Origin of the sequence: Aeromonas sp. 603079 (assembly GCF_049172135.1) — a bacterium.
Taxonomy (GTDB): domain Bacteria; phylum Pseudomonadota; class Gammaproteobacteria; order Enterobacterales; family Aeromonadaceae; genus Aeromonas; species Aeromonas veronii.
On the sequence record NZ_JAAKPX010000010.1, the window covers coordinates 57,088 to 111,919 of the forward strand.

Sequence of the window (54,832 nt, forward strand, 5' to 3'; positions counted from 1 at the left end):
GGCCCGCTTCATGGCAGGGGAATCGTTGATGCCATCACCGATCATCGCGACTTTCTGCGAGCTGGCGAGTTTGGCAATCTCATCGACCTTTCCCTCCGGCAACAGGCCGGCGCGCCAGCCCATGCCCAGCTCGGCGGCGATCGCCTCGGCGGCGTTGGGGTTGTCACCGGTCAACATAATGCTGTTGAGCCCGAGCTGATGGAGTTCTTGTAGTGCGGCCGCCGCTTCGGGCCGGATCTGATCCCGCAGCGCCAGCAGGGCAACCGGCAACGCCTGAGCATCGCTGCTCTGGCAGAGCACCACAACGGTCTTGCCCTGCTGCTCCAGCGAAGCAATCCGGGTTTGCTGTTCCATATTCAGGGCTGCCACCCGGCTCGGTGCCAGCAGTTGCCACAGTTCACCGTTGATGCGTCCCTCAACCCCCATGCCCGGCAGAGCGCGCAGGTCGCGGGCCTCCGCCAGCGAGAGTCCCTGTTTGGTCGCGTTGGCGACCACGGCGCGGGCCAGCGGGTGGTGGGAGCCCTGCTCGATGGCAGCCGCCAGCGCCAGCAGTTCGGTTTCCGGCTGGCCATTGAGGCTGACCAGCTCGGTCAGCTGCGGCTTGCCCAGCGTCAGGGTGCCAGTCTTGTCAAAGGCGACGGTGTCGATATGGGCCAGTCGCTCCAGCGCAGCACCCCCCTTGATCAGGGCCCCCTGACGGGTGGCGGCGGCCAGCGCCGAGGTAACCGCTGCCGGGGTGGAGATGACCAGCGCGCAGGGGCAGCCGATCAGCAGCAGCGCCAGCCCGCGATAGATCCACTCGTCCCAGCTCTGGCCGAAGGCAAGGGGTGGCACCAGCACCACCAGCAGGGCGACCAGCATCATGGCCGGGGTATACCAGCGGCTGAAGCGGTCGATAAAGCGCTCGATGGGCGCGCGCTGGCTCTCCGCTTCCTCGATAAGGTGCAGGATGCGGTCGATGGCGTTGTTGCCGGGCTCGGAGACGACTTCAAGGCGCAGCACTCGATCGGCAGCCAGACTGCCGGCCGGCACCTTGTCACCCTGACGGCGTTCCACCGGAATGGATTCACCGGTCAGGGCACTCTCGTCAAACGCGCCGAGGGCGTCGAGCAGACGAGCATCGGCAGGCAAGCGGGCACCCGGAGCGATTTCGATAATGTCGCCGGGACGCAGCTCATCGGCAGCGACCTCTTCCCGCACCTCGCCCTCGGCAGTGGTACGGATGCGCAGCGCCTTGTCAGGCACCAGCGCCATCAGCGCGGTCACTCCGGCCCGGGCGCGCCCGGCGGCGTAGGCCTCCAGATGTTCACCCAGCATAAAGAGCAGCAGCACCATGGCCGCTTCGGCGGTTTCGCCGAGGAACAGGGCCCCCACGGCGGCGACCGTCATCAGGGTCTCGATGGCGAAGGGGGAGCCGCTTTTGGTCAGCGCCCACGCCTTGCGGGAGATGGGCCACAGACCCCAGAGGGTCGCCAGGGTAAAGAGTGGCTGACCGAGCTCTTTCGGCAGCAGGGCGGCAACCAGCATCAGACCCGCCAGTGACAGGGGTTGCCAATATTTGCCCAACAAGTTACCGAATAGATTTCCTTGCAGGGGCTGTTGTGAAGCTTGCTTACGGCCAGCTGCCTGCTTGTCAGCACTTTCCCCCTTGAGCTGGAAACCTGCGGCCAGCACGGCGGCGGTGACGGGATCGGGGGAGAGGCCGGGGGCCAGATCCACCACCAGCTTCTCGGTGGCAAACAGCACGCGCGCCTGCTGCACGCCGCTCACCCGGCTGACGGCTGTCTCGATCTTGCGGGCGCAGCTGGGGCAATCCATCCCCAACACCTGCCAGCTGTGGCGACTGTTACCTTGCGCAGGCGCAATCAGAGGGTCGGCAGGGGGCATATCGTGCCCATGCCCATGCTCATGCTTATGATCGTGAGCTGGCGATAAGGGGGCGCTGCAGCACGCTTGATTGTGGCAGCTTCCTCGGGGAGGCTCTTCATCCCCGGGGGATTCATTGCCGTCACGGGATGCGTGCTCATGAGGCGTCGAGCAACTGACGGGCGTGGTGTTGTCGCAGCAGTGGCTATCGTGGTGATGCTCACTCTGGCCGGGGGCCGCCTTGCTGACGGCCTTGATGGGGGCGGCTTGCTGATGATTGCAGCAGGATTTGCTCATGATGAGTCCCTCTTGATGGATCCCGCCCCTGCGAGATCCCTGATTACCGAGAAGGAGTCTAAACCTTGGTGTTAAGTCCAAGGTCAACCCCTTTATATCCCTTGTCTTCGCGGGTGTTTGTCTGGTCCCGCCGCCCCTATACTGATCACCCGGATTTTTACTACACCAATAAAGGACATAACACATGAGCAACTCAGTCACTCTGCAAGGCAACCCGGTTTCCGTCGCTGGTCACTTCCCGGTCTCCGGTGAGCAAGCCAAGCCCTTCTCCCTGGTGGCCAAGGATCTCTCCGACGTGACCCTGGCAAGCTTTGCCGGTCAGCGCAAAATCCTGAACATCTTCCCGAGCGTCGATACCCCGACCTGCGCGACCTCTGTGCGCAAGTTCAACGAGCAGGCCAGCGCGCTGGATAACACAGTTGTGCTGTGCATCTCCGCCGATCTGCCGTTCGCCCAGTCCCGCTTCTGTGGCGCCGAAGGTCTGGACAAGGTAGTGACCCTTTCCACCCTGCGCGGTGCGGCCTTCATGGAAGATTACGGTGTTGCTTTCTCTTCCGGCCCGCTGGTAGGGCTGACCGCTCGCGCCATCGTGGTACTGGATGGTGATAACAAGGTACTGCACAGCGAGCTGGTCGCCGAAGTGGCCGACGAGCCGAACTACGCCGCGGCTCTGGCCGTGCTGTAAGGCTGCAAGCCATAAAAAAATCCCGCTTAGGCGGGATTTTTTTATGCGGGAATTGTCCGTTCAGGGCGTAGCGGGCGGGGTGGTCGCCGGTTCAGCCTTGGCGGGTGGGGAGGGTTGCCACTCCACATAGGGGCGGTGGATCTTCTCGTAGATCTCGGCCAGTTTGCCGGTGGCGGCCAGCTGATCAATGGCTTGGCGGAGAAATTCGTCCATCTCATCACCAGCGGTCCCTTTCTGGATGATGAAGACATCCTCGAAATCCCCGAAAAATTCTCGCCTGATATTGGTCAGCCCCAGCTGCTTGAGCATCAGGTCAGCCTCCTCTTGCGCCCAGACAAAGGCGTCGATACGGCCGCGTGAGAGCTTGCGCAGTGACTGCTCGATACTCATCGAGCGCTGCACCGGGAAGGGCATATAGTCGGGAACCGCCTCGATTAGCAGATCCCGTTTGGTGGGCACTATGCCATAGGCCATATCCGTGGTGACCGGATAGGCGGTATTGCTGTAAATCACATGGGCAACTTTGCCAAAACTGCGGGTGCTGAAGCGATAAGCCAGCATATCGATATCCTTGAGGTTGCGGATGGCGGGCAGCCCCAGGTCAGCCTTGCCGGAGATCACCCCAGCCATGGCACGGGCGATGGGGTAGATAGTGATCTTGATGGTCACATCGGGGTAGAGATCATCGATGGCGTGCACCAGGTCGACAAAGGGGCCTGTCTTGTCGGCATTGATCAGCCCAGGCAGCTCGCCAAGGTGGGCATTGAGGATGCGCACCGGCTTCGGCGGCTCGGGGGTGGCGTCGTTCTCCGGAGTCTGCGACAGGCCGAGGGTGGCGCTGCCGAGCAGGGTGACCACGAGCAGCAGAAGGGGGATGTGTCTGGTCATGGCGGGTCTCTCTTGGTGATGGGTCAGCTAAAGTGTAGTCATCCGGTCGCCAGCCCCCTCGGCCAGGCCAACATGGATAGGGTTTTACTTCTCGGCCCCCGCTCACTAGACTTCGCCTCCCACTTCTTTGTTGACGTAGCGCCATGACCTTTAGCGAACTTGCCCTCCATCCCGCTCTGCTTGCCTCTTTGCCCGCCACCTTGCAGACGCCGACCCGCATCCAGCAGCTGGCCATTCCGGCGGCGCTGGCGGGGCAGGATCTGCTGGCGCTGGCCCAGACCGGCAGCGGCAAGACGCTGGCGTTTGGCTTGCCGCTGCTGCAACGGCTGGATCCTGCCTCCAGGCAGGTGCAGGGTCTGGTGCTGGTGCCAACCCGCGAGCTGGCGACTCAGGTCACTGCCGCGCTTGAAGAGGGCGCCGAGGCGCTGGGGCTGCGTATCGTGACGTTGTGTGGGGGCGTTGCGCAGGAGCGGCAACAGGCCGAACTGGCGCAGGGGCCACAGCTGCTGGTGGCGACGCCGGGGCGGCTGCGGGATCTGCTGACCCAACAGGTGCTGGGGCTGGATGGTTTGCAACTCTTGGTGCTGGATGAGGCGGATCGCCTGCTGGAGATGGGCTTTGCTCCCGACATCAAGGCGCTGCTCGGCTTTATTCCGGCGGATCGCCAGACCCTGCTCTTCTCCGCCACCTTGCCTGCCGAGCTGGAGGCGCTGGCCAACGGCCTGCTGCGCGAGCCTACCCGTATCGAGGCCAACCCCCTCAACAGCGTGGTGAACGAGATCGAAGAGCGACTCTATCTGGTCAACAAGAGCAGCAAGGTCCCGGCGCTCATCAGCCTGCTCAAGGAGCAGGCGTGGCCGCAGGTGCTGGTCTTTATCAGTGCGCGGGATGATGCCGACGGGGTTGCCAGAAAGCTGGCCAAGGCGGGCATTGCGGTGGCCGCCCTTCATGGCGAGAAGGAGCAGGCGGTGCGCGAGCAGGCGCTCGGCGATTTCAAAGAGGGCAAAATTCGGGTGCTGGTGGCCACCGACCTGATGGCGCGCGGCATCCATGTGGAGGCGCTGCCGGTGGTGATCAATCTGGACTTGCCCGCCAGCGCCCCTGTTTACGTACACCGCATCGGTCGTACCGCCCGGGCTGGCCGCGAGGGGTTGGCCATTTCGCTGGTCTGCCATGGCGAGAGTGACATGCTGCAAGCCATTCGCACCCTGACCGGCCGCGAGCTGCCGTTGGGCGATCTGGCTGGATTCCCGGTTACCGACCAGCCTGCCAGCGGGGAGGGCAAGCGCCCCCCTCGTGACAAGCAGGCCAATCGCCGTACTCAGGCCAAACGCAGCGTCAAGCAGTTCAAGGGCAAGCGCTGACCTCAGGGTTTGCCTTGCTCCCGCGCGAAGAAGTCACGACGCCACTGGCTCAACACCTCCTCCTTGTGTTGTTGCCACAGCGCAGGATCCATCTGTTGTTGGCTGGCCGCCAGTTGCTGCTCGAGCTCGGCCAGCTCTCGCTGGTAGCGGCTGCGTTGATCGAGCTGCTGCTGGCGCGCCTCGGCAAACGCCAGCGTGGCTTCGACTTTCTCTGCGGGCAGGAAGTGATGGGCCAGGGTGGCCAGCTCCTCATCTCCCCACAGCTGACGGGCTTGCTGCAGGCGGGTCTCCGGGTTGAACAGCTCGCCTGCCAGATCCGGATGATCCGCCGCCCACCGGTCCTGCAAGCGGCTGAGGGCGTCCAGCCGCTCGGCCAGCGGTAACTGCTCGCTCTCTTGCGCCAACTGATCCAGCGCCAGGGCATAGCGCCCCTGTAGCCGGATCAGGCTCTCACCCTCGCTCAGCCACCCGGCCTCTGTTGCTTCCAGATTGCTCACACGCTGCGCCAGTGGCAACTCGCTGTCGCTGATCTCGCTGGCAAGCTGGTTGATCAGTTCATCCGGCATCGCCTGCCAGCTGCTGGGCACTTCTTTGCTTTTGCCATCCATCCCCTCAGCGTTTGGCATGTGGGGAGGCGGGCTCCCCGGTTCTGCTGGCAACTGTGGATTGGCCAGAGAGGGCGTCGCCGACCGTCCTGGCGATATCGGAGACGGCTCTTCCTGCCAGCCCAGATTCACCAGCAAAAGGGTCAGGATAGCCAGCGCCAGTATCCCGTAACTGCGAGTCATCGGCTGATCTCTCCTTTGACCGGGAAGTGGTCTGAGAGGTTGCTGGCGGGCCAGAGGCTGCCATCGCTGCTGCGCGGGATCCAGACCGTGTTGAGGTTGTGGCTGGCGCTGCCGTATTCCCGGCTTACTACCAGATAGTCCAGATACTCGACGTTGGCGCCACCGGAGAGCGGGCCACCGGCATAGGGGTTGATCCTGGGATCGAAGGTGGCTTCGGTATAGCCGCCATAGGCGGGTTCATGGGCGTTCAGATTGGCCAGCATGTTGGCGTAGTCATCGGCAAACTTGCGTTTGTTGACGTTGAAGTCGCCGCCGTAGATGACGGTGTCTGTGGCAGGGATCTTGAGGCTGGCTGCCAGAGAGCGGATCTGGCCGAACTGGATCTGGCGCAGCTTGCGCGCCTCGTCGGTGTCGAAGCTGGCGTGTGGGTGGCGAACAGGTGCCACGCCTTGCCCCCCTTGATCACCTCGGCGTACATCACCCCCTTGTCGGCGAAGCAGTCGGTACCGGTGCATTGGGGATAGACCAGCTGGGCCTCCCGCACGATGGGATAGCGGCTGACGATCACCACGCCGCCGTCATGAATGTTGACCCCGGGCTTGTCGAGTACTTTGGTCTGGTAGGGGTACTCTTTCGCCAGCGCCTGCAAAAAGCCCTCGCGGCGGCCATCGAATACCTCTTGCAGCAGTAGGGCGTCATAGCCCTTGAGATAATCAGGCAGCAAGGTCAATCGTTCGCCGATGCTGGAGGCGATCACAGGCAGCGCCCAGACGTTGTAGCTGGCCACCTTGAGCCTGTTTTCTGCCGGTTCCGGTTGCTCCCGTTTTTGGGGGGGCGTGATCATATAGTGCAGATCGTCGTAGCGGCCGGTGAATTTGGCGGCAAAGGCCAGCTCCTGTGGCCCGGCAACGCGGTGGATCGCCCGAGCGTTTTGCCAGCCGGATGCGCCGGTTGGCGTTTCGCCACCGTGCTGCAAGGTGGTGTTCCACCAGGTTCCCTCCATCAGCTGGTTGAGCCGATAGACGTCGCCACCCGCTGTGGTCACGCGGGTTTCGAACAGATAACTCTTGCCCGCCTTGACCCCCTCATAGCGATTGAAGCTGAGTACCATGGCGCTCTCCCACGGGCCCAGCTCGGTACGGTGCTGGCTCCACTGACTGCCGGGTTGCAGCTGGCCGCTGCCGCTTTGGCGGATGTCGATCTGGAGCGGTTCAGGACTGTTGTTGGTGAGATAGACATCGGTATCGGCCAGTGCCAGTCGCGGGAACTGGCTGACCAGCAGCAGGGCGGCATAACTGAGGGTTTTCTGCATCACAGGATCCTTTTGGTTGCAGGGCAAGGGAAAGTGACTGTTATGGCGAATGCAGAGGTCAGTTTGTTTACATTTTGGTTACAAGCAAATGAATTGGTTTTGTTTGGAGCTTTGTTGAGGTGTAAAGCGAGAGAGGCAGCACGCTTAAAGAGAGAGGGAAGAGCGAGGGAAGGCGCCCGTGTCAGGCGCCTTCAGGAGTTAGCGGTGGGCCAGCGGGTAGGTGAAGAGCGCCAGATGGGCGAAGTTGAAGGCGAAGTGGATCAGGATGGCTACGGAGAGTCGCCCGCTGAGCTGGAATGCCAAGCCGTAGCAGCAGCCTGCCAGGGTCGCAAACAGCGCCAGCAGTGGGCCACCGGGCAGGTGGATGGCTCCGAACAGTAGCGCGGCCACGACGATGCCAATCCAGGGGCGGTAACGCTCGGTCAGCTCCTGCTGGATTGCGCCGCGAAACAGCGCCTCTTCCGCCACGCAGGTGAACAGTAGATTGTTGAGTGCAAACAGCCACCACCAGTGGGGCAGACCCACTTCCGGTTTCAGTGCCCCCAACTGCCAGGCGATGACCAACAGAGCTCCCAGCGGCAGCAGTAACAGGGCCAGCGGGCGCCAGCGGATGGCGCCCCCCTTGCCCAGCAGTATTGGGCAGGCCAGCAGCAAGCCAAAGAGCAGCAGCGGTTTGTCGAGGTTCAGATACATGTTGAACGGCACGCTGGCGGGGCCTGCCAGCGCCTGATCCAGCACCTTGAGATTGTTGAAACCGGGGATCAGGTGCAGGGTCAGCGCAATCGCCCAGAGGATCAGCACCACTCTGGCCGCCATCGCCCAGCGGGCGGGGAGGGTTGGCGTACGCCACGCAAGCAGTAATCCTGCGACCGAGACCAGCAGGGCGGGTAGCGTCATTCTGTCAAGCCACAGTGCCAGCAGCAGGGAGAGTCCCAGCAGGGCAAAGGCGGGAAGACGTTGGCGGAAGAGGGCAAGCAGCACGGCCAGCGCCAGCGCGCCCCAGATAAATGAGTCGGGGAGGGGTAACATTGGATCTCCTTGATCGAGGCAGGCGGCAACCTTAACAAGTGGACGTCAGCAGGACAACCGCGCAGGAGGTGGTCGGATCCCTTCTCTATACTCATCAACAGGGTAAAGGGAGAGCAGCTGATGAAGCACTGTCTGTGGTTGTTGTGTTGTTGGTGTGTCTGGCTGCAGGCCGCACCCTTGCTGCTGGTGACCGGTGAGTTCACCCCCTATACCGGCAAGGCCCTGCCTGAAGGCGGCGAGAGCACCCGGCTGGTGACGACCCTGCTGCAAGAGGCCGGGTATCGAGAGCTCCAGGTCGACTACCTGCCCTGGCCCCGCGGCTATCAGTTGACCCGCAATGGGTTGGTCGCGGCCACCTTCCCCTACGCCTGGACTGCCGAGCGGGCCAAGCTCTTCCACTACAGTGCTCCCATTCACATAGATCGCCTCTCCTGGTTTACCTATCGGGGGAGCGAGGCTATTCAGGCTGGCCGCTGGCAAGGGTTGCGTGTCTGTATTCCGCTGGGGTGGAGTACCAGCCATGCCGACGGGGTGATCAAGCGTTTCGGGCTGGATCTGCAGCGCCCCAAGACCCTGGCACAGTGTCTGCAATTGCTGGATCGCAAACGGATCGATCTGCTGCCGATGAACGAGACGGTGACCCGGGATGCCAGCCGTCAGCTGTTTGGCGACCCCTGCCATCTGCAGGCATTGCCCCACTTTCGTCAGAGCGACACCTTTTACCTGATCATTTCACGGCAGTACCCGGAGGCCGCGAACCTGCTTGAGCGCTTCAATCATGCGCTGGCTGCCGCCCGTGCCGATGGTCGCTATGACCAACTGGTCTCCCGAGCCGGAAAGGGGATCGATTGCCGTTGAGAGTACCTAGGCGGAAAACAAAAAGCCGGAGCAGTGGCTCCGGCTTTCTTTATGCCTTCAGGGGCGATTAGCGGCCTGATTCTGCGATCACGCGGGCGATGATATCGGCGCGCTTGCCGGCTTCCAGTTCGCCCAGGGCGATCAGGCCAGCCTTGAAGATGACGTTCTTCGGCAGGCTGACGTCGTCCAGCGTGGCGATCGCTTCAACGTGCATGCCGTTCAGACGGCTGGCATCGCGCGGGCTCAGGTTGACCTGAGTGTTCATCACCTGCTTGCCTTTCTTCTTGGCAGGTGCAGCCGCTTTCTTGGTGGATTCCTGTTCTTCGTCTTCCGGCAGTTCGTCATCAAAATCGTAAATAGACATAGTCAATCCTGTTGAGTTAGGCAAAAGGGCACGTTTGCCCGACATAGTAATCCGACATTGGGTCAATCAGCCCATATCCTCGTTACGGATAAAGGCGCGCCAGGAGCCGAGCACCTGGGCAAAATCTTCCAGCCCGCACATGGCCAGCTGTTCATCATCGTAGTAGGCGAGATCGTCAAGATCCTCACCCAGCTCGATATTGAGGGCGTTGGCTTTCACCTCCGCCTCTTCATGGGTCAGCAGCAGGGAGTAGTCACCGCCGTTGAGCCGGTATTCGACTCGGGTGCGGTTGGAGAGCTGATCAATGATGGAGAAGAGCTCGTCGAGCTTCTCCTCATCCTTGCCAACCTCGTCGATCAGCCACTGACCGATGGCTTCATGGCCCATGGAGAACCGGGCGCGATAGCCACCAAACGGGTCGCGGCGAAATTCATAATCCATAGCACAGTCCAGATCGGAGGGATGGGCCAGCACGGGCAGGCGGGTGCAAGCACGCAATTCCTGCTCCATGGCGGGGCACACATCGGGTAAAGTGGCCTATTCTAGCGATCCCCCTCTCGCTTGTCTTGATGATGTGGCATCTTTGCGCCCATGTGCCCTGAATCGCCTCGTGGTGACGTAGCCAGATCAGCCCCTTGTCCGGAGATGTTATGCAGCTAAACGATAACCTTGCCCGCCAGATCGTCGCGCGGGCGATGAAGATCCTCTCCTTTTCGGTCAACGTGATGGACGAACACGGCCTCATCATTGCGTCCGGCAATCCGGAGCGGATCCATCAGCGTCACGAAGGGGCCGTGCTGGCATTGACAGAAAACCGGGTGGTGGAGATCAGCGAAGCGACAGCCTTGCAGCTCAAAGGGGTGCGACCCGGCATCAATTTGCCCATCTCCTATCAGGGGGAGCTGATCGGGGTGATCGGCATCTCCGGCGATCCGGAGGAAGTGCGCGCTTACGCCGAACTGGTGCGGATGACCGCCGAGCTGATCCTGGAGCAGGCGGCGCTTACCGAGCAGTTGCAGTGGGACAAGCGCCACAAGGAGGAGTTGGTGTTGCAGCTCATTCGTGGTGAGGGGCGAGTCGATCAATTGCAGCAGGCGGCCCGTTTTCTCGGGCTGGACTTGGCCCAGCCCAGGGTGGTGGCCGTGCTTGCGCTGGAGGAGGCCGATCCGGCGCGTCTGCGAGAGCTGGTTCATCAGCTGGAAAATCCGGAGCGGGACAATCTGGTCGCCATCAACGGGCTCGACGAGATAGTGGTGCTCAAACCGGCACAATTGAGTGATGGCGTCTGGCAATCGGCGCAGGAGCGCAGCCGGATCAAGCAGTTGCTGGCGCGTATTCCTCACTTCAAGGTGCATATCGCGGTGGGCGATTACTTCGCCGGGATCGACGGGCTGGCGCGCTCTTACCAGACGGCGCGAGATACCCTGCGCCGTGGCATGCGGCAGGCGCCGCGCAAACAGGTCTACTTCTTTGAGGACTACCGTTTGCCAGTGCTGCTGGGCAGTCTGGCGGACTCCTGGCAGGCGGATCAGCTGCGCACACCGCTGCAGAAACTAGCCCGGGAAGATGGCAAGGGGGCGCTGCAGAAGACCCTGCGCCACTATTTCTTGCAGGATTGTGATCTGCATCGCTGTGCCGAAGCACTGTTCATTCACCCCAATACCTTGCGCTACCGGCTGGGGCGAATAGAGCAGATAACCGGGTTGAATTTCAACAAGTTAGACGACAAATTTTTGCTCTATCTCGGCCTTAATCTCGACTTGTGATTGTAATTTTAGACAGAAAACCACTTTTACATGACGTGATTTTTGGCTATTCAGCCAAAGCATTCTGATTGCAGATCTCCATAATGGCGGCCATTCACTCCCATTGAAGGTGTCCGTCATGATCCCGGTTACAGCCCTTGGCGCCATCGCGGCGCTCTCCATCGCCATCATCCTCATTTTGAAGAAGGTGCCGCCCGCTTACGGCATGATCGTGGGTGCCCTGGCCGGTGGCCTGATTGGCGGTGCCGATCTGACCCAGACCGTCGCCCTGATGATCGGCGGTGCCCAGGGGATCACCACTGCTGTGATGCGGATCCTGGCTGCCGGTGTGCTGGCAGGCGTACTGATCGAATCGGGTGCCGCCACCACTATCGCCGAGACCATCGTCAAGAAACTCGGTGAAACCCGCGCCCTGCTGGCGCTGGCGCTGGCAACCCTGATCCTGACTGCGGTCGGCGTGTTCGTTGACGTGGCCGTTATCACGGTCGCCCCCATCGCGCTGGCCATTGCCCGCCGTGCCGACCTCTCCAAGGCGGCCATCCTGCTGGCGATGATCGGCGGCGGCAAGGCGGGTAACGTCATGTCCCCCAACCCCAACGCCATTGCCGCGGCTGATGCCTTCCATTTACCCCTGACCTCTGTGATGGCGGCGGGCATCATTCCGGGCCTGTTCGGTCTGGTGATGGCCTACTGGCTGGCCAAGCGGCTGAACAACAAGGGCAGCAAGGTTGCTGCTGATGAAGTGGTGAGCTTTGCCGGTGCCAAGTTGCCGGGCTTTGCCGCCGCCATCAGCGCACCGCTGGTCGCCATCCTGCTGCTGGCTCTGCGGCCGGTCGCCGGTATTGTGGTGGATCCGCTGATTGCACTGCCCCTCGGTGGTCTGGTCGGTGCCCTGATGATGGGTAAATTCAGCAAGGTGAACCAGTTTGCTGTCTCCGGCCTCGCCCGCATGGCGCCGGTCGCCATCATGCTGCTGGGTACCGGTACCCTGGCAGGCATCATCGCCAACTCCGGCCTGAAAGATGTGCTGATCAGCGGCCTGACCGCCTCCGGTCTGCCCTCCTACCTGCTGGCGCCCATCTCCGGTGCCCTGATGTCGCTGGCAACCGCCTCGACCACCGCCGGTACCGTGGTGGCCTCCAACGTATTCAGCTCCACCCTGATTGAACTGGGGATCAGCAGTCTGGCCGGGGCGGCGATGATCCATGCCGGTGCCACCGTGTTTGACCACATGCCCCACGGCTCTTTTTTCCATGCCACCGGTGGCAGCGTCCACATGGGGGTAGGTGAGCGCCTGAAACTTATCCCTTACGAAACTGCAGTCGGTCTGACCATTGCCACTGTCTCCACCCTGATGTTTGGCGTGTTTGGCCTCGCCTAAGGAATTGATATGAAAATTGTTATTGCCCCCGATTCATTCAAGGAGAGTCTGAGCGCCATGGCGGTGGCTGATGCCATCGAGGCTGGTTTCAAACAGGTGTTGCCAAACGCTACCTACGTCAAATTGCCGATGGCCGATGGCGGTGAAGGTACGGTGCAATCGCTGGTTGATGCCACCGGTGGCCGCATCCTGCCGGTCGAAGTGACCGCGCCTCTTGGCAACAAGGTGCAGGGCTTCGTCGGCCTGCTGGGTGATGGCGAGCGCGCCGTCATCGAGATGGCCGCCGCTTCCGGCATCCATCTGGTCGCTCCCGAGCAGCGCAATCCGCTGCTCACCTCCAGCTTCGGCACCGGCGAGCTGATCCTGGCCGCGCTGGAGATGGGGGGGAAGCACCTTATCCTCGGTATCGGCGGCAGCGCCACCAATGACGGCGGTGCCGGCATGATCCAGGCGCTCGGCGGCAAGCTGCTCAAAGCGGATGGCTCTGCCATCGAGCTGGGTGGCGCAGGTCTTGCCGAACTCGCGACCATCGATCTGAGCGGTCTGGATCCGCGTCTGAGCGAGCTGGTTATCGAGGTGGCGTGCGATGTGAACAACCCGCTCTGCGGCCCGAAAGGCGCCTCTGCGGTGTTTGGCCCGCAGAAGGGGGCGACTCCAGAGATGGTGGCGCAACTCGATGCCAACCTCTCCCGTTATGCCGACTGCATTGAGCAGGCCCTTGGCAAGCAGGTGAAGGATATTCCGGGGGCGGGCGCTGCCGGTGGCATGGGGGCCGCGCTGGTCGGTCTTCTTGGTGCCGAACTCAAGCCTGGCATTAAGATCGTGATTGAAGCCCTGAAGCTGGCCGAGGAAGTGGCCGATGCGGATCTGGTTATCACCGGCGAAGGGCGCATCGACAGCCAGACCATCCATGGCAAGACGCCAATCGGTGTCGCACGTTGCGCCAAGCAGTTCGGCAAGCCGGTGATCGGTATCTCCGGTTGCCTGACCGACGATTGCGGTGTGGTACATGATCACGGGCTGGACGCGGTATTCGCCGTGGTCAACCGCGCCATGTCTCTGCCGGAGGCGCTGGAGAGCGCCAGCACCAATATTCAACTCACTGCGCGCAACGTAGCGGCGCTCTATCAGCTCAAGGGCTGATCCGGTTCGGCCGATGCGCCCCATCGGCCACTCAATATCCCCGTTTGGGGCATCTCCCATCCCGAGAGATGTCTGACTGCCCTGGCACTTATTTGCCGATCCATCGTGATCGGCTCTTTTCTTTCTGCTCCTTTGTCTTGCCACACTTTTGACTCCATGGGTAAGCGCGGTTTTGATAGGCGCAAATCTCCCTTTACGGCATAGTGGTCGTACCAAGTACAAGGAGAGACTCATGTTCCTGCTGACCCTGGGGGTTGCGCTGTTTACCCTGATCCATCTCTATCCCTGTTTTGCGGTGGCCCATCGGGCACGACTGAGAGAACGGCTGGGTGAGAATCGCTACAAGGGGCTCTTCTCCCTGCTGGTGTTTGTCGCCATAGCCTGCATCATCGCTGGTTGGCGGTCGGCCAGCTCGCTGCCGCTCTACTTCCTGCCGGAGTGGGGGCCGATGACCATGACGGTGATGATGCCCTTTGCGCTGATCCTGTTCTTCTCCGGCCAGGGGCCCAACCATCTGCGCCGCTGGCTGGTGCATCCCCAACTGCTCGGTACCCTGCTCTGGGCGGTGGCCCATCTGCTGGTCAACAGCGAGGCGCGCTCTCTGGTGTTGTTTGGCGGCATCGGGCTGTGGGCGCTGGTGAGCATGGTCTGGATTTCGGTGCGGGACTGGCAGCGATATCCCCGTCCGGCGGCTAACTGGACGGGCACCGGCATCAGCGTCGGGGCGGGCCTGGCTGCCACCGCGCTGCTGGTGTTCTGGGGCCACGGCTGGCTGACCGGCATTCCATTGCATTGAGAGTGAACTGCGGCTCTGGTAACCGCGTATGATGGACAAAACAAAAGGAGTCTTGGCGATGAAATGGTTCACTCTGTTGCTGTTATTGGGGGCCGGTGCGGCCTCTGCGGCGTGCCCAGATTATTTCAATGTGGAGATGCGGGAGCTCAACAATGCCCAGCGCCACAACCTCTGTCAGCTGACCGAGGACAAGGTAGTGCTGGTGGTCAATACCGCCTCCTATTGCGGCTACAGCGGCCAGTTCCGAGATCTGGAGAAGCTCTACCAGAGCTACAAGGATAAAGGGCTGATTATTCTGGGCTTCCCCTCCAACGACTTCTGGCAGGAGGCGGGCAACGAGACCAAGACCGCCGAGGTATGCCGCCGCGACTATGGCGTCACCTTCCCGATGTTCAATCGGGTAGCGGTGCGGGGCTCCGATGCTGTGCCACTGTTCAAGGGGTTGGCGGCGGCCGCTGATGGGGATGAGCCGAACTGGAACTTCCACAAGTATCTGGTGGGACGCGATGGCAAGCTGATCGCCAGCTACGGCGCCAACCAGAATCCGGCTGACGACCCCCTCAAACTGCAGATCACCCGGGCGCTGGGGCTCTGACCCTACCCCTTGGCGGGCGGCTCTGGAATAATGGGCTACCGCCACTCAATCCGGTTATCCTGTGCTGCAACGTCTTCCTCAAATGGTGATCTTCGATGCGCTGGTGCGCGAGCAGGGGATCTCTGCCGCCGCCCGTCGTCTCGGGGTCTCCAAATCCCATATCAGCAAGCAGCTGGCGCTGCTGGAGACCACCCTTGGCGCCCAGCTGGTGCAGCGCACCACCCGCCGCTTCGTCCTGACCGAGCTGGGTCAGGAGTATGCCCGTCACTGCCATGCGCTGGTGGCGGTGGCGCAGGAGGCTGACTCCATGATCGCCGAGCGGCGTGGCAAGGTGAGTGGCGTGCTCCATCTCGGGGTGGGCCAATCTTTTGGTCGTCTGCACGTCATTCCTCATCTCAAGGCGTTTCAGGATCGCTATCCCGAGCTGGAGCTGGAGGTCTCGCTGTTCGACCACAGAACCAATCTGGTGGATGAGGGGCTGGATCTCTGGCTCACCACCTATGAGGACAAGCCGGAAGGGCTGGTGGGACAGCGGCTGGCCGACATTGGCTTCGTGGTGGCGGCTTCGCCGGATTACCTGCTGAGCCACGGTACGCCGCTCCATCCCAAGGATCTGGCCCAGCACAACTGCATCACTTACCAGAGTCGGGAGCGGCGCTATCACCAGTGGTCGTTTCGCCAGGGCAAGGAGCGCCAGACGGTGCAGGTGGCGGGCAACTATCGGGTGGATATGGCGGAGGCGGTGCGGGATGCGGCACTGGCCGGGCTCGGCATCGCCTATATCGCCAACTACTTGCTGGACAAGGAGTTACAGAGCGGCAAGCTAATCCCGGTGTTGCCAGGATGGCGACCGAACCAGCAGATGGCGGTACACGCCGTTTATGCCAGGCGCGAACATCTGGATCCCAAGATCCGTCTCTTCATCGATTTCCTCAAGGCCAGATTTGGCCCCGAACCCTATTGGGAGCAGCGACTGGTCCCCTGGCTCGGGGGTAAATTGTCCGGCAGTGAGGAATGATTGTTTCCATATAAAAACTCTCGATTTCTCCTGATACTAAAACCGAACCAAATCAGCCAGTTGGCGCAACCGATATCGTGCAAACGTTTTTTCTAACAGGCTTGTAACCAAGCGGACTTGCAGTGACGGGGTGAGAGGCGCAGAATCCGCGCCCATCTTTTGCCCCACCTGATGGAGTCCCTATGATTGCCCTGCTCGGCATCCTGAGTATCCTGGCGCTTGCCGTCATCTGCTCTGATAATCGTCGTCGTATCCCATTGCGAACAGTTGGTCTTGCCCTCTGTCTGCAAGTCATGTTTGCCGGTCTGGTGCTCTGGCTGCCTGCCGGTCAGCACGTGCTGAACGGGGTCAGCGAGAGCGTAAGCAGCGTGATCGGTTATGGTCAGGAGGGGATCGCCTTCCTGTTCGGCGATCTGGCCAAGTTCAAGCTGGGCTTCATCTTTGCCTTCAACGTGTTGCCGGTCATCATCTTCTTCTCCGCGGTGATCGCCATCCTCTACCACATCGGCATCATGCCGCGGGTGATCGCCCTGCTGGGTGGTGGCTTGCAGAAATTGCTGGGCACCGGCCGTGCCGAGAGCCTCTCCGCGACCGCCAACATCTTCGTCGGCATGGTGGAAGCGCCGCTGGTGGTCAAACCCTACCTCTCCAAGATGTCCGATTCCCAGTTCTTCGCGGTGATGAGCTGTGGTCTCGCTTCCGTCGCCGGTGGCACCCTGGTGGGCTATGCCAGCCTCGGGGTTGAGTTGAAATACCTGATCGCTGCCGCCTTCATGTCGGCCCCTGCCGGTCTGGCGATGGCCAAAATCCTGGTGCCGCCGGGAGCTGAAGAGGTCGATCACCATCAGGATGTTGAGATCCCCAGTGCCACCAACGTGATTGAAGCGGCGGCCGATGGCGCCATGTCCGGCCTCAATATTGCGGTGGCGGTCGGTGCGACCCTGCTGGCCTTCGTTGGTGTGATCGCCATGCTCAATGGCCTGCTCGGCTGGGCTGGCGGTCTGGCAGGGCTGGATCTGAGCTTCCAGATCATTCTGGGCTGGCTGTTTGCCCCCGTCTCCTGGCTGATCGGTGTGCCCTGGGATCAGGCACAAGCCGCTGGCGCCCTGATCGGTACCAAGATCGTGGTCAACGAGTTCGTCGCCTTTATCGGCCTGGTGCAGGATCAGACCCTGAGCGAGTCGAGCAAGGCCATCGTGACCTTCGCCCTGTGCGGCTTTGCCAACATCTCCTCCATGGCGATCCTGATCGGCGGTCTGGGCTCCATGGTGCCGGAGCGCAAATCCTTCATCGCCCGTTACGGCATGCGCGCCATTCTCTCCGGCGTGCTGGCGAACCTGATGAGCGCCTGTCTGGCCGGTCTGTTCCTCGCCCTGTAACAGTCGCGGTACGGAATAGATGTAACAAGGGCGCCCTGATGGCGCCCTTGTCATATGGATAAAATGAAGCCCCGGCCTTGGTCGGGGCTTCTTGTTGCTGCTCAGTCGACGTAGAAGGTCTGCTGGAAGCTGAGGTTCTGTTGCTGCCCACCGCCCATGATCTTCAGGGTGAACTGATAGGTATCTTCGTTGCGGTAGGGGAGGGTCGCCAGATAGTAGATGGCATCGCCCTCTTTTACCTCCTGAAAGTTCAGGGTGCGGATGGTGCCGGTCAGGTTCTTGGCCTCACCGGTGATCCCCACGGCTTGCGCCACTTTCTGCTTGTCCTGTACCGCGATATTGATGATGGCGTTGTAGCGACTGCGCTCCAGTCCATACGCTTTGGCGACCTCCGGTGTGAGGAAGCTGGAGTTGAAGGCGTTGTAGTGTACCAGCCAGGGCCCCAGCTCCTTCATCTGTTCTGCCTTGAGCGGCAGGGTCATCAGCAGTGCCAGCAGGCCACTCATCCAGGCTGTTTTCATCTGTCATCCCTCTCATATCTACGGTTGGCGCAGGCCGATTCATTCAACCTTGCGTGTCATTCAGCAGTGCACTCACTTCTTGCGGCAACTGTTTGGGACTGTCGATGGCGACGGTTTTGTGCCGTCCAAGCTCGCCCCGCACTATGGTGATCTGTCCCTTGGCCACCTTGAACTGCTTGGCCAGAAACTTGATCAGATGGCTGTTGGCTTGGCCATCGACGGGCGGCGCCGTGATGGCCACTTTCAGCTCTTCGCCATGCAATCCGATGATCTGATCCCGACTCGCCTTGGGCTGGATCACCAGATGCAGTACCAGTTCATCCCCTTGTTGCAGGACGGCTGGCATCAAATCATCCACCACAGCTGGCCAAACAGGTCACCCAGCAGGTAGTTGATGGCTTGCAGGCCGATAAAGGCGACCAGCACCGAGAGATCCAGCCCGCCCAGTGCCGGCAGTACGCGGCGGATAGGGGCGAGGAATGGCTCGGTCAGCTGATGCATCACGTATTCGATGGGGTTGCGGCCCTGGCTGACCCAGCTCAGGATGGCGCGGATCAGCAGTACCCAGAAGATCATCGAGCCGGCTTTCTTCAGCACGGTCAGCGCGGCAAACAGGCTGATGCTGAGCCAGTCCGCCAGCAGTACGTTCATGCTCTTGAGCAGGGCCAGCTTGGCGAAGGCGATGGCCAGCGCCAGCACCACGGAAGCGAGATCGATGCCGCCCAAGCCCGGGATAACGCGGCGCAGCGGGATCACCAGCGGATTGGTCAGCTTGACCACCATCTGGCTCATCGGGTTGTAGAAGTCAGCGCGGGCCCACTGCAGCCAGACGCGCAGCAGGATCACCATCAGGTAGAGATCGAAAACGGTGTTAATCAGAAAGTAAGCAGTGTTCATCTGGGCTCCTGTTAGAAGAGGGTTTCCATTTCGGTGGCACGAGCAACGGCCGCCTGCATGGCTTGCGCAGTCAGCGGCATCAGCCCCTGCTGCTGGAATGTCTTGATGGCTTCGGCTGTGGTGCCGCCCTTGCTGGTGACCTGCTCACGCAGGGTTTGCAGCGACAGCTCAGGGTTCTGCTCCACCATGGCGGCTGCGCCCAGCGCGGTCTGCTGCACCAGCAGGCGTGCCTGATCGGGCGAGAAACCCATCGCTTCGGCCTCTTCGGCGATGGCCTGCATAAAGAGGAAGAAGTAGGCCGGAGCACTGCCCGCCGCGGCGATGACGCCGTTGATGCCAGACTCCTGCTCCACCCAGAGGGTCTTGCCGACCGCCTGCATCATCTGCTCGGCAAACGCGCGATCACTGGCTCCAATATGCTCGGGGGCGTAGAGGCCGGTCATGCCCAGACCCAGCAGGGCAGGGGTATTGGGCATGGTGCGGATGATGCGGTCGTGGCCACCGGCCATCTCGCCAAGGCGCGCCACCTTGATACCGGCCGCGATGGAGATGAGCAGCTTGCCTTCAAGGGAGCCCAGCTCTTCAACCAGTGCTGCCAGCATGCCGGCCATCAGCTGCGGCTTGACTGCCAGCACGATCACTTCGGCGTCGCGGGCCGCCTCGGCATTACTCTGGGTGATGCGAATGCCATGTTCGCTCGCCAGCGTCTCCAGCTTGGGCAGACTGGGGTTGGCGGCCGTGATCTGCCCGGCGGGATAACCCGCCTTGACCAGTCCGGCGATGATGCTGCGGCTCATGTTGCCCGCGCCTATAAAGGCCAGCGTTCTATGCTGCATCAGATGCTCCTGTAGCACATGGGGTCGCGGCGGGGTTGGCGCTGCCTGCACCACCTGACGCCAGAATTCGGTGTTCCATCAAACGCTCCTGTTGATGAAGTCGGGCAAGAGGCGGACGTATGGGTTATCCGCTGGCCTTGCCTATGAGTAGTCACGGGCGCCGAAGATGGCGGTGCCGACCCGCACCATGGTGCTGCCGTGGGCGATCGCCAGTTCAAGATCCTCGGTCATGCCCATCGAGAGGGTATCCACCGTGGGGTATTGTCGCGCAAGCTCGGTGAACAGAGTCTGCATGCGGGTCATTTGGGCGGCCAGTACGCGCTCGTCACTGGTGTGCTCTGGAATGGCCATCAGTCCCCGCAGCACCAGTCGCTCACTTTGAGAGACCTGCTCGGCAAGGCGGAAAATCTCTTGTTCCGACGTTCCGGATTTGCTGCTCTCTCCGCTAATATTGATTTGCAGACAAACATTTAGCGGTGCCATTGTAGTTGGGCGCTGGTTGTTGAGGCGGTCGATCAGCTTGTCCCGATCCACGCTCTGCACCCAGTCGAACCGTTCGGCGACCAGTTTGGATTTGTTCGATTGCAAAGGGCCGATAAAGTGCCACTCTATGTCGCTATATTCCGGCTGCTGGCGCAAGGTATCGATCTTGGCCGCTGCTTCCTGAGCGTAGGATTCGCCAAAGCAGCGCTGACCTGCGGCATGGGCGGCCATGATGGCCTCGACCGGCTTGGTCTTGCTCACGGCCAGCAGGCGGATCTGCTGCAGGTTGCGGCTAGCCCGTTCGGCGGCCTGGGCAATACGTTCCTTTACCTGAAACAGGTGCTGGGCAATCTGGTTCATATTTCGTTAGTGATCTTGTGATGGGAGAATGACAAGTCTATGGATATCACAGAGTTATTGGCTTTCAGTGTAAAGCATAAAGCCTCGGATCTACACCTCTCGGCCGGGGTTCCCCCGATGATCAGGGTTGATGGTGAGGTTCGCAAGATCAATTTGCCCGCCCTGGAACACCGGGAAGTGCATGCCCTCATTTACGACATCATGAACGACCATCAGCGCAAGGAGCTGGAGGAGAACTTCGAGGTCGATTTCTCGTTCGAGGTGCCCAATCTGGCCCGTTTCCGGGTCAACGCCTTCCAGCAGGCGCGCGGTTCGGGCGCGGTATTTCGTACCATCCCCAGCACTGTGCTGAGCCTCGAAGATCTCGATGCGCCGGAGATCTTCCGCAAGATTGCCGAGTTCCCGCGGGGTCTGGTGTTGGTGACCGGCCCGACCGGTTCCGGTAAGTCGACCACCCTGGCGGCCATGGTCAACTACATCAACGAGAACTTCCATCACCACATCCTCACCATCGAGGACCCCATCGAATTCGTCCACGAGAACAAGCGCTGCCTGGTGAACCAGCGGGAAGTACACCGTGATACCAAGAGCTTCAGCAACGCCCTGCGCTCGGCACTGCGGGAAGACCCGGACATCATTCTGGTGGGCGAGATGCGCGACCTTGAGACCATTCGTCTGGCCATGACTGCCGCCGAAACCGGCCACTTGGTGTTTGGCACTCTGCACACCTCGTCGGCGGCCAAGACCATCGACCGTATCATCGACGTCTTCCCTGGTGCGGAGAAGGACATGGTACGCTCCATGCTCTCCGAATCCCTGCGGGCGGTCATCTCCCAGACCCTGCTCAAGCGCATTGGTGGCGGTCGGGTGGCAGCGCACGAGATCATGATGGGCATTCCGGCGGTGCGTAACCTCATTCGGGAGGACAAGATTGCCCAGCTTTACTCGGTGATCCAGACCGGGATGACCCACGGCATGCAGACCATGGATCAGAGCCTCAAGCAGCTGGTGAGTCGTGGCGTGGTGGCATCCCTCGATGCCAAGGCCAAGGCCGTTGATCCCAACAGCATTTAAGCGACTTGTACCCAGGGAGGGATAAATGATGAATCTGGATGATCTGCTGAGCGAGCTGGTCGAGCGAAAGGGATCGGATCTGTTTGTGACGGTGGGCTCGCCGCCCACCCTCAAGGTAAATGGCCATCTGGTGTCGCTGGGGGGAGACGCGCTCGACAAGAAAGGGGCGCTGACGCTGGTCAGGGATACCCTCAGCAGCGATCACTTCGAGCGCTATGTCCGCACCAAGGAGGCCAACTACGCGATTTACCGCGAGGCGCTGGGTCGCTTTCGGGTCAGCGCCTTCTGGCAGCAGGAGCTGCCCGGTATGGTGATTCGTCGTATCGAGACCCGCATTCCCACCTTTGAAGATCTGCAGCTCCCCAGGATCCTGCAGGAGGTGGCGATGGCCAAGCGCGGGCTGGTGCTGTTTGTCGGTGCCACCGGGGCGGGTAAATCGACCACTCAGGCGGCGATGATCGGCTATCGCAACCAGCATGCCGATGGTCATATCCTGACGGTGGAAGACCCGGTGGAGTTCGTCCATCAGCATGGCCGTAGCCTGGTGACCCAGCGGGAGGTGGGGATCGACACCGAGTCGTTCGATGTAGCACTGAAAAGCTCGCTGCGTCAGGCACCGGACGTGATCCTGATCGGCGAGATCCGAAGTCAGGAGACCATGGAGTTTGCCCTTCAGTTCGCCGAGACTGGCCATCTCTGTCTCGCCACTTTGCATGCCAACAACGCCAACCAGGCGCTGGATCGCATCCTCCATCTGGTGCCGCAGGAGAAACATCGCCAGTTTCTGTTCGATCTCTCCTTCAACCTCAGAGCCATTGTCGCCCAGCAACTGGTGCCGAGTGTCGATGGTTTGCGGCGCAGTGCGGCATTCGAGATCCTGCTCAATACCCCGCTCATCACCGACATCATCCGCAAGGGAGAGATGCACCGTCTCAAGGAGGTGATGACCAAATCTGCCGAACTGGGCATGCAGACCTTCGATCAGGCGCTTTTCAGCCTGTTCTGCGCCGGCCAGATTGGCTACAGTGAGGCCCTCGCCCATGCCGACTCGGCCAACGACCTGCGGCTGCTGATCAAGCTCTCCGGTCGCGAGCAGCTGGGGTCCGGCACACTGGAAAATGTGACGCTGGATGAATGAAACATGGGGCCGATCCGCTGTTCGGCCCCTCGCCAGAAAGGAACGTTATGCTGATTGTGGTTTCCCCGGCCAAGACGCTGGATTACGAGTCACCGCTGGTGACCCCCCGTTTCACCCAACCCGAGCTGCTGGATCACTCCGCCGAACTGATTCGCCGGGCCCGCCAACTGAGCCCTGACCAGATCGCCACTCTGATGAAGATCAGCGACAAGCTGGCCGGTCTCAATGCCGCCCGTTTTGCCGAGTGGCAGCCAGATTTCACCCCCGCCAATGCCCGTCAGGCGCTGCTGGCTTTCAAGGGGGATGTCTACACCGGTTTGGCGGTGGAGGATTTTAGCGAGGCCGATTTTGACTTCGCTCAGGCACACCTGCGGATGCTCTCCGGCCTCTACGGCGTGCTTCGCCCCCTCGACCTGATGATGCCCTATCGACTGGAGATGGGGACCAGGCTCAACAATAGTCGCGGCAAGGATCTCTACCAGTTCTGGGGGGAGGTGATCACTCACCATCTCAATGACGCGCTGGCTGCGCAGGGGGATGAAGTGCTGATCAATCTGGCCTCCGACGAGTATTTCAAGTCGGTACGACCCAAGAGCCTGAAAGGGCGGATTGTCACACCGGTGTTCAAGGATGAGAAGAACGGCCAGTTCAAGATCATCAGCTTCTACGCCAAGAAGGCGCGCGGCATGATGGCTCGCCACATCATCAAGCACCGTCTGACCGAGGTGGAGCAGCTGACCGGTTTCAACGCCGAGGGCTACTACTTTGTGCCGGAAGAGTCGGACGCCAATACCCTGATGTTTAAACGCGCCGAAAATTAATTACAAAAAGAGGGAACCAATCTTTCGACCCGCGGGTCTGAATATTTGAATCCTCTGTTGTAAGCACTTTTTATTCGCCGACGTTTGATACGTCGGCTTTTTTATTGCCGTTTTTATTGTCCATCGATTGCCTTCGCCGGGACTATGTGGTTCAGATAGACTCAAGACAGGGAGCGAGTTGTCGTGAGGTGAATATGGAACAGAAAAATGCCATTCGGCAGGTTGCCGTCCCTTGGGCTCCGTCCCGCCAGCTCCCGCCCGGTCTGGTTGTGGCCGAGTTGCATCAGGATCTCTGGAGCGACTCCCTGACCATCATGCTGGGGCGGGCGCGCAGCATCGATCTACCCCCGCAAATCCTCTGCAGGGTCTATTTTCGCCATATTTATGCCCTGCGGGTCATCGAGGATTGCGATCTGGCTGAGGGGAAGGATAGCCACGCCATCGAAGAGCAGATCCAGCTCATCACTCCATCCCGTTTTGCCAGCTGGTTCCATCAGGAGTCGGACGGCCTGCATCTGGATGAAGATCTGCAGCACTATCGCATCTCCACTTGGGATTACTGCGCCGATGTGCTGACCTCTTCTGCGCCAGAGCTGCAGTTCCTGCCCCAGAGCGAGTAGCCAGCGATAACGCCAGAGGCCAAGGGGGATCCTTCGCCTCTTGTCTTTGTGGAGGTGCAGAGCGTGCGATGCTCAGGTCACTCAGTCAGAGGGTGGCCTGTTGTGTTGCCACAAAAAAAGCGCCTCAGAGGAGGCGCGGGGAAAAAGACAGATTGGAAGCGTCACATGGGTGCTACTTGAATCAGCGAATGAGCCGTGCCATTCAAGTATGGAGCCATCATGCCAAGCTCAATCTGAAGTAGTTCTGAGGCGATTCTTCATCTTCTGTTCATCTTGTCAGCAAGGCGTGGCCACTGATTGAAAGCCTTTTCATTCTGGTCGCGATATTGTCCCGTTCCTCTCCGGGGACGCTCATTGTCTCATGGGGCCAGCTCGAATGTTGTGCCTGCCTGTTCCAGTGCCAGCAACCAGCGCTTGATGGGAATGCCGCCAGCATAGCCGGTTAGATCGCCGCTGCGTCCGATCACCCGATGGCAGGGTACTATGATGCTCAGCGGATTGCGGCCATTGGCAGCGCCTACTGCTCGCACTGCCTTGGGATTGCCGATAGCCTGGGCAATCTCGAGATAGCTCACGGTCTCGCCATAGGGGATATCACACAAAGCGTTCCACACCGTTTGCTGGAACGGGGTGCCCTTCGGTGCCATGGGCAGATCGAACTGCTGCAATTTTCCGGCAAAATAGGCGGTGAACTGCTCGACGAAAGGAGCAAGAGCCAGGTCATCACGCTGCCACTCATTGGTCGGAGTTACCGGCTGCTCCCCCCGCACGAACTCCACATAGCGCAGACCATCCTGATCGATGGCGACCAGCAGGGGGCCGCGGGCGCTGTCGCAAAAACTGTATCTCATCGGCTGACATCCTTTGGGGGCTGGCTCAGTCCAGAACCGGTTTGCCGCGGGCGGATTTGATATCCCCCTTGCGCTTTTTGGCATCGACCCGTTTGCGCTGGGAGCTGCGGGTCGGCTTGGTGGCATGGCGAGCCTTGGGGCGCCAGGCTGCTTTCTTCAGCAACTCCACCAGACGGTTCATCGCCTCCTTGCGGTTCATGTCCTGGCTGCGATGGCTCTCGACCCGGATCAGGATAAAGCCATCGTGTACCCGGCTGTCGCTCAGCTTGTCGAGACCCTCCTTGTAGAGGGGCGTCAGGCTGGGAGAGTTGCGGTAATCGAAGCGCAGCCAGACGGCGGAGTCGGTCTTGTTGACGTGCTGTCCACCGTTGCCCTGTGCCCGCATGGTCTGAAATTGCAGCTCATGCCAGGGAATCGTGACGCTGTTGGAGATAACTAACATGCTGTTTTGCTCTTGTTTGGTGCATACCCGCTGACCGCTGCAGCATGGTGCCTCATTATGGGGCGTGCTGGCCGGTTATGGGGATGTGCCTGACGAATGGCGCAGGCATTAAACTCTATCTATATGAAATAAAACAATAAAAATACTTGGCATAAGAATTGAAACCCGATTCATGACACACCATGGATTGGGAGCAACCAGATGAAGCTGATTAGTGCGATTATCAAACCGTTCAAGTTGGACGATGTCCGCGAGGCTATTGCCAACCTGGGGGTGGAAGGGCTGACCGTGTCCGAGGTCAAGGGATTTGGCCGCCAGAAGGGACACACCGAATTATACCGGGGAGCCGAGTATCAGGTCGACTTCCTGCCCAAGGTGAAGCTGGAGATTGCTACCGCCGATGATAACGTGGAAGGGGTGATCGAGGCGATCTGCAAGGCGGCCTATACCGGCAAGATCGGCGACGGCAAGATCTTTGTCTATGACTTGCTGCAGGCGGTGCGCATCCGCACCGGCGAAAGTGACGACGAGGCGCTGTGATGAACCGCATCCGTGACGTACAGATCTGTTGACCTCCCGATCTCGGGGAATCCCGATGGAGTGAGCGCTTATTGAAGCCTGATCAACATAACGTTTTGCTCAGAAGAGGCCGAATGGGATTCCATCCGGCCCTTTTCAATTATGGGCGATTAAATATGTGATGTGGCGACGGCGAGCTTTCTTGATCCGCTTATAAGATGTATGCAGAATGCAAACGGAAATCGTTATCACTATGTATAGCTAATCAAGGAATGGATGATGAAAATGAAGATGTTGGCACTGGCTTTCTCTGCGTTGGCAGCTCAGTCGGCATTGGCGGCCGGGGAAGTGAATGTCTACTCCAACCGGCAGGATGAGCTGATCAAGCCCATCATCCAGCAGTTCGAGAAGGAATCTGGCATCAAGGTGAACGTGGTGTTCGCCAAAGAGGGATTGAACGAGCGTCTGGAGCGGGAAGGCAAGCTCTCTCCGGCCGACCTGATGCTGACCGTCGATATCAGCCGTCTGACCGATCTGGTGGACAAGGGGCTGGTGCAGCCGGTAGACAGCAAGATCCTGCAGGAGAACATCCCCGCCATCTATCGTGATCCGGAGAATCGCTGGTTCGCCCTGACCACCCGGGTTCGCGCCATCTACTCCAGCAAGGATCGCCTCGGCAAGCTCGAGACCATCAGCTACGAAGACTTGGCCAAGCCTGAATTCAAAGGAAAAATCTGCACCCGCAGCGGCAAGCATGAGTACAATGTGGCGCTGGTCTCCTCCATGATTGCCCATCACGGTATGGCCGAGACCAAAACCTGGCTGGAAGGGGTCAAGGCCAACCTGGCGCGCAAGCCGCAGGGCAACGACCGGGATCAGGTCAAGGCGATCAAGGATGGTATCTGTGACGTGTCACTCGGCAACAGCTACTATCTGGGCGCCATGTTGAAAGATCCGGCGCAGAAGTCCTGGGCGGATGCGGTCTATATCAACTTCCCGAACCAGGCTGACCGCGGTGCCCACGTCAACGTGAGCGGCGTGGCCATGACCAAGTATGCCAAGAACAAGGCCGAGGCCCAGAAGCTGATGGAGTTTCTGGCTGGCGACACCGCCCAGCACATGTATGCGGACGTGAACGCCGAATATCCGGTCAAGGCCGGAGTCGAGCCTTCCGCCATGGTCAAGTCCTGGGGCAGTTTCAAGTCTGACGCACTACCGGTCAGCGATTACGCCAAGCACCGCAAGGACGCCTTGCAGTTGCTGGATGAAGTGAAGTTCGATTTGTAATCAGATGGGGCCAACGGCCCCATCAACATCTGTGGTCTCATGAAAAATTTTGGATGGATGACCGGCAGCTGGGCCATCGCCCTGCTGCTGGGTTTACCGGTTATAGCCCTGCTTTTCTCTGCCTTCTCGGCTGAGGGGGAGCTGTTTCGCCACCTCGCCGATACCGTGCTGCTCGATTATCTCGGTAATACCCTGGGGCTGGTGGTCGGCGTAGTATTGCTAAGCCTGCTGTTTGGCGTACCCACCGCCTGGCTGGTGGCCATGTGTCAGGTGCCGGGGCGCCGTGCCCTGCAGTGGGCCTTGATGCTGCCAATGGCCATGCCCTCCTATATCGTCGCCTACGTCTATACCGACTTGCTCGACTACTCGGGCCCGCTACAGGCCGGGTTGCGAGCACTCTTTGGCTGGAACAGCCCTGCCGATTACTGGTTTCCTGCCATTCGCTCCCTTGGTGGCGCCGCCTGGGTGCTGGCGCTGGTGCTGTTCCCCTATGTCTATCTGCTGACCCGCGCCTCTTTTCTCGAGCAGTCAGTCAGCCTGATCCACTCCAGCCGCCTGCTCGGCTGCACCCCGTGGCAGAGCTTTCGTCGCCTCAGTCTGCCGCTGGCGCGCCCCGCCATCATGGTGGCGGTATCGCTGCTGGCCATGGAGACGCTGGCAGATTTTGCCACCGTCCACTTCTTTGCCATCAACACCCTGACCACGGCGGTCTACGACACCTGGCTCGGCTACGGTAGTCTGGCCACCGCGGCCAAACTCTCCTGCCTGATGCTGCTGGCTGTGGTGCTGCTGATCGCGCTGGAGCGCCGCTCGCGCAGTCGGCAGCAGGTGTTCCAGAAGTCCATGGGCCATGAGCAGCCGCTGCGCTATCCGCTCAAGGGGATTGGCCGTTGGTTGGCCGGTCTCTGGTGCTGGGGGCTGGTGCTTGCCGGTTTCGGCCTGCCGTTCGTCATCCTGCTCGATTACGGGGTGCGCTACTTCGAGTTGTCGTGGACACCGGAGTTTGTCCGCTTCGCCGGCAACAGCTTGGCTATCTCGGCGCTAACCGCCCTGCTGGCGATGGGCATCGCCCTGCTGCTCGGCTTCTTCCGCCGCCTCGATGGCGGTATAAAGAGTCTGTTGCCCCTGCGCATCGCCGCCATGGGTTACGCCATGCCGGGCACCGTGCTCGCCATCGGGGTGCTGGTGCCGCTCACCGCCCTCGACTTTGCCATCAACGATCTGGCCGAGTGGCTCGGGCGTCAGGGGCCGGGCTTGCTGCTGACCGGCACCATTACCGCCATCGTGTTCGGCTATTTGGTGCGCTTCGTGGCCATCGCCATCGGCTCGGTGGAGAGCAGCATGGGCAAGATCTCCCCCAGTCTCGACATGGCAGCCCGCTCCTTGGGGCAGGGGGATGGCGGCATGCTGCGGCGGGTCCATCTGCCGCTGGTGCGCCGAGGTCTGTTTGCCGGTGCCATGCTGGTATTCATCGAATCCATGAAGGAGCTGCCCGCCGCCCTGCTGCTGCGGCCGTTCAACTTCGATACTCTGGCGACCCACGTCTACCAATTCGTCTCGGACGAGATGCTGGAGCGCGGCGCGCTGGGGGCCATCGTCATCGTGCTGGTGGGGCTGTTGCCGCTGATCTGGGTCAACCGCAGTCTGGACAGTCCGGGCCACTGAGTCGCCACGTCGGCCAATGAAATTGCATGCGGTGCGCTGAACCAAAAGGCTGCGCGCCGCCAGAAACGAGAGGAAGTCAGCCTTGTCCTGTTTGCAGGTTGAAAATGTTAGCTGCCGTTACAACGGCCGCAATGTGCTGGAACAGCTCTCCCTGACGGTGGCAGACAACGAGATCGTCTGCCTGCTGGGAGCCAGTGGCTGCGGCAAAACCACGCTGCTCAAGGCCATCGCCGGGCTGCTGCCGCTGGCCGATGGCTCGATTCGCCTCGGCGATACCCTGCTCGACGGGCCGGGTGCCAGCGTGCCGCCCGAGGCGCGCAACATCGGCATGATCTTTCAGGATTACGCCCTCTTCCCCCACCTGACGGTGGCCGACAACGTCGGTTTCGGTCTGACCAAATTCGATCGCCGCGCCCGCCAGCAGCAGGTTGACGAGGCGTTGGCGCTGGTCAATCTGCAGGGGCTGGGGGATCGTTATCCGCACCAGCTCTCCGGCGGCCAGCAGCAGCGGGTGGCCATCGCCCGGGCGCTGGTGTGCAAGCCACGGCTGATGCTGCTGGATGAGCCCTTCTCCAACATCGATACCCAGGTGCGGATGAAGTTGATCCTCGAGATCCGCGCCCTGCTCAAGCAGCAGGGGATCGGCGCTATCTTCGTCAGCCACAGCAAGGAAGAGGCGTTCGCCTTCGCCGATCGGCTGGCGCTGTTTCGCGCTGGTCACATCGAACAGGTGGGCCAGCCGGAGCAGCTCTATCGCCGTCCGCAAAACCGCTTCGTGGCGGAGTTTCTCGGTGGGGTCAACTATCTGGCTGCCGAGGTGGTGGACAGCCACTGCGTGCAGACGGCGCTCGGGGTCATTTGTGGCAGTGAGCCTCATGGCCGGGCGGTGGGTGAGCAGTTGCAGCTGATGCTCCGCCCCCAGCAACTGCTGCTGGAGAGCGCCGCAGATGGCGAGCTTAAGGTGGTGGAGCAGCAGTTCCTCGGTCACCACTGCCGGGTGCTGTTCGAGTGTGGCGATCTGCAACTGGAGGCGAGCATTGGCGAGCCCCTTGATGGGATGCGGGCACGGATCAAGGTTGCCCCCCATGGGTTGGTGTTATTTGCCCCTTTGCCCTGAACGCGTGATATCGTCGTGAAATCAAAGAACTGGATCCACTCTGGTTTATAATCGCGCAACGCAAATAGCCCGTAACGCTAACGCCTATTCAGGGGAGAGATATATGAAAGCCCAAGCCGGGATCTGCGCAGAGCCGAATCTGCACGCCCTCTATCTGATGTTCAATCGTACCGGCGATGCCGCCGAACTGGTCGGCCGTCTGGCCAAACTGCCCGTCCTGTGGCAGGCGGTCGCCGCCGATTTCCCTGATGCCGGTTTCAGCGGTCTGGTTGCTGTTGGCGCCGACGCTTGGGATGGTCTCTACCCTGCCGCCCGTCCACCCCAGTTCCGCAGCTTTATGGCGCAATCCGCCAATGGTCAGGAAGCGCCCAACACCCCGTTTGATCTCTTTATCCAGCTGCGCGCCGATCGGGTGGATGTGCTGCACCACGCAGGTCACCGTGTGATGGCACTGCTGGCCGGACTGGTCGAGCTGGCCGAAGAGGTGCGCGGTTTCCGCAACCTGGATTGCCGTGACCTGACCGGTTTCGTCGATGGCACCGAGAACCCGCAGGATGAGCACCGTGCCGAAGTGGCGCTGGTGGCGGAAGGCGAGTTTGCCGGTGGCTCCTACATTCATGTCCAGCGCTGGGTCCATGCCATGAGCGACTGGGAGAAGCTGGCGCAAAAAGAGCAGGAAGACATTATCGGTCGCACCAAGCCCGATAACATCGAGTATGAGTCTGCCGCCAAACCGCTGACCGCCCACATCAAGCGGGTCAATCTCAAGACTCCGAAGGGAGAGTCCATGGAGATCCTGCGCCAGAGCATGCCCTGGGGCACCATGACCGAGCAGGGGCTCTACTTCATCTCCTGCTGCCGCACTCCTCAGCACTTCAACGCCATGCTGGCCAGCATGTACAAGGGGGAGGGCAGCCACTTCGACCACCTGCTGCGCTTTACCAAGGCGGTGACCGGCGCGGCTTTCTTCGCCCCATCGGAAGGTTTTTTGATGGCGCAGGGCAAATAAGCCCGCCTGACGAAGACTCAGAAAACAAAAATCCCGGCCTTGGCCGGGATTTTTCGTTCTGGCGTGACCGCTATGACGCGGTAGCGGCCATTACGGAGTCTGTTCGAACAGCTCGAGGGCGGAGAGGTAGAGCTCTTCGATATCGGTGTCGCTGGTCGGGGTGATGAAGATGGTGTCATCACCGGCGATGGTGCCGAGGATCCCCTCTGCCTTGCCGAGGGAGTCGAGCAGGCGGGCGATCAGCTGGGCTGCACCCGGGCTGGTGTGGATCACCACCAGTGCGCCGTTGTGATCGACGTCCAGTACCAGATTCTTGAGCGGGCTGGAGGTGGTGGGCACGCCCAGTTCCACCGGCAGGCAGTAGACCATCTCCATCTTGGCGTTGCGAGTGCGAACGGCGCCGAAGCGGCTCAGCATGCGCGATACCTTGGACTGGTTGATGTTCTCGAAGCCCAGCTCTTGCAGGGCGGTGACGATTTCTGCCTGGGAGCCAAAGCGCTCTTCTTTCAGCAAGGCTTTAAAGGCCTTGGCCAGTTTTTCTTGCTTGTCGTTGTGTTTCATCTTGGTCTCACGAATGAGGAGGTGTGGCGGCCTGCGCGATACAGGCGGCAGATACGAACAGCGGGGCCATTTTGCATTCATATGCCGTTTTTTGCAAGGAAGCGGCGCTTGTTCTGCATATTGATTCAAAAATGGCTTGCATCAACCTTTATTAGGGATAGAATCGGGATGAAATTTTGAAAACTTATTCAATTGGGCTGTATGGGTATTGAATTAATAGGTATCGAGAAGTCTTGGCACAAGGTGCCGGTTCTGCAACAGGTCAGCTTTCGGACATCCCCCGGTGAAACCTTGGTGTTGCTGGGCCCGAGCGGTGCTGGCAAGAGTTCCCTGCTACGGATGATGAATCTGCTGGATACCCCGGATGCGGGTGTTCTGCGGATTGGCGAAAGTGAATTTTCTTTCCCGAACTCCCTCTCTGCTGCCGAATTCAACCGCCAGTCCCAACTGCTGCGCCGCAAGGTGGGCATGGTGTTCCAGCAGTACAATCTCTGGCCACATCTCACTGTGATGGAGAATCTGATTGAAGCGCCGGTCAAGGTGCTCGGCATGAGCAAGGAGGCCGCCATCGAGAAGGGGGCCTACCTGCTGGCCCAGCTGCAACTGGCCGACAAGCGCGATGCCTGGCCTGCCCGTCTCTCTGGCGGTCAGCAGCAGCGGGTGGCCATTGCCCGTACCCTGATGATGGACCCGGAAGTGCTGCTGTTTGACGAGCCGACTGCAGCCCTCGATCCCGAGATCACCAAGGAGGTGGCCGAGATCATCCGCAACCTGAGCCAGACCGGCATTACCCAGGTGGTGGTGACCCACGAGGTCGACTTTGCCCGCAAGGTGGCCAGTCAGGTGATCTATCTGGAGAAGGGGCGGATCATCGAATCCGGCACCGCCGCCATTTTCCAATCCCCGCAAACCAGCCGGTTTGCCGAATTCTTGATGCATTGATATTGAATCGATAAGGAAGCTGTCATGAAAAAGAGTCTGTTGTTGGTTGCTGCCATGGGCCTGTTGAGTACCTCCGTCATGGCCAAAGAGATCAAGTTCGCCACCGAGGCCACCTACGCACCGTTCGAATACCTGGATGACAAGAACGAGTTTCAGGGTTTTGACATCGATCTGGCGCGCGCCATCTGCGAGCAGGCCAAGCTGGAGTGCAGCTTCCATAACCAGGCCTTTGACAGCCTGATCCCCAGCCTCAAATTCCGTCGCTATGATGCCGCCATTGCCGCCATGGACGTGACCCCGGAGCGCTCCGCTCAGGTCGATTTCTCCGACATCTATTACGAGAACTCGGCAGTATTCGTCGCCAAGAAAGGGGCCTTCAAGGGGCCGGAAGAGATGGTCGACAAGACAGTCGGTGTGCAGAACGGTACCTCTCACCAGTCCTATCTGGTGGATAACTGGGTGAGCAAGGGTCTGCTGACCGTGCCGTACGCCAGCTACCAGAGCGCCTTCCTCGACATGATGAATGGCCGTACCGACGGTGTGTTTGCTGATACCGCTGTCGCAGCCGACTGGCTGAAGCAGCACAAGGAGTATGCGGTGGTGGGTGCACCGGTGACCGATGCCAAGTACTTCGGTACCGGCTTTGGCATCGCGGTCGCCAAGGGCAATCAGGCGCTGCTGACCCAGCTGAACAAGGGGCTGGCCGAGATCAAGGCCAACGGCACCTATCAGAAAATCTTCGACAAATACTTCGCGCAGTAAGCCATGTTGAGCCTGTTGTTGGATGCAGCCTGGATGACCCTCGGGCTGGCCTTGGCATCACTGGTCGGGGGCATGGTATTGGCACTGGCGTTCAGTGCCGCCGAGCTCAGCAAGCAGCGTGCATTGGTGTGGCCAGTGGCCACCCTGACCACGCTGATCCGTGGCCTGCCCGAGTTGCTGGTGGTGCTGTTCATCTACTTCGGCTCGACCCAGGTGTTGTTCCTCATCACTGGCGAGTATGTGGAGTTCAGCCCGTTCGCCTGTGGCGTGCTGGCGCTCTCCCTGCTGTTCGCCAGCTATGCGACCCAGACCCTGCGGGCGGCGCTCAATGCGGTGCCTTCAGGTCAACGGTTGGCGGCGCTGGCGTTGGGGTTGAGCAAGAGCCACATCTTCTTTCGCATCGTGTTGCCGCAGGCGTGGCGTCATGCCCTGCCGGGCCTCGGCAACCAGTGGCTGGTGTTGCTGAAAGATACCGCGCTGGTGTCGCTTATCGGGGTCAACGAGATGATGCGTCAGGCCCAGATGGCCTCGGCCAGTACCTATGAGCCGTTCACCTGGTATGCCGCCGCCGCCCTCATCTATCTGGCCATCAGTCTGGTGAGTGAATATGGCCTCGGGCTGGCTGCCCGCTACACCCGCCGCTACGGAGGCTGACTGATGCAAGAGTATCTCGTTACGTTGCTGGGCGGTCTGGTCACCACGCTGGAGCTGACCCTGTTCAGCCTGCTGCTGGGGATTGTGTTGGCAGCCCTGATGACCTGGGTGTTGGAGCTGCGCCTGCCGGTGGCGACCCAGCTGGTGCAGCTGTGGGTGCTGCTCTTTACCGGCACGCCGCTGCTCATTCAGATCTTCCTGATTTACTACGGGCCGGGTCAGTTTGAGTGGCTGAAAGCCAGCCCGCTCTGGCCGCTGCTCAAGCAGCCCTGGTTCTGCGCCGTGCTGGCGCTGGGCCTCAACACGGCGGCCTACTCCACCCGGTTGTTCAAGGGGGCGCTCGATGCCATCCCGGCTGGTGAGGTGGAGGCGTGTCGTGCGCTTGGCTTTAACGGCCGCCAGACCTTGTGGATGAAGGTGCGCCATGCCGCCCGTCATCTGGTGCCTGCCTACTCCAACGAGGTGATCCTGGTGCTCAAGGGGAGCTCCCTCGCCAGTACCATCACCATCATGGACATCATGGGGCTGGCGCAGGGGTTGAACGCCCAGACCTACGATACCCTGGCGGTGTTCGGGGTGGCTGGCGGGCTTTATCTGGCGATGAACGGATTGTTAACAATTGGTTTTCGCTGGTGTGAAAAACGGGCGCTGGCATTCCAATCCTGAGACCCTCAGATCTACCTCTTTATGGTAAGGAGAAGTGCAGAAAAACTGTGCTTCTCCTCCAACTTTTTGTATTTCCCTCCAATTTTTGCTCCCGCATGTTTCGTGGCTCACAGAACCCGTGACTGCAACTGTTATCAGATTGTTTTTTATGGGGGGATCCATTAAGGTTGGGCGCACAACAACAAACAACCTTAAACCTACGCTTAAACATGGAGTTGATCATGAAAGTTGCCGTTCTGGGTGCCGCTGGTGGCATCGGTCAAGCCCTCGCTCTGCTGTTGAAAAACCGTCTGCCGGCTGGCTCCGAGCTGAGCCTGTATGACATCGCCCCGGTTACTCCGGGTGTGGCCGTTGACCTCAGTCATATTCCTACCGACGTCGCCATCAAGGGCTTCTGCGGTGAAGATCCGACTCCTGCGCTGGTTGGGGCCGATGTGGTGCTGATCTCCGCCGGTGTGGCACGCAAGCCGGGGATGGATCGCTCCGACCTGTTCAATATCAACGCCGGTATCGTCAAGAATCTGGTCGAGAAGTGCGCGGCCACTTGCCCGAAAGCACTGATCGGCATCATCACCAACCCGGTCAACACCACCGTTGCCATCGCCGCCGAAGTGCTGAAGAAAGCCGGTGTCTATGACAAGCGTCGCCTGTTCGGTGTCACCACCCTGGACGTGATCCGCGCCGAGACCTTCGTGGCCGCTGCCAAAGGGTTGAACATCGACAAGGTACGCGTCAACGTGATCGGTGGTCACAGTGGCGTCACCATCCTGCCGCTGCTCTCCCAGATTGAAGGCGCTTCCTTCACCGCTGAAGAAGTGGCAGCCATGACCAAGCGCATCCAGAATGCCGGTACCGAAGTGGTGGAAGCCAAAGCCGGTGGCGGTTCTGCGACCCTCTCCATGGGTCAGGCGGCTTGCCGTTTCGGTCTCTCCCTCATCAAGGGTCTGCAGGGCGAAGCCAACGTTGTTGAGTGCGCCTACGTTGAAGGCAACGGCGAGCACGCCACCTTCTTCGCACAGCCGGTACTGCTGGGCAAGAATGGCGTCGAAACCGTACTGGATTACGGCAAGCTGAGCGCGTTCGAGCAGGAAGCGATGGAAGGCATGCTGGCTACCCTGAAAGCCGATATCCAGCTGGGTGTCGATTTCGTCAAGTAAGCGGGTCAACCGTGCCAACAAGGGAGCTTCGGCTCCCTTTTGTATTGATGAGATCCGCCCGGCAGGCTAAGGGGATGGGGCTTGGTGCCGATAACAGAGTGCAGCAGGAGATCCTTATGATGAAACCCCTTACCCTTCTCATTCTTGTCGGTACATTCACCGCGCCCCTCTATGGTGCCGAGGCGGTATCGGCTGCCGTATCGAGCGATGTGCCTGCAGCAAGTGCATCGGCACCGACAGCAAGCAGTGCTGCGGTGTCAACGGCCCCTGTCTCTGCTGCTACGCCAGCGCCCTCTGAGGCAGTCCCCGTCTTGCTCCCGGCCGAGCCGGTCACCCCCGTTGCCAGCAGTGGCGAGGGGGCCGCGCCGCTGCCAAAACCGGTGGAACCTGCTGCTGTGGTGGCGCCTCCCGCACCTCTGGCCGCTGGCGAGTTACAGGCGGTGCCACTCTATCGTCAGGACGAGTTGCTCAACTGGATTGAGCAGGGGCGTCACCTCACTCAGGTGAAGCAGGATCGCTGTCAGCTGACTCAGGATATCGAAGCGCGCGCCTCGGTGATGAAGATCCCGGCCTATCAATTCCTCTGGGGGGATATGCTGGCGTGGGGTGTCTGTACCAAATCCAATGCCGAACTCGGGGTGCAATATATGTGGGAGGCGGCCAATCAGGGGTTGGCGCCAGCGCTGGAGCAGCTGGGGCGCTACTACTGGAAAGGAACTTTGGTGCAGAAGGATTTGGTGCGAGCCGAAACTCTGATGCGCGAGGCGGCCAGCCTCGGTTTTCTGCGGGCTCGCATCGAGTGGGTCGAGATGCTGTTGCAGGGGATGGGCAGTCCGCTTGATTATGAGGACGCCTATCGCTGGCTCCATGGCTCCGTCATAGGTGACAAGGCGCTGCACCAGAAGGCGGCGAGTCTGCTCAGCCGTCTTGGCAACCGGATGCCGGCCAACGTGGTGGCCCGCGCCAAGGCGATGCACTGATCCAAAAAAATGACCCACAGATCTGCACCTGTGGGTCCGGTTCCAGCCGCCGTGCCATGACAAGCCGGAACCTCCCTCTGTTATATGGCTGCCTGCGCCTTAGAGATCTTGGTGGGGGCCAAAAACTTCGTAATGGAGCTGCCCGGCTGACACCCCAGCCGCCAGCAGCTGCCGCTTGATCTCTTGCATGAAGCCGACAGGGCCACAGAAGTAGTAGTGGGCCTGCGGCGTGATGCGCTCTTTCACGGCAGTCAGATCCATGGTGCCGGCCAGGTCATAATCTTCACCCTGTACATCGCTGGCCTCCGGCTCCCGATACCAGACCCGGCTCAGCAAGTTGGGATGCTGGCGGGATTTTTGCTGAATATCCTCCCGGAAGGCGTGTACAGCGCCCTGTTCGCAGGCGTGCAGCCAGGTGATCTCGGCCTGATGAGCACTTTCCAGCAGCTGGTTGAGCATGCTCATCATCGGCGTCACGCCGACACCGGCTGAGAGCAGTACCACCGGGGTCTGGCTGTCGGCTTTCAGGTAGAAATCGCCGGTAGGAGGCATCACCTCGATCTTGTCACCCGCCTGCAGGTGATCGTGCAGCAGGTTGGAGACCTGACCCTGCGGCTCACGCTTGACGCTGATGCGGTAATCCTGCCCGTTGGGGGCATCGGAGAGGGAGTACTGGCGGATCTCCTGATATTCCAGCTCGGGGTGAACCAGCTTGATGCTGAGGTATTGGCCCGGTTTGAAGGTCAGTACCGGCTTGCCATCTTCCGGTGCCAGCAGGAAGGAGGTGATGAGGTCGCTCTCGGCTCGCTTCTCCTTGATGATGAAGGTGCGGGTACCTTGCCAGCCGCCATCCTGACTTGCCTTCTCCTGATAGATCTCCCGCTCGCGGCCGATGAAGATGTCTGCCAGCACGCCATACGCCTTGCCCCATGCCTCCAGCACCTCGTCGGTGACCGCACTTCCGCCCAATTCTTTGAGCGTGGCCAAGAGATGACTACCTACAATGTGATATTGTTCTGGCTGGATCAGGAATCCGGTATGTTTGTGCGCAATCCGCTCGACCGCACCGGCGAGCGCTCCCAGATTGTCGATATTCTTTGCATACGCGGCGACTGCATTGAACAGGGCCAGCGGCTGGCCGCCACTGCGTTGGTGGGCCAGGTTGAAGATATCTTTCAGCTCCGGGTTATGGCTGAACATCCGTTGGTAGAAGTGCTGGGTGAGGGCAGGACCTGCCGATTCGAGCAGCGGAATGGTGCTTTTGATGACGGCAACGGTGGTTTGATCTAGCATAGGGGCCTCGTTCTAATTGAACATATAAAATGTCATTTAATAAGTGGCATCCTAGATGTTTATTTGATTTGAATCAATACTCCACTTTTCGCATCGCGCTAATCAGGTTTTATGAGACTAACCAGTTATACAGATTTCGGATTGAGAGCCCTGCTCTATCTTGCCACCCTGCCGGAAGGGGAGTTGTCGAGCGTTGCCAAGGTATCAGCCCTGTATGGTGTTTCCCGCAACCACATGGTGAAGGTGGTCAATCAGCTGGTGAAGCTGGGCTATCTGCAATCCCAGCGGGGCAAGAATGGCGGTATTCGCATGGCTTGCGATCCCGCTACCATCAATATCGGGCAGGTGATAAGGGCGCTGGAAGGCAATCTGGACGGCATTGACTGCGGCTCGCCCGCTTGCCACATCGTCTCTGTCTGTCTGCTCAAGAGTGCGCTGAAAGAGGCGATGGATGCGTTTCTGGCGGTGATGGACAGCTATACGCTGCAAGACCTGCTGGCCAACCGTGACGAGCTGCAACGGGTCTTCGGCGAGTTGATCCCGACGCTGGTGCTGGAGCCGGATGATGAAGATGAGCAATGACTATGAGCAATAGAAAAGGGCTGCCACTGGCAGCCCTTTTTCAATCTTGCGAATCCGATTCCGCCCGGTACGATGCCGGCATAATCCGCGCCATCTTGACCATGTTGTTCTCCACATCGAGGATCTCGATAGGATAACCGGCCAGCCGGATCCCGATGTTGGGCTGGGGGATCTCCTCCAGATATTCGAGGATCAGGCCGTTGAGGGTACGCGGGCCATCGATGGGCAGATGCCAGTTCATCTCCTTGTTCAGCTCACGAATATTGGCTGAGCCTTCGACCAGATAAGAACCATCTGACTGGGGATGGATCTCGTCGCTCGGCGCTGGCGTCATGGAGGTGGTAAAGTCGCCCACGATCTCTTCCAGAATGTCGTCCAGAGTGATTAGCCCCTGAATATCGCCGTATTCGTCGACGATCAGGCCAATTCGCTCCTTGTTGCGTTGGAATTTGGCCAGTTGCACGTTGAGCGGCGTTCCTTCCGGAATGAAGTAGATCTCGTCCACTTCCCGCAACAGGCTCGATTTGTTGAACTGATCCCTGGCTACCAGTCGCAGGGCATCGCGCGCGTGCAAAAAGCCGACAACGTCGTCGATATTGTCGCGATAGAGCAGGATCTTGGTGTGAGCGCAGTGGGCCAGCTGGCGCTGGATGCTCTTCCAGTCATCGTTGATGTCGATGGCGTAGATATCGCTGCGTGGCACCATGATGTCCTCGACCAGCATCTTGTCGAGATCCAGAATGCTCAACAGCATCTCCTGATGACGCTGGGGGATCAGGTTACCCGCCTCATTGACTATGGTGCGCAGCTCCTCGGTGTTGAGGGAGTCATCCTTGTTGGGATTGATCTTCAGCATCTTGAGCAGGCCGCTGGTGATGCCGTTGATCAGCCAGACCAGCGGTGAGAGCGGCACCATCAGCCCCTTGAGGATCCAGGAGGCGGGATAGGCGATCTTCTCCGGAAACATGGCGGCCAGGGTCTTGGGGGTCACTTCACCGAATACCAGTACCACCAAGGTCAGCCCGAAGGTGGCGATGGCGACCCCGAGATCACCAAACAGCCGGATACAGACGATGGTGGCGATGGCGGAGGCGAGGATATTGACCAGATTATTGCCGATCAGGATCAGTCCCAGCAGGCGATCGGGGCGGGCGAGCAGTTGCTCGACGCGACGTGCGGCTTTGTGTTTGGTCTGTGCCAGATGCCGAAGTTTGTAGCGGTTGATGGACATCAGGCCGGTTTCGGCACTGGAGAAAAAGGCGGAAAGAAGGATCAAGATAACGAGAACAATCAGTAATGTACTCGTTGAGATGCTGTCCAAAAAGGGCTCCTGTTGGATGGTATGGCTAAAAGAGTATAGGTGTCAGCTCAACAGCACTTCTTTGACGAAGCGACTGCCAAAATAGGCAAGAGTCAGGATGAAGCTGCCGATCAGACTGAGAGTGATGACTTTACGGCCGCGCCAACCATAGGTGTGATGGCCCCACAACAGCAGCACATAGACACACCAGGCCAGAATGGAGAGTACCGCCTTGTGTGATTTGCCCTGGGCGAACATGTCTTCGAGGAAGAACAGGCCGGAGGCAATGGAGAGTGTCAGCAGGAACAGACCCGCCGAGATGAGCTGGAACAGCCGCTTCTCCACCGTCATCAGTGGCGGCATGGCTGGCAGGTTGCTGATTTTTCGAGATTTAAGCTGCTTGTCCAGACAGGCAAGCTGCAACGCAAACAGGCAGGCGATCATCAATACCGCATAGGCCATCAGGGCTAGGCCGATGTGCAGCAACAGCTGGGGATGGGCCTCCAGATGGGTGATGTAGCGACCCGGGATCAAGGCGCTGGCAGCCAGCAACAGGGCCGAGAAGCTATAGACTACCGGCAGCAGGATCCAGCCGTTGAAGCGACGGGTGACGCAGGTCATGAAGCAACTGATGATCAGGCTCACCAGCGAGGCGACGTTGAGCATGCTCAGGTTTTGACCGGAATGGGTCACCATTACTTCGCTGGCAACAGATGCACCATGGGCTACCAGTGCCAGTCCCACGCAAGCGAACAGGGGGGTGTACCCGACTTGTTTGGCATTGAGCAGCAGGTGCAGTGAGGCGATGATGGCCAGCAGATAAAACGCCAGGGCCAGAACAGAGATCACGATCATAACCAGGTCGTTGTTACACAAGCATTTAGGGATATAAGAGGAGCAGTATACCTTGCACAAGATGTGCTCGCCAGTTGTGCAATGGCCGATCCGCCCATATATAGGGACGAAGCATAGATGAGCGACGGTGCGGTGAATAATCGTCCTCGCGGCTGCTCTGGGTTATAATGCCCCCTATTTATTACGCCAAGAACCGGAATGCGTCATGTTTGAGAATTTGACTGAAAGACTCTCGCGCACCTTGCGCAATGTCAGTGGCCGTGGTCGGCTGACCGAAGAGAACATCAAAGAGACCCTGCGCGAAGTCCGCATGGCGCTGCTTGAGGCGGACGTCGCCCTGCCGGTCGTGCGTGATTTCGTGGCGCGCGTCAAGGAGCGTGCCGTCGGGCAGGAAGTGGCCAAATCCCTGAGCCCGGGTCAGGCATTCATCAAGATAGTGCACGGCGAGCTGGTCACCGTGATGGGGGAGGCCAATGAACAGCTCAATCTGGCTGCCCAGCCGCCCGCCATTATCCTGATGGCCGGTTTGCAGGGGGCCGGTAAGACCACCACGGTCGGCAAACTGGCCAAACTGCTCAAAGAGCGCAACAAGAAGAAGGTGTTGGTGGTCAGTGCCGACGTCTATCGCCCTGCGGCGATCAAACAGCTGGAGACCCTGGCGGGTGACATCGGCGTCGACTTCTTCCCGAGCGATGCAAGCCAGAAGCCGGTTGCCATCGCGACTGCCGCTATCGATCAGGCGCGCAAGAAATTCTATGACGTGGTGATCGTCGATACCGCCGGCCGTCTGCATGTTGATAGCGAAATGATGGCCGAGATCCAGGATCTGCATGCCACCATCAAGCCGGTCGAGACCCTGTTCGTGGTGGATGCCATGACCGGTCAGGATGCCGCCAACACCGCCAAGGCGTTCAACGAAGCGCTGCCGCTCACCGGTGTCATCCTTACCAAGGCGGACGGCGATGCCCGCGGTGGTGCCGCCCTGTCGGTGCGCCACATCACCGGTAAACCGGTCAAGTTCATCGGTATGGGCGAGAAGACCGATGCGCTGGAGCCGTTCCACCCTGATCGCCTCGCCTCTCGCATTCTCGGCATGGGCGATGTGCTCTCTCTGATCGAAGAGGTGGAGCGTAACGTCGATAAAGAGAAAGCGGCCAAGCTGGCCAGCAAGGTCAAGAGCGGTAAAGGCTTCGATCTCGAGGACTTCCGCGAGCAGTTGGCCCAGATGCGCAACATGGGCGGCATGATGGGCATGCTCGACAAGCTGCCGGGCATGTCCGGCCTGCCGGACAACATCAAGGATCAGATGGATGACAAACTCACCGTGCGGATGGAGGCCATCATCAGCTCCATGACGCCGAAAGAGCGTGCCCATCCCGACCTCATCAAGGGCTCTCGCAAGCGTCGCATCGCTGCAGGTTCCGGCATGCAGGTGCAGGACGTGAACAAGCTGCTCAAGCAGTTCACCGAGATGCAGCGTATGATGAAGAAGATGTCCGGCAAGGGCGGCATGCGCAAAATGATGAGCCAGATGAAGAACATGCTGCCACCGGGATTTGGTGGCGGTCGCGGTCCGTTCTGATTATCCGGAGTTAGGTATTGAGCGAGGGTCTGCGAGTTGCAGGCCCTTTTCATTGCAGCCCTGCGCAAAAAATGGCTGGCTTGGTTGCAATTATTACGAATCCAAGTAGAATTATGCGGCTTATTTTAAGCTAGGGTCCGCGTGTTTGCGGGCCTTGTTCATTAGATGTTAATGAGGACGATATGGTAACCATTCGTTTACAACGTGGTGGCGCGAAAAAGCGTCCGTTCTACCAGGTAGTAGTTGCTGACAGCCGTAACGCCCGCGACGGTCGTTTCATCGAGCGCGTTGGTTTCTTCAACCCGGTTGCTTCTGGTCAGGCTGAAAAGCTGAACCTGGACCTGGCTCGTATCGAGCATTGGGTTGCTACTGGTGCCGCTGTTTCTGAGCGCGTTGCCAAGCTGATCAAAGACGCTGCCAAAGCTGCTTAATCAGCCAAACGGTAAGGAGTTAAGGTGGAAAAACCTGTAGTTCTGGGCACCCTGGGGACCGTTTACGGCATCAAGGGCTGGCTTAAAGTGAACTCCTTCACCGATGTTGCCGAAGCGATTTTCGATTACAACCCCTGGCTGATTAATCAGAACGGGGCGTGGCGTGAAATTCGGGTTTCATCCTGGAAACGTCACAACAAGGGTCTGATCTGCAAACTCGATGGTATCGATGTGCGCGAAGATGCCCTGGCATTGACCAATGTCGAGATTGGCGTACCCGCCGATCTGTTGCCTGCGTTGCCTGAAGGTGAGTTCTACTGGCGTGACCTGATTGGTTGCTCCGTGGTGACCACCAAGGGATACGACCTGGGCAAGGTGACCGAATTGATGGAAACCGGCTCCAACGATGTGTTGGTGGTTGAGGCCAATGTAAAAGATGCCTTTGGTGCAAAGGAGCGGTTGATTCCGTTCCTGGAAGAGCAGGTGATCAAGAACATTGATCTGACTGCTCGAACAATCGAAGTTGATTGGGATCCTGGTTTCTAGTTTCCCGCGCTAACACGGGTGCCGGAGGTTTCTTATGTGGATTGGGGTGATTAGCCTCTTCCCTGAAATGTTCCGAGCCATTACCGAGCACGGGGTAACGGGTCGGGCCGTCAAGAGTGGCCTGCTGCAGATTGAGTGCTGGAACCCCCGGGACTTTACCCACGACAAACACCGTACGGTCGATGATCGTCCTTATGGTGGTGGGCCCGGCATGTTAATGATGGTTCAGCCGCTGCGTGACGCGATTCATGCAGCCAAGCAAGCGGCGGGAGACGGGGCGAAAGTCATCTATCTCTCCCCTCAGGGACGCAAGCTGACTCAAGCTGGCGTAACCGAGTTGGCGACGAATCAGAAACTGATTCTGGTAGCCGGTCGATACGAAGGTATCGATGAACGCGTGATACAAACCGAAGTCGACGAAGAGTGGTCTATCGGGGATTACGTGTTAAGTGGTGGCGAGTTGCCTGCCATGACCCTGATCGATGCGGTTTCGCGTCTGGTTCCAGGAGTCTTGGGTGATCAGGCCAGTGCTGAGCAGGACTCCTTTACGGATGGCTTGCTGGATCATCCCCACTACACTCGGCCGGAGGTGTTGGATGGATTGGCGGTGCCCGAGGCGCTGACAAGCGGCAATCACGAAGTGATTCGGCGCTGGCGTCTCAAGCAATCTCTCGGACGAACCTGGCAAAGAAGGCCGGAACTTATTAACAACCTAGCTCTGACTGACGAGCAAGAATCACTTCTTGCCGAGTATGTCCGCGAAGTGCGTGACAGCGTTAAGTAGAGTTTTCAGTTTATCCTAGGTAAGGAAAGACAATGAGCAAGATTATTCAGCAGCTTGAACAAGAGCAAATGCGTACCGACATCCCGGCTTTTGCCCAGGGCGACACCGTACGTGTTCAAGTTCGTGTTAAAGAAGGTGGTAAAGAGCGTCTGCAGGCTTTCGAAGGCATCGTTATTGCCAAGCGTAACCGCGGTCTGCACTCTGCTTTCACCGTTCGCAAGATCTCCAACGGCGAAGGTGTTGAGCGTGTATTCCAGACTCACTCTCCGCTGATCCACAGTGTAGAACTGAAGCGTCGTGGTGATGTTCGCCGTGCCAAACTGTACTACCTGCGCAACCTGTCCGGTAAAGCTGCTCGTATCAAAGAGAAGCTCAACTAATTCGATTCGAATTGGTGTCGGTATGTCGGCTAAAAGCTCGACAGGTAGTGAAAAGGCTCGCCAATGGCGAGCCTTTTTTGTATCCGGAATTCGGTCACTGCTTACTGGCTGACTCGTACCACCGAGTTGTCGCGGCCGTAGGGGCTGGGTACGTAGGCATCGGCTTGCCAGTCATTCTCGTAGAGGGTCTCTCCCTCAGGAGTGATGAACTGGTAGCAATACTCGAAACTCTCCGGCCCGTCGGTCGGCAGATTGAGGGTGGCCTTGAACTCACCGCTCTTCATGCGTTTCAGCTCGACCGGTTGCCACTGGGTGAACTCGCCGATCAGCATCACCTGTTCTGCCCCTGCTGCGGCCTCCTTCTCTACGGCGAAGGTCACCTTGACCTCGGGTTTGGACTTGAGAAACTGCTTGGTAAGTGGCATGACGCCTCCTTGTCTGTGAGTTAAAAATGGATCCTGTCTATTTTTATACCACCATATGACAAAGATGTTGATAAGGCAGATCAAGTCGGCAAGGCAAAATAGCGTTGCAGCAGACTGTGGGTGAAGTCGATCTTGAGATAAAAGCCGCGGGGCAGGGTCATGATGGGTTGACCATCGCGGCCGATGGCGCGAGTCAGCGCTTTGTTGTTGGCTGCCTTGGGGCGCAGTTGCATCACCTGGCCGTGGCGCGCGCTGATCTGCTCCACCTCTCCCAGCACTATCATATCCATCAGCTCCTCCCAGTCCTGACGCAGCAGCCGATCTTCCTCTTCATTCGGGCTCCACATCAGCGGCATGCCGACCCGTCGCTCGCCAACCGGGATCTCCCGACTGCCTTCCACCGGGATCCAGAGCACCCGGGAGAGCTTGTTGCGCACGTTTGACTCCTCCCAGCGCTGGCCGCTGACGCCGATTAGCGGGGCGACGCAGACGAAGGTGGTTTCCAGCGGTTTGCCTTGAGGATCCACGGGGATCGTCTTGAGTTCGATCCCCAGCTCTGGGAAGTCTTGTTCCGGCTTGCTCCCTGCGCTGGCTCCCAGTTGCAGCTCGATCAACTGACCGACCCACCCCTTGTCACGGCGCAGATCTTTGGGCACCACGACGCCGGCCTCGGCGGCTATCTGCGCCAGGGTGAAGCCGGCCATGGCATTGGCGCGGCTTAATAACTCCTGCTCGGATTGGGGATTGCTTGGCATAGTTGGTTCCATCTTGCTCGCCATATTCTAACAGGGGAGGATCCCGAGAAGGATCGTTGTTTTTATAACCGATCCTGAGTGGATAAGATCAAACATGGATAAGTTGAGTGTTATGTGTGCATCATCATGATTTTAAAGGTTTTTGTATGTTTTATCGAGCACGGTTCCTAGCGGTGCTTGAGCTTGAAATAGTTGTCCAAGGGTTTGCTCGCGATGTTACACACAGTTATCCACAGAAATCTTGGATAAGTGGATGAAAGTGGAAGGTATGGCCGATATGTTACAAAAAATTGTGAATCCTCCCCCATTTTTGCCGAGCAAGCAGGGTAGATAATGTGCCGTGCTTGTGGATAATCTGTCCTGGGTGGATCTTTGACCAGTTGAACTTGTTCACAATCAGTCTCAGGGAGCACGCTACCGGAAGAGCATGGATCCAGATCCAGTATTATGCATTTAAGTTATTGTGTATAAAGTGATTTTTATATTGTGTGTCGTGTGGTGACATGAATGTCTTCTTTTCACTACTATTGAAAAAGTACTGTATATACCCGTTTGCTAACAGCTTTATGCACAGCCTGGGTGGGCAACTTGGAGGCGCGGATCCTTGGATTTGTTTATAAGTATGTTTGAAATCGAAAGTTATTCATGAAACAGGGGATTCACTCCTTGTTTGCTGCCACGGAGTGAATGTGGAACAATCTCCTTATAGATTCAGCCTTTATAAGGTGATCACGTGATTGATGGCGACGGATTTCGTCCCAATGTCGGTATCGTGATCTGTAACCGTGAAGGACAAGTGTTGTGGGCTAAACGCTATGGGCAGCACTCCTGGCAGTTTCCGCAGGGGGGGGTTGATGATGGTGAAACGCCAGAGCAGGCCATGTATCGAGAGCTGTATGAGGAGATTGGCCTCAAGCCCGAAGATGTGACCATCATGGCCACCAGTCGTAACTGGCTAAAGTACCGTTTACCCAAACGTCTTGTCCGCTGGGACAGTTCACCGGTCTGTATTGGCCAAAAACAAAAATGGTTCTTGTTACAGCTGAATTCGGGCAAGGAGTCGCGGATCCAGTTCGGCTGTCATGGCCATCCCGAATTTGACGACTGGCGTTGGGTCAGCTTCTGGTACCCGGTGCGTCAGGTCGTTTCGTTCAAGCGGGAGGTTTACCGCCGGGTCATGAAAGAGTTTGCCCCGCTGGCGATGCCGGTGCCGGCAGTGCAGGTCAACAAGAAGGATGGGCGGCGCAATCGCGCCCGTTAAGGAGCACAGATTAGTTGTTAACGGAACTGAGACGTATCGTCGAGAGCATGGCCGAGGCCAATACCCTCGAGCAGGCCTTGCAAGCATTGGTGAGCCAGACCCGGCACGCCATGGCAGTGGACTGCTGCTCCGTCTATGTCTCGGAACCCGAGGTGCGCCGCTATCGCCTGGCGGCTACTGACGGCTTGGCCCCGTCCGCAGTCGGCAAGGTGACCCTGCCCTACGAGCAGGGCATCGTCGGTCTGGTGGGTCAGCGGGAAGAGCTGATCAACCTGGCTGATGCCCCCGCGCATCCCAGTTTCAAATTCCTGCCCGATGTGGCCGAAGAGGCGTTCCGCTCCTTCCTCGGTGCCCCCATCATGCACCAGCGTCAGGTGGTTGGCATTCTGGTGGTGCAGCAGAAGGAGAGTCGCCGCTTCGATGAGGGGGAAGAGTCCTTCATGGTCACACTGGCGGCCCAGCTGGCGGCGCGGATCGCTCAGGCGCAGGCCAAGGGGTGGTTGCAGAAGACCGACTGGAGCAAGCCGCTGCGCGGTATTGCCGGTGCCAGCGGCATCGCTATGGCCAAGGCCTGGGTGTGGCGGCCCCGGAAGGCGCTCTCGTCCATTACCCCGCGCAAGGATGAAGACCATGCCAGCCAGCTGGCACGGCTGGAGCTGGCGGTTGAGGAGGTGCGGCACGACTTGGAGAGTCTGGCGCTGCGTTTTCGCGAGAGCTACAGCCAGGATTCGGTGGCGATCTTCGATATCTACCTCCATCTGCTGAACGATCCCGGCTATATCAAGCCCATTCGCAACAAGGTGAGCAAGGAGCACTGGACTGCGGTCTCGGCGGTCAAGCTGATCAGCGATCGCTTGATCGAGCAGTTCAAGGGGATGAAGGATCCCTACCTGCAGGAGCGCTCCACCGACGTGAAGGATATTGCCCAGCGGCTGATCAGCCGACTGGTGCAGAATGAACCGGAACATATCTCCATCGGCGAGCCGGTGGTGCTGGTTGCCGATGAAGTGACCGCCACCATTCTGGCAGAAGTGCCCCGCGAGTATCTGACCGGGGTGGTCTCGCTCAAGGGGGGGACCAACTCCCACGCGGCCATTCTGGCCCGTGCCATGGGGGTCGCCGCCATCATGGGGGTCGATTTGCCCCTTGGTGACATTGGTGGTCGCATGCTGGTTGTCGATGGCTACAGCGGCGATCTCTTCATCGAGCCCAATCAGGTGATCCTGACCGAGTATCGTCAGCTGCTGAGCGAAGAGCGGGCGCTCGATACCCTGGTGCGCAGCGTCGATAACCTGCCATCCGAGACGGCCGACGGCACCAAGGTCTCCCTGCTGCTCAACGCCGGTCTCAGCGCCGATACCGAGATCTCCCTCAATCAGCTGGCGGACGGGGTCGGGCTCTATCGCACCGAGATCCCCTTTATGCTGCAGGAGAGCTTCCCCTCCGAGTGGGAGCAGACTGCCCGCTATCGCGGCATTCTGGAGACCTACCGCAACCGGCCGGTCTGCATGCGGACGCTGGATGTGGGCGGCGACAAGCCGTTACCCTATTTCCCCATCGTCGAGGAAAACCCCTTCCTTGGCTGGCGGGGGATCCGGATCACCCTGGATCACCCCGAACTGTTTTTGGTGCAGCTCAAGGCTATGCTGCGGGCCAGTGAAGGGCTGGACAATCTGGCCATCATGCTGCCGATGATCAGCAGCGTCAGCGAAATCAAAGCCTCCCGTCGTCTGCTGGATCAGGCATGGCGGGAAGTGTCGGAAGAGGCGGCGAGCCGCGATGCAGTGATCCGCTACCCCAGCCTCGGGGTGATGATCGAGGTGCCCTCAGCCCTCTTTATTTTGCCGGAGATGGCGCCGCTCATCGACTTCTGGTCTGTGGGCAGCAATGACCTTACCCAGTACCTGCTGGCGGTGGATCGCAACAATTCCCGGGTTGCCAACATCTATGATGCTTTCCATCCTGCGGTGATCCGCGCCCTGCAACAGCTGGTTGATGCTTCCCACCGCTACCAGAAGCCGGTGTCGGTCTGTGGCGAGCTGGCCGGTGATCCGGTCGGTGTACTGTTGCTGCTTGCCATGGGCTATCGCCGCTTCAGTATGAACACCCACAACATCGCCCGGATCAAGTACGTGCTGCGTCAATCCACCCTGAGCGAGTTGACCGAACTGATGGCCGATGGCCTCAAACATGACAACCCCCACGTACTGCGCGGCCTGTTTGCCCGCTATCTGGAGGAGCATGGTTTGGGCGGTTTGCTGCGAGCCGGTCATAAATCGAAACAGAGTGATTGATAATCATGCCTTGTCCCTGCTGACGAATGATCGGAAAATGCGGCTTTTATTTTGACTGGGGCCGCATATGCAGCACGATGGATATTGGGTTTTCTCGCAGATTGATCCCGTAGCATTCAGTTTGGGACCACTATCGGTACGCTGGTATGGTCTCATGTACCTGTTCGGTTTCGCGTTTGCCATGTGGCTTGCCGGCCGTCGCGCCGATGCGCCGAACAGCGGCTGGACCCGCAACGAGGTGTCGGATCTGCTGTTTTACGGCTTCCTCGGGGTGATCCTCGGTGGCCGTGTCGGTTACGTGCTGTTCTACAACTTCGATCTCTTCCTCGCGGATCCCACCTACCTGTTCAAGATCTGGACCGGCGGTATGTCGTTCCACGGTGGTCTGATCGGGGTGATCACTGCGATGATCTGGTTTGCCCACAAGACCAAGCGCCACTTCTTCACCGTGGCCGACTTTGTGGCACCGCTCATTCCGTTCGGTCTCGGCGTCGGCCGGATCGGCAACTTCCTCAACGGCGAGCTGTGGGGCCGGGTCACCGATGTACCCTGGGCCATCATCTTCCCGGAGGCCGGCCCCGAGCCGCGTCATCCCTCCCAGCTTTACCAGTTCGCACTGGAAGGGGTGGTGCTGTTCATCATCCTCAATCTCTTCTGGCGCAAGAATCCGCCGCGCGGTGCCATCTCCGGCATGTTCCTGCTGTTCTACGGCCTGTTCCGCTTCCTGGTGGAGTTTGTGCGCCAGCCGGACAGCCAGCTTGGTCTCTATTTCCAGGAGATCAGCATGGGCCAGATCCTCTCCACCCCGATGATTATCGCCGGTGCCCTGATGATCTGGGCCGCCTACAAGCGTCCGCAGTTGTTCGGTAATGCCGTGAAGGAGGCGAAATAATGCGAGCTTATCTCGACCTGATGCAGAAAATCCTCGATGAGGGGACCGTCAAGTCTGACCGTACCGGCACCGGTACTATCTCCCTGTTCGGCCATCAGATGCGCTTCAATCTGGCGGAGGGTTTCCCGCTGGTGACCACCAAGAAGTGCCACCTGCGCTCGATCATTCACGAGCTGCTCTGGTTCCTCAATGGCGATACCAATACCGCTTATCTGAAGGAAAATGGCGTCAGCATCTGGGATGAGTGGGCCGACGAGAATGGCGATCTGGGGCCGGTTTACGGCGCGCAGTGGCGCTCCTGGCCTGCCGCTGACGGGTCTGTCATCGACCAGATCCAGAAGGCGGTGGATGACATCAAGCACAACCCGGATTCGCGCCGCATCATCGTCTCCGCCTGGAACGTGGGCGAGCTGGACAAGATGGCGCTGGCTCCCTGCCACGCCTTCTTCCAGTTCTATGTGGCGGACGGTAAGCTCTCCTGCCAGCTTTACCAGCGCAGCTGTGATGTGTTCCTCGGCCTGCCGTTCAACATCGCCAGCTATGCCCTGCTGACCCACATGATGGCCCAGCAGTGCGATCTGGAAGTGGGTGACTTCGTCTGGACCGGTGGTGATGTGCACCTCTACTCCAACCACATGGAGCAGACTGCGCTGCAGCTATCCCGCGAGCCGCGCCCGCTGCCGACCCTGATGATCAAGCGCAAACCTGACTCCATCTTCGACTATAAGTTCGAGGATTTCGAGATCGAGGGTTATGACCCCCATCCCGGCATCAAGGCGCCCGTCGCCATCTGATAGCAAGGCGCCTCAGGGCGCCTTTTTTATGCAGTTAAATAATTGAAAATTCATTTTACTGACTAATAAGACGGTAGCCAGAGACGAGGAAAAACCCGCTTATAGCAGGTATGTTCTATTTTGCTTTCGGTTTTTTCGTTGTATTGAGCAGCAAGAAACGATTTTCCATTGGTTGTTGCAAGGGATAGACTCAAACCAAAGCAATACGGTGGAAAATTTAACCATGAGTGACGTAATCAAAAAGTTCCTGAAGCTGGAGGCCGCCTCCGGAATTATTCTGATCATGGCTGCCATGCTGGCAATGATTTTAGCCAATACCGCGCTGGCTGGCGGGTATCAGGCGTTTCTCGATACGCCGGTGCAGGTGCGCATCGCGGCCCTCGACATCAACAAGCCGCTGCTGCTCTGGATCAACGATGGCTTTATGGCGATCTTCTTCCTGCTGGTTGGCCTGGAAGTGAAACGAGAAATGCTGGAAGGGGCGCTCTCTACCAGGGTTCAGGCGACCTTCCCGGCTATTGCGGCGGTGGGCGGCATGCTAGCTCCGGCCTTGATCTACGCCTTTTTCAACTACTCGGACGAAGTGGCGCGTGCTGGCTGGGCGATTCCGGCTGCGACCGACATCGCCTTTGCCCTCGGGGTGATGGCGCTGCTCGGCAAGCGGGTGCCGGTGAGCCTCAAGGTATTCCTGTTGGCGCTGGCCATCATGGATGACCTGGGTGTTATCATCATCATCGCACTCTTCTATACCCAGCAGTTGTCGCTTGAGGCGCTGGCGATCGGCCTTCTGGCTACCTTTACCCTGTTCTGGATGAACCGTCGTGGCGAGGACAGGATCAGCCTCTACATGCTGGTTGGTCTGGTGCTCTGGGTTGCTGTACTCAAGTCGGGCGTTCACGCGACGTTGGCCGGTGTGGTGGTCGGATTTATGATCCCGCTCAAGGGGAAGCGTTACGCCTCGCCACTCAAGCATCTTGAGCACTCGTTACATCCCTGGAGCGCCTATCTGATCCTGCCGCTGTTTGCCTTTGCCAACGCAGGGGTATCCCTTGAGGGGATAGGTCTCTCCTCCCTGTTGAATCCGGTGCCCATGGGCATCATGCTGGGACTGTTTATCGGCAAGCCGCTCGGGGTGTTTACCATCAGCTGGCTGTCGGTCAAACTGGGTATCGCCCAGTTGCCGCCCGGGGTTAACTTCAAGCAGATTTTTGCGGTCAGCATCCTCTGTGGTATCGGATTCACCATGTCGATGTTTATCGCGTCACTGGCCTTTGAGCATGGTGGGCTGGATTACGGCAGCTACTCGCGCCTCGGGATCCTCGTTGGATCCAGCATTGCAGCGCTGGTTGGCTATCTGGCCTTGCGATTGTCACTCCCCAAGAGTGATGGGGACCAGAATGCGGAGGGTTTATGAGAAAACAGGCATGGTTACTGCTCTTCTTGGTCAGTCCTATGGGATTAGCTGGCGGGTTTGAAGAGTGTCGACAGGAGGCTGGTTCGGCCAGCTGTTCGGCCTATCTCAACGGGGTGGTGGAGAGTGCTCTGATGTTGGGGGACAAGCAGGCTAAGGCTCGTTTCGGCGAGACCTTCTCCGAGCGGGCGCTGAGCAGCCGGGCTGGCGAGATGGTCAAGCGTTCCAACAAGCGTTATTGCGCTGACCGGATGCCGGACAAGGCACGCCTCAAGGCCAGTCTGATGGAGCAGTTTGGCGCGAACAAGGTTGACTCGGTCAGCGACATGTATGACATTCTGGCGGTTGAACTCAGCTGCTACCGGAGTCCGCGTCAAGCGGGAACCCCATCGGATGTCACACCTTAACTACAACCATCTCTACTATTTCTGGATGACTCAAAAGAAGGGCTCCGTTACCCAGGCAGCGGAAGCCCTTTTTTTGACCCCGCAGACGGTCACCGGCCAGATTAAGCTGCTGGAGCAGCGCCTCGGTGGCAAGCTGCTCAAGCGCAAGGGGCGTTCCCTTGAGGCGACAGAGCTGGGCCAGCTGGTGTTTCGCTATGCCGACAAGATGTTCAGCCTCTCCTACGAGATGCTCGATATCGTCAACTACCGCAAGGAGAGCCAGATCCTGTTCGACGTCGGCATCGCCGATGCCCTCTCCAAGCGCCTTGCCAGCCGCGTGCTGCTCTCCGTCATCCCCAATGATGGTTCCATCCACCTGCGCTGTTTCGAATCAACCCACGAACTGCTGCTGGAGCAGCTGAGCGAGCACAAGCTCGATATGATCCTCTCCGACTGTCCGGTGGACTCCAGCCAGCATGCGGGGCTGCTCTCCAAACGGCTGGGCGGCTGTGGCGTTAGCTTCTTCTGCAAGGCGCCGCTGCCCGAAAAGCCCTTTCCGGCCTGTCTGGAGGAGCGCAAGCTGCTGATCCCCGGTCGCCGTACCGCCATGGGGCGTCAGCTAACCCAGTGGTTCGAACAGCAGGGTGTTTCCCCCAGCATTCTTGGCGAGTTCGATGATGCCGCCTTGATGAAGGCGTTTGGCTTCTTCAATCAGGGCATCTTCATGGCTCCCACCATCTATCGGGAGGAGATCCTTGAGGGGGAGGGGGTGATGCTGATAGGGGAGACCCAGGATCTGATGGAAGAGTATTACGTCATCTTCGCCGAGCGGATGATCCAGCATCCGGCGGTGAAGCGGGTCTGCGAGAGCGATTTTACCTTTCTCTTTTCCGGCCAGGAGAACTTCTCCGCCATCCAGCCGGCCACCCTGTCGTTTTAAAACGACCCGTCACCACGTATCATCGGCGATGAGTGGTAGAGGAGAGATGTGATGCAACTTGAAGAGATGGAAGCCAATGCGAGTAAAGCGGTGGCCTTGCTCAAGGCGCTGGCCAACGAACGGCGGCTGTTTATTCTGTGCCAGTTGCTGGAGCGCGAACTGTCAGTGGGGGAGCTCAACGAGCGATTGGGATTGAGTCAGTCGGCCTTGTCACAGCATCTTGCGCTGCTGCGGCGGGATGAGCTGGTGATGACTCGCAAAGAGGCCCAGACGGTCTACTATTCGCTGCGCAGCCATGAGGTGCGTGAAATGATCAGTTTGCTGCATCGACTTTATTGCAGCGCAGATAAATAAAAAACCGGCACTAAGGCCGGTTTTTTCAGCTTTGATCAGCAGAAGCTGATTAAGCCATAGCTTTGATCTGTGCAGACAGGCGGCTCTTGTGACGAGCAGCTTTGTTCTTGTGGATCAGGCCTTTGGTCGCCATACGATCCATGATCGGCTGAGCAACAGCGAAAGCGGCAGTCGCAGCAGCTTTGTCGCCAGAGGCGATAGCAGCAATGACTTTCTTCAGGTAGGTACGGGTCATGGAACGACGGCTGGCGTTGTGCTGACGGCGTTTTTCTGACTGAAGAGCGCGCTTCTTAGCAGATTTGATGTTAGCCAAGGTAAAACTCCTAAAACTGTCTTAGCGAGTGTATTGAAAAGGCCCGGAAATATGCCCTTCCAACCACATATTGTCAAATGATTTGTGCAAATAAACACCGCCTCCCGGTGGTGTGTCAGTAGGGAGACGGTTAAACTGTCGGCCGATTCTAGCAGCATTCTTTTCATTCTGACAGTTCCAGAGGCCTCGTCTTGAGTAAGAAATTGATCAAATCCGGCATGATAGTGTCCGGAATGACGCTGGCATCCCGCGTAATGGGCTTGGTTCGCGATGTGGTCATCGCAAATCTGCTTGGTGCCGGGGTGGCCGCCGACGTCTTCTTTTTTGCCAATCGCATTCCCAACTTTCTGCGTCGTCTGTTCG

Annotated in this window: 60 protein-coding genes and 1 pseudogene (2 of these 61 running past the window's edge); 40 read left to right on the top strand and 21 right to left on the bottom strand. The window is 59.2% G+C overall.

Annotation, left to right across the window (positions count from 1 at the left end; genetic code table 11):
- On the bottom strand, positions 1 to 2,163 hold the 5' portion of the coding sequence (locus G5287_RS09125) for a zinc/cadmium/mercury/lead-transporting ATPase (protein ID WP_421231193.1). Its footprint begins 282 nt before the window's first position; 2,163 of the gene's 2,445 nt are visible here — the first part of the coding sequence; it begins with the start codon at positions 2,161 to 2,163; its stop codon lies off the left edge, out of view.
- A 184-nt stretch (positions 2,164 to 2,347) separates the two neighbouring features.
- On the opposite strand from G5287_RS09125, the gene tpx reads away from it, so the two are divergent.
- Positions 2,348 to 2,848 (top strand): thiol peroxidase, encoded by a 501-nt coding sequence (tpx, locus tag G5287_RS09130; RefSeq protein WP_159142982.1) that lies wholly within the window; start codon positions 2,348 to 2,350, stop codon positions 2,846 to 2,848.
- A gap of 60 nt (positions 2,849 to 2,908) precedes the next feature.
- Here the strand turns inward: tpx and G5287_RS09135 are convergent, their stop codons facing one another.
- Complete coding sequence (locus G5287_RS09135) at positions 2,909 to 3,736, bottom strand: ABC transporter substrate-binding protein (protein WP_374841704.1); 828 nt, start codon at positions 3,734 to 3,736, stop codon at positions 2,909 to 2,911.
- Positions 3,737 to 3,879: 143 nt separating this feature from the next.
- Here G5287_RS09135 and G5287_RS09140 point away from each other — a divergent pair, with 143 nt between their 5' ends.
- Positions 3,880 to 5,100 carry a DEAD/DEAH box helicase gene (locus G5287_RS09140; RefSeq protein WP_421231194.1) on the top strand — a complete coding sequence of 407 codons (1,221 nt, stop codon included), beginning with the start codon at positions 3,880 to 3,882 and terminating at the stop codon, positions 5,098 to 5,100.
- Positions 5,101 to 5,102: 2 nt separating this feature from the next.
- Here the strand turns inward: G5287_RS09140 and G5287_RS09145 are convergent, their stop codons facing one another.
- From G5287_RS09145 to G5287_RS09155, 3 genes and pseudogenes are all read right to left on the bottom strand, one after another.
- On the bottom strand, positions 5,103 to 5,888 hold the full coding sequence (locus tag G5287_RS09145) for a hypothetical protein (protein ID WP_421231195.1): 786 nt from the start codon (positions 5,886 to 5,888) through the stop codon (positions 5,103 to 5,105).
- Positions 5,885 to 7,200, bottom strand: a pseudogene (locus tag G5287_RS09150) (sphingomyelin phosphodiesterase). Before G5287_RS09150 ends, G5287_RS09145 begins: the two are co-directional and overlap by 4 nt.
- A gap of 198 nt (positions 7,201 to 7,398) precedes the next feature.
- The gene (locus tag G5287_RS09155) at positions 7,399 to 8,229 is read right to left on the bottom strand and encodes a CPBP family intramembrane glutamic endopeptidase (protein WP_421231196.1); all 831 of its coding nucleotides are present in this window, start codon (positions 8,227 to 8,229) and stop codon (positions 7,399 to 7,401) included.
- Between the two features lie 120 nt (positions 8,230 to 8,349).
- On the opposite strand from G5287_RS09155, the gene G5287_RS09160 reads away from it, so the two are divergent.
- The gene (locus G5287_RS09160; protein WP_005357922.1) at positions 8,350 to 9,087 is read left to right on the top strand and encodes a substrate-binding periplasmic protein; all 738 of its coding nucleotides are present in this window, start codon (positions 8,350 to 8,352) and stop codon (positions 9,085 to 9,087) included.
- A 67-nt stretch (positions 9,088 to 9,154) separates the two neighbouring features.
- On the opposite strand, the gene G5287_RS09165 is transcribed toward G5287_RS09160, so the two are convergent.
- Both G5287_RS09165 and G5287_RS09170 read right to left on the bottom strand, forming a co-directional pair.
- Positions 9,155 to 9,451, bottom strand: coding sequence for a hypothetical protein (locus G5287_RS09165; protein WP_005348860.1), 297 nt, complete (start codon positions 9,449 to 9,451; stop codon positions 9,155 to 9,157).
- A 66-nt stretch (positions 9,452 to 9,517) separates the two neighbouring features.
- Complete coding sequence (locus tag G5287_RS09170; RefSeq protein WP_031227767.1) at positions 9,518 to 9,892, bottom strand: YacL family protein; 375 nt, start codon at positions 9,890 to 9,892, stop codon at positions 9,518 to 9,520.
- A gap of 209 nt (positions 9,893 to 10,101) precedes the next feature.
- On the opposite strand from G5287_RS09170, the gene G5287_RS09175 reads away from it, so the two are divergent.
- From G5287_RS09175 to G5287_RS09205, 7 genes are all read left to right on the top strand, one after another.
- Positions 10,102 to 11,217 carry a sugar diacid recognition domain-containing protein gene (locus tag G5287_RS09175; protein WP_127006978.1) on the top strand — a complete coding sequence of 372 codons (1,116 nt, stop codon included), beginning with the start codon at positions 10,102 to 10,104 and terminating at the stop codon, positions 11,215 to 11,217.
- A 118-nt stretch (positions 11,218 to 11,335) separates the two neighbouring features.
- A complete protein-coding gene (locus tag G5287_RS09180) occupies positions 11,336 to 12,598 on the top strand; it encodes a GntP family permease (protein ID WP_005340326.1) in 1,263 nt (420 codons plus the stop codon).
- Between the two features lie 9 nt (positions 12,599 to 12,607).
- Complete coding sequence (locus tag G5287_RS09185; protein ID WP_421231197.1) at positions 12,608 to 13,741, top strand: glycerate kinase; 1,134 nt, start codon at positions 12,608 to 12,610, stop codon at positions 13,739 to 13,741.
- A 232-nt stretch (positions 13,742 to 13,973) separates the two neighbouring features.
- Positions 13,974 to 14,537 carry an NnrU family protein gene (locus G5287_RS09190; protein ID WP_042084306.1) on the top strand — a complete coding sequence of 188 codons (564 nt, stop codon included), beginning with the start codon at positions 13,974 to 13,976 and terminating at the stop codon, positions 14,535 to 14,537.
- A 58-nt stretch (positions 14,538 to 14,595) separates the two neighbouring features.
- Entirely contained in the window at positions 14,596 to 15,132 is a 537-nt protein-coding gene (locus tag G5287_RS09195; RefSeq protein ID WP_227341895.1) for a glutathione peroxidase, read from the top strand.
- Positions 15,133 to 15,214: 82 nt separating this feature from the next.
- On the top strand, positions 15,215 to 16,150 hold the full coding sequence (locus tag G5287_RS09200) for a LysR family transcriptional regulator (RefSeq protein WP_042053315.1): 936 nt from the start codon (positions 15,215 to 15,217) through the stop codon (positions 16,148 to 16,150).
- A 182-nt stretch (positions 16,151 to 16,332) separates the two neighbouring features.
- On the top strand, positions 16,333 to 17,529 hold the full coding sequence (locus G5287_RS09205; protein WP_421231198.1) for a NupC/NupG family nucleoside CNT transporter: 1,197 nt from the start codon (positions 16,333 to 16,335) through the stop codon (positions 17,527 to 17,529).
- 101 nt (positions 17,530 to 17,630) lie between these two features.
- Here the strand turns inward: G5287_RS09205 and G5287_RS09210 are convergent, their stop codons facing one another.
- From G5287_RS09210 to G5287_RS09230, 5 genes are all read right to left on the bottom strand, one after another.
- Positions 17,631 to 18,050, bottom strand: a complete 420-nt coding sequence (locus tag G5287_RS09210; protein WP_005340339.1) for a DUF4426 domain-containing protein — start codon at positions 18,048 to 18,050, stop codon at positions 17,631 to 17,633.
- A gap of 43 nt (positions 18,051 to 18,093) precedes the next feature.
- Positions 18,094 to 18,396, bottom strand: a complete 303-nt coding sequence (gene yggU, locus G5287_RS09215) for a DUF167 family protein YggU (protein WP_005340341.1) — start codon at positions 18,394 to 18,396, stop codon at positions 18,094 to 18,096.
- Complete coding sequence (locus G5287_RS09220; RefSeq protein ID WP_047436998.1) at positions 18,396 to 18,947, bottom strand: YggT family protein; 552 nt, start codon at positions 18,945 to 18,947, stop codon at positions 18,396 to 18,398. The genes yggU and G5287_RS09220 overlap by 1 nt, the downstream gene beginning before the upstream one ends.
- A gap of 11 nt (positions 18,948 to 18,958) precedes the next feature.
- A complete protein-coding gene (proC, locus tag G5287_RS09225) occupies positions 18,959 to 19,783 on the bottom strand; it encodes a pyrroline-5-carboxylate reductase (RefSeq protein ID WP_201990756.1) in 825 nt (274 codons plus the stop codon).
- Between the two features lie 141 nt (positions 19,784 to 19,924).
- On the bottom strand, positions 19,925 to 20,626 hold the full coding sequence (locus G5287_RS09230; RefSeq protein WP_100654584.1) for a YggS family pyridoxal phosphate-dependent enzyme: 702 nt from the start codon (positions 20,624 to 20,626) through the stop codon (positions 19,925 to 19,927).
- Between the two features lie 39 nt (positions 20,627 to 20,665).
- Between G5287_RS09230 and tapT the strand changes: the two genes are divergently transcribed.
- From tapT to G5287_RS09250, 4 genes are all read left to right on the top strand, one after another.
- Entirely contained in the window at positions 20,666 to 21,700 is a 1,035-nt protein-coding gene (gene tapT / locus G5287_RS09235) for a type IVa pilus ATPase TapT (protein ID WP_005340354.1), read from the top strand.
- A 28-nt stretch (positions 21,701 to 21,728) separates the two neighbouring features.
- Positions 21,729 to 22,838 (top strand): type IVa pilus ATPase TapU, encoded by a 1,110-nt coding sequence (gene tapU / locus G5287_RS09240; RefSeq protein ID WP_227342977.1) that lies wholly within the window; start codon positions 21,729 to 21,731, stop codon positions 22,836 to 22,838.
- 47 nt (positions 22,839 to 22,885) lie between these two features.
- The gene (yaaA, locus tag G5287_RS09245) at positions 22,886 to 23,659 is read left to right on the top strand and encodes a peroxide stress protein YaaA (protein ID WP_201937767.1); all 774 of its coding nucleotides are present in this window, start codon (positions 22,886 to 22,888) and stop codon (positions 23,657 to 23,659) included.
- Between the two features lie 194 nt (positions 23,660 to 23,853).
- Entirely contained in the window at positions 23,854 to 24,279 is a 426-nt protein-coding gene (locus tag G5287_RS09250) for a hypothetical protein (protein WP_005340360.1), read from the top strand.
- A gap of 359 nt (positions 24,280 to 24,638) precedes the next feature.
- Here G5287_RS09250 and G5287_RS09255 read toward each other — a convergent pair whose 3' ends face one another.
- Positions 24,639 to 25,130: a methylated-DNA--[protein]-cysteine S-methyltransferase gene (locus G5287_RS09255; RefSeq protein ID WP_227341897.1), complete on the bottom strand. Its 492-nt coding sequence runs from the start codon at positions 25,128 to 25,130 to the stop codon at positions 24,639 to 24,641.
- Positions 25,131 to 25,155: 25 nt separating this feature from the next.
- Positions 25,156 to 25,572: an alternative ribosome rescue aminoacyl-tRNA hydrolase ArfB gene (gene arfB / locus G5287_RS09260; RefSeq protein ID WP_139430011.1), complete on the bottom strand. Its 417-nt coding sequence runs from the start codon at positions 25,570 to 25,572 to the stop codon at positions 25,156 to 25,158.
- 201 nt (positions 25,573 to 25,773) lie between these two features.
- On the opposite strand from arfB, the gene glnK reads away from it, so the two are divergent.
- The 5 genes from glnK to G5287_RS09285 all read left to right on the top strand — a co-directional run bounded on the left by glnK (position 25,774) and on the right by G5287_RS09285 (position 31,169).
- Positions 25,774 to 26,112, top strand: a complete 339-nt coding sequence (gene glnK, locus G5287_RS09265) for a P-II family nitrogen regulator (protein WP_005341406.1) — start codon at positions 25,774 to 25,776, stop codon at positions 26,110 to 26,112.
- A gap of 258 nt (positions 26,113 to 26,370) precedes the next feature.
- The gene (locus tag G5287_RS09270; protein WP_021230948.1) at positions 26,371 to 27,378 is read left to right on the top strand and encodes a Fe(3+) ABC transporter substrate-binding protein; all 1,008 of its coding nucleotides are present in this window, start codon (positions 26,371 to 26,373) and stop codon (positions 27,376 to 27,378) included.
- 39 nt (positions 27,379 to 27,417) lie between these two features.
- Positions 27,418 to 29,043 (top strand): ABC transporter permease, encoded by a 1,626-nt coding sequence (locus G5287_RS09275; protein ID WP_421172264.1) that lies wholly within the window; start codon positions 27,418 to 27,420, stop codon positions 29,041 to 29,043.
- A gap of 82 nt (positions 29,044 to 29,125) precedes the next feature.
- Positions 29,126 to 30,160: an ABC transporter ATP-binding protein gene (locus G5287_RS09280; protein ID WP_337073205.1), complete on the top strand. Its 1,035-nt coding sequence runs from the start codon at positions 29,126 to 29,128 to the stop codon at positions 30,158 to 30,160.
- A 103-nt stretch (positions 30,161 to 30,263) separates the two neighbouring features.
- On the top strand, positions 30,264 to 31,169 hold the full coding sequence (locus tag G5287_RS09285) for a Dyp-type peroxidase (protein ID WP_421231199.1): 906 nt from the start codon (positions 30,264 to 30,266) through the stop codon (positions 31,167 to 31,169).
- Between the two features lie 90 nt (positions 31,170 to 31,259).
- Here the strand turns inward: G5287_RS09285 and argR are convergent, their stop codons facing one another.
- Positions 31,260 to 31,730, bottom strand: a complete 471-nt coding sequence (gene argR, locus G5287_RS09290) for a transcriptional regulator ArgR (protein WP_005340378.1) — start codon at positions 31,728 to 31,730, stop codon at positions 31,260 to 31,262.
- 201 nt (positions 31,731 to 31,931) lie between these two features.
- Between argR and G5287_RS09295 the strand changes: the two genes are divergently transcribed.
- The 6 genes from G5287_RS09295 to G5287_RS09320 all read left to right on the top strand — a co-directional run bounded on the left by G5287_RS09295 (position 31,932) and on the right by G5287_RS09320 (position 36,891).
- Positions 31,932 to 32,672, top strand: a complete 741-nt coding sequence (locus G5287_RS09295; protein WP_005357971.1) for an ATP-binding cassette domain-containing protein — start codon at positions 31,932 to 31,934, stop codon at positions 32,670 to 32,672.
- Between the two features lie 24 nt (positions 32,673 to 32,696).
- Positions 32,697 to 33,434: a transporter substrate-binding domain-containing protein gene (locus G5287_RS09300; protein ID WP_227341901.1), complete on the top strand. Its 738-nt coding sequence runs from the start codon at positions 32,697 to 32,699 to the stop codon at positions 33,432 to 33,434.
- Between the two features lie 3 nt (positions 33,435 to 33,437).
- Positions 33,438 to 34,088: an arginine ABC transporter permease ArtQ gene (gene artQ, locus G5287_RS09305; RefSeq protein ID WP_043826111.1), complete on the top strand. Its 651-nt coding sequence runs from the start codon at positions 33,438 to 33,440 to the stop codon at positions 34,086 to 34,088.
- A 3-nt stretch (positions 34,089 to 34,091) separates the two neighbouring features.
- Positions 34,092 to 34,754 (top strand): arginine ABC transporter permease ArtM, encoded by a 663-nt coding sequence (artM, locus tag G5287_RS09310; RefSeq protein WP_005348902.1) that lies wholly within the window; start codon positions 34,092 to 34,094, stop codon positions 34,752 to 34,754.
- A 221-nt stretch (positions 34,755 to 34,975) separates the two neighbouring features.
- Positions 34,976 to 35,911, top strand: coding sequence for a malate dehydrogenase (gene mdh, locus G5287_RS09315; RefSeq protein WP_005340384.1), 936 nt, complete (start codon positions 34,976 to 34,978; stop codon positions 35,909 to 35,911).
- A 395-nt stretch (positions 35,912 to 36,306) separates the two neighbouring features.
- Positions 36,307 to 36,891 (top strand): tetratricopeptide repeat protein, encoded by a 585-nt coding sequence (locus G5287_RS09320; protein ID WP_103251390.1) that lies wholly within the window; start codon positions 36,307 to 36,309, stop codon positions 36,889 to 36,891.
- A 99-nt stretch (positions 36,892 to 36,990) separates the two neighbouring features.
- On the opposite strand, the gene hmpA is transcribed toward G5287_RS09320, so the two are convergent.
- Positions 36,991 to 38,184: an NO-inducible flavohemoprotein gene (gene hmpA / locus G5287_RS09325; protein WP_201990764.1), complete on the bottom strand. Its 1,194-nt coding sequence runs from the start codon at positions 38,182 to 38,184 to the stop codon at positions 36,991 to 36,993.
- Positions 38,185 to 38,295: 111 nt separating this feature from the next.
- On the opposite strand from hmpA, the gene G5287_RS09330 reads away from it, so the two are divergent.
- Positions 38,296 to 38,766 (top strand): Rrf2 family transcriptional regulator, encoded by a 471-nt coding sequence (locus G5287_RS09330; protein ID WP_005340388.1) that lies wholly within the window; start codon positions 38,296 to 38,298, stop codon positions 38,764 to 38,766.
- A gap of 40 nt (positions 38,767 to 38,806) precedes the next feature.
- Here G5287_RS09330 and G5287_RS09335 read toward each other — a convergent pair whose 3' ends face one another.
- The gene (locus tag G5287_RS09335) at positions 38,807 to 40,087 is read right to left on the bottom strand and encodes an HlyC/CorC family transporter (RefSeq protein ID WP_005348906.1); all 1,281 of its coding nucleotides are present in this window, start codon (positions 40,085 to 40,087) and stop codon (positions 38,807 to 38,809) included.
- Positions 40,088 to 40,129: 42 nt separating this feature from the next.
- The gene (locus G5287_RS09340) at positions 40,130 to 40,921 is read right to left on the bottom strand and encodes a cytochrome C assembly family protein (protein ID WP_227341902.1); all 792 of its coding nucleotides are present in this window, start codon (positions 40,919 to 40,921) and stop codon (positions 40,130 to 40,132) included.
- Positions 40,922 to 41,126: 205 nt separating this feature from the next.
- Here G5287_RS09340 and ffh point away from each other — a divergent pair, with 205 nt between their 5' ends.
- From ffh to rplS, 5 genes are all read left to right on the top strand, one after another.
- Positions 41,127 to 42,503, top strand: a complete 1,377-nt coding sequence (gene ffh, locus G5287_RS09345) for a signal recognition particle protein (protein ID WP_005341384.1) — start codon at positions 41,127 to 41,129, stop codon at positions 42,501 to 42,503.
- 182 nt (positions 42,504 to 42,685) lie between these two features.
- A complete protein-coding gene (gene rpsP / locus G5287_RS09350; RefSeq protein WP_216952849.1) occupies positions 42,686 to 42,934 on the top strand; it encodes a 30S ribosomal protein S16 in 249 nt (82 codons plus the stop codon).
- Between the two features lie 24 nt (positions 42,935 to 42,958).
- Positions 42,959 to 43,480 carry a ribosome maturation factor RimM gene (gene rimM, locus G5287_RS09355; protein ID WP_005340394.1) on the top strand — a complete coding sequence of 174 codons (522 nt, stop codon included), beginning with the start codon at positions 42,959 to 42,961 and terminating at the stop codon, positions 43,478 to 43,480.
- A gap of 34 nt (positions 43,481 to 43,514) precedes the next feature.
- Positions 43,515 to 44,264, top strand: coding sequence for a tRNA (guanosine(37)-N1)-methyltransferase TrmD (trmD, locus tag G5287_RS09360; RefSeq protein ID WP_005308699.1), 750 nt, complete (start codon positions 43,515 to 43,517; stop codon positions 44,262 to 44,264).
- Positions 44,265 to 44,296: 32 nt separating this feature from the next.
- Positions 44,297 to 44,644, top strand: a complete 348-nt coding sequence (rplS, locus tag G5287_RS09365; protein WP_005308701.1) for a 50S ribosomal protein L19 — start codon at positions 44,297 to 44,299, stop codon at positions 44,642 to 44,644.
- Positions 44,645 to 44,745: 101 nt separating this feature from the next.
- On the opposite strand, the gene G5287_RS09370 is transcribed toward rplS, so the two are convergent.
- Positions 44,746 to 45,069, bottom strand: a complete 324-nt coding sequence (locus G5287_RS09370) for an isoamylase early set domain-containing protein (RefSeq protein ID WP_227341903.1) — start codon at positions 45,067 to 45,069, stop codon at positions 44,746 to 44,748.
- An 80-nt stretch (positions 45,070 to 45,149) separates the two neighbouring features.
- Entirely contained in the window at positions 45,150 to 45,824 is a 675-nt protein-coding gene (gene mutH / locus G5287_RS09375; protein WP_421172262.1) for a DNA mismatch repair endonuclease MutH, read from the bottom strand.
- 733 nt (positions 45,825 to 46,557) lie between these two features.
- On the opposite strand from mutH, the gene rppH reads away from it, so the two are divergent.
- The 8 genes from rppH to G5287_RS09415 all read left to right on the top strand — a co-directional run bounded on the left by rppH (position 46,558) and on the right by G5287_RS09415 (position 54,156).
- Entirely contained in the window at positions 46,558 to 47,085 is a 528-nt protein-coding gene (rppH, locus tag G5287_RS09380; protein ID WP_005340421.1) for an RNA pyrophosphohydrolase, read from the top strand.
- 14 nt (positions 47,086 to 47,099) lie between these two features.
- Positions 47,100 to 49,379: a phosphoenolpyruvate--protein phosphotransferase gene (gene ptsP / locus G5287_RS09385; protein ID WP_005340422.1), complete on the top strand. Its 2,280-nt coding sequence runs from the start codon at positions 47,100 to 47,102 to the stop codon at positions 49,377 to 49,379.
- A 67-nt stretch (positions 49,380 to 49,446) separates the two neighbouring features.
- A complete protein-coding gene (gene lgt / locus G5287_RS09390; RefSeq protein ID WP_031227775.1) occupies positions 49,447 to 50,271 on the top strand; it encodes a prolipoprotein diacylglyceryl transferase in 825 nt (274 codons plus the stop codon).
- A complete protein-coding gene (gene thyA, locus G5287_RS09395; RefSeq protein WP_421231200.1) occupies positions 50,271 to 51,065 on the top strand; it encodes a thymidylate synthase in 795 nt (264 codons plus the stop codon). Before lgt ends, thyA begins: the two co-directional genes overlap by 1 nt.
- A 223-nt stretch (positions 51,066 to 51,288) precedes the next feature.
- Positions 51,289 to 52,479: a Na+/H+ antiporter NhaA gene (gene nhaA / locus G5287_RS09400; RefSeq protein ID WP_421231201.1), complete on the top strand. Its 1,191-nt coding sequence runs from the start codon at positions 51,289 to 51,291 to the stop codon at positions 52,477 to 52,479.
- A gap of 38 nt (positions 52,480 to 52,517) precedes the next feature.
- The gene (locus G5287_RS09405; RefSeq protein ID WP_216954529.1) at positions 52,518 to 52,883 is read left to right on the top strand and encodes a hypothetical protein; all 366 of its coding nucleotides are present in this window, start codon (positions 52,518 to 52,520) and stop codon (positions 52,881 to 52,883) included.
- A complete protein-coding gene (gene nhaR, locus G5287_RS09410) occupies positions 52,870 to 53,802 on the top strand; it encodes a transcriptional activator NhaR (RefSeq protein WP_005340434.1) in 933 nt (310 codons plus the stop codon). Before G5287_RS09405 ends, nhaR begins: the two co-directional genes overlap by 14 nt.
- 51 nt (positions 53,803 to 53,853) lie before the next feature.
- Positions 53,854 to 54,156, top strand: a complete 303-nt coding sequence (locus tag G5287_RS09415) for an ArsR/SmtB family transcription factor (protein ID WP_100646798.1) — start codon at positions 53,854 to 53,856, stop codon at positions 54,154 to 54,156.
- 49 nt (positions 54,157 to 54,205) lie between these two features.
- Here G5287_RS09415 and rpsT read toward each other — a convergent pair whose 3' ends face one another.
- Positions 54,206 to 54,469, bottom strand: a complete 264-nt coding sequence (rpsT, locus tag G5287_RS09420) for a 30S ribosomal protein S20 (protein WP_005308808.1) — start codon at positions 54,467 to 54,469, stop codon at positions 54,206 to 54,208.
- 191 nt (positions 54,470 to 54,660) lie between these two features.
- On the opposite strand from rpsT, the gene murJ reads away from it, so the two are divergent.
- Positions 54,661 to 54,832: the 5' end (the start) of a murein biosynthesis integral membrane protein MurJ gene (gene murJ / locus G5287_RS09425; protein ID WP_421231202.1), read on the top strand. The gene runs 1,391 nt beyond the window's last position; the window shows 172 of its 1,563 coding nt (coding positions 1–172); the start codon lies at positions 54,661 to 54,663; its stop codon lies beyond the right edge, outside the window.

Coding starts and splice junctions, on each gene's coding strand:
- G5287_RS09370 (WP_227341903.1), bottom strand. CDS start 45,069: ATGCCACTTACCAAGCAGTTTCTCAAGTCCAAACCCGAGGTCAAGGTG.
- G5287_RS09145 (WP_421231195.1), bottom strand. CDS start 5,888: ATGACTCGCAGTTACGGGATACTGGCGCTGGCTATCCTGACCCTTTTG.
- G5287_RS09340 (WP_227341902.1), bottom strand. CDS start 40,921: ATGATCGTGATCTCTGTTCTGGCCCTGGCGTTTTATCTGCTGGCCATC.
- G5287_RS09210 (WP_005340339.1), bottom strand. CDS start 18,050: ATGAAAACAGCCTGGATGAGTGGCCTGCTGGCACTGCTGATGACCCTG.
- G5287_RS09135 (WP_374841704.1), bottom strand. CDS start 3,736: ATGACCAGACACATCCCCCTTCTGCTGCTCGTGGTCACCCTGCTCGGC.
- G5287_RS09190 (WP_042084306.1), top strand. CDS start 13,974: ATGTTCCTGCTGACCCTGGGGGTTGCGCTGTTTACCCTGATCCATCTC.
- G5287_RS09180 (WP_005340326.1), top strand. CDS start 11,336: ATGATCCCGGTTACAGCCCTTGGCGCCATCGCGGCGCTCTCCATCGCC.
- G5287_RS09295 (WP_005357971.1), top strand. CDS start 31,932: ATGGGTATTGAATTAATAGGTATCGAGAAGTCTTGGCACAAGGTGCCG.
- G5287_RS09155 (WP_421231196.1), bottom strand. CDS start 8,229: ATGTTACCCCTCCCCGACTCATTTATCTGGGGCGCGCTGGCGCTGGCC.
- ffh (WP_005341384.1), top strand. CDS start 41,127: ATGTTTGAGAATTTGACTGAAAGACTCTCGCGCACCTTGCGCAATGTC.
- G5287_RS09330 (WP_005340388.1), top strand. CDS start 38,296: ATGAGACTAACCAGTTATACAGATTTCGGATTGAGAGCCCTGCTCTAT.
- nhaA (WP_421231201.1), top strand. CDS start 51,289: ATGAGTGACGTAATCAAAAAGTTCCTGAAGCTGGAGGCCGCCTCCGGA.
- G5287_RS09415 (WP_100646798.1), top strand. CDS start 53,854: ATGCAACTTGAAGAGATGGAAGCCAATGCGAGTAAAGCGGTGGCCTTG.
- G5287_RS09165 (WP_005348860.1), bottom strand. CDS start 9,451: ATGTCTATTTACGATTTTGATGACGAACTGCCGGAAGACGAAGAACAG.
- G5287_RS09205 (WP_421231198.1), top strand. CDS start 16,333: ATGATTGCCCTGCTCGGCATCCTGAGTATCCTGGCGCTTGCCGTCATC.
- G5287_RS09275 (WP_421172264.1), top strand. CDS start 27,418: ATGAAAAATTTTGGATGGATGACCGGCAGCTGGGCCATCGCCCTGCTG.
- mutH (WP_421172262.1), bottom strand. CDS start 45,824: ATGCCAAGCAATCCCCAATCCGAGCAGGAGTTATTAAGCCGCGCCAAT.
- G5287_RS09160 (WP_005357922.1), top strand. CDS start 8,350: ATGAAGCACTGTCTGTGGTTGTTGTGTTGTTGGTGTGTCTGGCTGCAG.
- nhaR (WP_005340434.1), top strand. CDS start 52,870: ATGTCACACCTTAACTACAACCATCTCTACTATTTCTGGATGACTCAA.
- lgt (WP_031227775.1), top strand. CDS start 49,447: ATGCAGCACGATGGATATTGGGTTTTCTCGCAGATTGATCCCGTAGCA.
- yggU (WP_005340341.1), bottom strand. CDS start 18,396: ATGCCAGCCGTCCTGCAACAAGGGGATGAACTGGTACTGCATCTGGTG.
- G5287_RS09220 (WP_047436998.1), bottom strand. CDS start 18,947: ATGAACACTGCTTACTTTCTGATTAACACCGTTTTCGATCTCTACCTG.
- tapU (WP_227342977.1), top strand. CDS start 21,729: ATGAATCTGGATGATCTGCTGAGCGAGCTGGTCGAGCGAAAGGGATCG.
- G5287_RS09405 (WP_216954529.1), top strand. CDS start 52,518: ATGGGATTAGCTGGCGGGTTTGAAGAGTGTCGACAGGAGGCTGGTTCG.
- G5287_RS09170 (WP_031227767.1), bottom strand. CDS start 9,892: ATGGATTATGAATTTCGCCGCGACCCGTTTGGTGGCTATCGCGCCCGG.
- G5287_RS09200 (WP_042053315.1), top strand. CDS start 15,215: ATGGTGATCTTCGATGCGCTGGTGCGCGAGCAGGGGATCTCTGCCGCC.
- G5287_RS09175 (WP_127006978.1), top strand. CDS start 10,102: ATGCAGCTAAACGATAACCTTGCCCGCCAGATCGTCGCGCGGGCGATG.
- G5287_RS09195 (WP_227341895.1), top strand. CDS start 14,596: ATGAAATGGTTCACTCTGTTGCTGTTATTGGGGGCCGGTGCGGCCTCT.
- G5287_RS09255 (WP_227341897.1), bottom strand. CDS start 25,130: ATGAGATACAGTTTTTGCGACAGCGCCCGCGGCCCCCTGCTGGTCGCC.
- proC (WP_201990756.1), bottom strand. CDS start 19,783: ATGCAGCATAGAACGCTGGCCTTTATAGGCGCGGGCAACATGAGCCGC.
- argR (WP_005340378.1), bottom strand. CDS start 31,730: ATGAAACACAACGACAAGCAAGAAAAACTGGCCAAGGCCTTTAAAGCC.
- artM (WP_005348902.1), top strand. CDS start 34,092: ATGCAAGAGTATCTCGTTACGTTGCTGGGCGGTCTGGTCACCACGCTG.
- rplS (WP_005308701.1), top strand. CDS start 44,297: ATGAGCAAGATTATTCAGCAGCTTGAACAAGAGCAAATGCGTACCGAC.
- arfB (WP_139430011.1), bottom strand. CDS start 25,572: ATGTTAGTTATCTCCAACAGCGTCACGATTCCCTGGCATGAGCTGCAA.
- tapT (WP_005340354.1), top strand. CDS start 20,666: ATGGATATCACAGAGTTATTGGCTTTCAGTGTAAAGCATAAAGCCTCG.
- hmpA (WP_201990764.1), bottom strand. CDS start 38,184: ATGCTAGATCAAACCACCGTTGCCGTCATCAAAAGCACCATTCCGCTG.
- G5287_RS09250 (WP_005340360.1), top strand. CDS start 23,854: ATGGAACAGAAAAATGCCATTCGGCAGGTTGCCGTCCCTTGGGCTCCG.
- glnK (WP_005341406.1), top strand. CDS start 25,774: ATGAAGCTGATTAGTGCGATTATCAAACCGTTCAAGTTGGACGATGTC.
- G5287_RS09230 (WP_100654584.1), bottom strand. CDS start 20,626: ATGAACCAGATTGCCCAGCACCTGTTTCAGGTAAAGGAACGTATTGCC.
- G5287_RS09300 (WP_227341901.1), top strand. CDS start 32,697: ATGAAAAAGAGTCTGTTGTTGGTTGCTGCCATGGGCCTGTTGAGTACC.
- G5287_RS09285 (WP_421231199.1), top strand. CDS start 30,264: ATGAAAGCCCAAGCCGGGATCTGCGCAGAGCCGAATCTGCACGCCCTC.
- yaaA (WP_201937767.1), top strand. CDS start 22,886: ATGCTGATTGTGGTTTCCCCGGCCAAGACGCTGGATTACGAGTCACCG.
- G5287_RS09185 (WP_421231197.1), top strand. CDS start 12,608: ATGAAAATTGTTATTGCCCCCGATTCATTCAAGGAGAGTCTGAGCGCC.
- G5287_RS09140 (WP_421231194.1), top strand. CDS start 3,880: ATGACCTTTAGCGAACTTGCCCTCCATCCCGCTCTGCTTGCCTCTTTG.
- tpx (WP_159142982.1), top strand. CDS start 2,348: ATGAGCAACTCAGTCACTCTGCAAGGCAACCCGGTTTCCGTCGCTGGT.
- rpsP (WP_216952849.1), top strand. CDS start 42,686: ATGGTAACCATTCGTTTACAACGTGGTGGCGCGAAAAAGCGTCCGTTC.
- mdh (WP_005340384.1), top strand. CDS start 34,976: ATGAAAGTTGCCGTTCTGGGTGCCGCTGGTGGCATCGGTCAAGCCCTC.
- G5287_RS09270 (WP_021230948.1), top strand. CDS start 26,371: ATGAAAATGAAGATGTTGGCACTGGCTTTCTCTGCGTTGGCAGCTCAG.
- trmD (WP_005308699.1), top strand. CDS start 43,515: ATGTGGATTGGGGTGATTAGCCTCTTCCCTGAAATGTTCCGAGCCATT.
- artQ (WP_043826111.1), top strand. CDS start 33,438: ATGTTGAGCCTGTTGTTGGATGCAGCCTGGATGACCCTCGGGCTGGCC.
- thyA (WP_421231200.1), top strand. CDS start 50,271: ATGCGAGCTTATCTCGACCTGATGCAGAAAATCCTCGATGAGGGGACC.